This window comes from Shewanella corallii, from assembly GCF_023349125.1.
GTDB lineage: Bacteria > Pseudomonadota > Gammaproteobacteria > Enterobacterales > Shewanellaceae > Shewanella > Shewanella corallii.
Genome location: NZ_JAKIKT010000002.1, coordinates 807399 through 858566 on the forward strand (window position 1 = coordinate 807399; position 51168 = coordinate 858566).

The 51168-nt window shown below is 51.1% G+C and carries 43 protein-coding genes, 2 tRNA genes and 2 rRNA genes (1 of these 47 cut by a window edge); 17 read left to right on the forward strand and 30 right to left on the reverse strand.

The window, feature by feature from the left end; all coding sequences use genetic code 11:
• Positions 1–1748 carry the 5' portion of a TonB-dependent receptor domain-containing protein gene (locus L2725_RS08845; protein ID WP_249248602.1) on the reverse strand. The gene continues 355 nt to the left of window position 1, outside the view, so the window shows 1748 of its 2103 coding nt (coding positions 1–1748); the start codon lies at positions 1746–1748; its stop codon lies beyond the left edge, outside the window.
• Positions 1749–2244: 496 nt separating this feature from the next.
• On the opposite strand from L2725_RS08845, the gene L2725_RS08850 reads away from it, so the two are divergent.
• From L2725_RS08850 to L2725_RS08865, 4 genes are all read left to right on the forward strand, one after another.
• A complete protein-coding gene (locus tag L2725_RS08850; RefSeq protein ID WP_249248603.1) occupies positions 2245–3486 on the forward strand; it encodes a NupC/NupG family nucleoside CNT transporter in 1242 nt (413 codons plus the stop codon).
• 371 nt (positions 3487–3857) lie between these two features.
• The gene (locus L2725_RS08855; RefSeq protein WP_249248604.1) at positions 3858–4415 is read left to right on the forward strand and encodes an NAD(P)H-dependent oxidoreductase; all 558 of its coding nucleotides are present in this window, start codon (positions 3858–3860) and stop codon (positions 4413–4415) included.
• A gap of 21 nt (positions 4416–4436) precedes the next feature.
• Positions 4437–5684: a NupC/NupG family nucleoside CNT transporter gene (locus L2725_RS08860; protein WP_249248605.1), complete on the forward strand. Its 1248-nt coding sequence runs from the start codon at positions 4437–4439 to the stop codon at positions 5682–5684.
• Positions 5685–6019: 335 nt separating this feature from the next.
• Positions 6020–7594: a BCCT family transporter gene (locus L2725_RS08865; RefSeq protein ID WP_249248606.1), complete on the forward strand. Its 1575-nt coding sequence runs from the start codon at positions 6020–6022 to the stop codon at positions 7592–7594.
• Positions 7595–7650: 56 nt separating this feature from the next.
• Here the strand turns inward: L2725_RS08865 and L2725_RS08870 are convergent, their stop codons facing one another.
• Positions 7651–8535, reverse strand: coding sequence for a LysR family transcriptional regulator (locus tag L2725_RS08870; protein WP_249248607.1), 885 nt, complete (start codon positions 8533–8535; stop codon positions 7651–7653).
• Positions 8536–8675: 140 nt separating this feature from the next.
• Between L2725_RS08870 and L2725_RS08875 the strand changes: the two genes are divergently transcribed.
• From L2725_RS08875 to L2725_RS08895, 5 genes are all read left to right on the forward strand, one after another.
• A complete protein-coding gene (locus L2725_RS08875) occupies positions 8676–9212 on the forward strand; it encodes a nuclear transport factor 2 family protein (RefSeq protein ID WP_249248608.1) in 537 nt (178 codons plus the stop codon).
• A 72-nt stretch (positions 9213–9284) separates the two neighbouring features.
• Positions 9285–9833 carry a redoxin family protein gene (locus L2725_RS08880; protein WP_249248609.1) on the forward strand — a complete coding sequence of 183 codons (549 nt, stop codon included), beginning with the start codon at positions 9285–9287 and terminating at the stop codon, positions 9831–9833.
• 109 nt (positions 9834–9942) lie between these two features.
• On the forward strand, positions 9943–10119 hold the full coding sequence (locus L2725_RS08885) for a helix-turn-helix domain-containing protein (RefSeq protein ID WP_115136276.1): 177 nt from the start codon (positions 9943–9945) through the stop codon (positions 10117–10119).
• Between the two features lie 288 nt (positions 10120–10407).
• On the forward strand, positions 10408–11760 hold the full coding sequence (locus L2725_RS08890) for a DUF5666 domain-containing protein (protein ID WP_249248610.1): 1353 nt from the start codon (positions 10408–10410) through the stop codon (positions 11758–11760).
• Positions 11761–11937: 177 nt separating this feature from the next.
• Complete coding sequence (locus tag L2725_RS08895; protein ID WP_249248611.1) at positions 11938–12879, forward strand: LysR substrate-binding domain-containing protein; 942 nt, start codon at positions 11938–11940, stop codon at positions 12877–12879.
• Here L2725_RS08895 and L2725_RS08900 read toward each other — a convergent pair.
• From L2725_RS08900 to cydD, 7 genes are all read right to left on the reverse strand, one after another.
• Positions 12845–13627 (reverse strand): MBL fold metallo-hydrolase, encoded by a 783-nt coding sequence (locus tag L2725_RS08900; RefSeq protein WP_249248612.1) that lies wholly within the window; start codon positions 13625–13627, stop codon positions 12845–12847. The two genes, L2725_RS08895 and L2725_RS08900, sit on opposite strands and share 35 nt — an antisense overlap.
• A gap of 18 nt (positions 13628–13645) precedes the next feature.
• The gene (locus tag L2725_RS08905; protein ID WP_249248671.1) at positions 13646–14266 is read right to left on the reverse strand and encodes a glutathione S-transferase family protein; all 621 of its coding nucleotides are present in this window, start codon (positions 14264–14266) and stop codon (positions 13646–13648) included.
• 91 nt (positions 14267–14357) lie between these two features.
• A complete protein-coding gene (locus tag L2725_RS08910; protein WP_249248613.1) occupies positions 14358–15068 on the reverse strand; it encodes a cupin domain-containing protein in 711 nt (236 codons plus the stop codon).
• A 216-nt stretch (positions 15069–15284) separates the two neighbouring features.
• On the reverse strand, positions 15285–15764 hold the full coding sequence (locus L2725_RS08915) for a NifB/NifX family molybdenum-iron cluster-binding protein (RefSeq protein WP_249248614.1): 480 nt from the start codon (positions 15762–15764) through the stop codon (positions 15285–15287).
• Positions 15765–15766: 2 nt separating this feature from the next.
• Positions 15767–16057, reverse strand: a complete 291-nt coding sequence (locus tag L2725_RS08920; protein WP_249248615.1) for a DUF134 domain-containing protein — start codon at positions 16055–16057, stop codon at positions 15767–15769.
• Between the two features lie 156 nt (positions 16058–16213).
• On the reverse strand, positions 16214–17971 hold the full coding sequence (gene cydC / locus L2725_RS08925) for a heme ABC transporter ATP-binding protein/permease CydC (RefSeq protein ID WP_249248616.1): 1758 nt from the start codon (positions 17969–17971) through the stop codon (positions 16214–16216).
• A complete protein-coding gene (gene cydD, locus L2725_RS08930) occupies positions 17968–19749 on the reverse strand; it encodes a heme ABC transporter permease/ATP-binding protein CydD (RefSeq protein WP_249248617.1) in 1782 nt (593 codons plus the stop codon). The genes cydC and cydD overlap by 4 nt, the downstream gene beginning before the upstream one ends.
• Positions 19750–20096: 347 nt before the next feature.
• Between cydD and L2725_RS08935 the strand changes: the two genes are divergently transcribed.
• Entirely contained in the window at positions 20097–22817 is a 2721-nt protein-coding gene (locus L2725_RS08935; protein WP_249248618.1) for a DUF4397 domain-containing protein, read from the forward strand.
• 29 nt (positions 22818–22846) lie between these two features.
• On the opposite strand, the gene L2725_RS08940 is transcribed toward L2725_RS08935, so the two are convergent.
• Positions 22847–23911 (reverse strand): DUF3626 domain-containing protein, encoded by a 1065-nt coding sequence (locus L2725_RS08940; RefSeq protein WP_249248619.1) that lies wholly within the window; start codon positions 23909–23911, stop codon positions 22847–22849.
• 188 nt (positions 23912–24099) lie between these two features.
• On the opposite strand from L2725_RS08940, the gene L2725_RS08945 reads away from it, so the two are divergent.
• Positions 24100–25758, forward strand: coding sequence for a DEAD/DEAH box helicase (locus L2725_RS08945; protein ID WP_249248620.1), 1659 nt, complete (start codon positions 24100–24102; stop codon positions 25756–25758).
• 62 nt (positions 25759–25820) lie between these two features.
• Here L2725_RS08945 and L2725_RS08950 read toward each other — a convergent pair whose 3' ends face one another.
• From L2725_RS08950 to L2725_RS08960, 3 genes are all read right to left on the reverse strand, one after another.
• The gene (locus tag L2725_RS08950; protein ID WP_249248621.1) at positions 25821–26855 is read right to left on the reverse strand and encodes an endonuclease/exonuclease/phosphatase family protein; all 1035 of its coding nucleotides are present in this window, start codon (positions 26853–26855) and stop codon (positions 25821–25823) included.
• 211 nt (positions 26856–27066) lie between these two features.
• Positions 27067–27714, reverse strand: a complete 648-nt coding sequence (locus L2725_RS08955) for a CatB-related O-acetyltransferase (RefSeq protein ID WP_249248622.1) — start codon at positions 27712–27714, stop codon at positions 27067–27069.
• 255 nt (positions 27715–27969) lie between these two features.
• Positions 27970–28644 (reverse strand): nitroreductase family protein, encoded by a 675-nt coding sequence (locus L2725_RS08960; protein WP_249248623.1) that lies wholly within the window; start codon positions 28642–28644, stop codon positions 27970–27972.
• Positions 28645–28946: 302 nt separating this feature from the next.
• Between L2725_RS08960 and L2725_RS08965 the strand changes: the two genes are divergently transcribed.
• The 3 genes from L2725_RS08965 (at position 28947) to L2725_RS08975 (ending at position 33399) form a co-directional block, all read left to right on the forward strand.
• Complete coding sequence (locus L2725_RS08965) at positions 28947–29795, forward strand: lipase family protein (RefSeq protein ID WP_249248624.1); 849 nt, start codon at positions 28947–28949, stop codon at positions 29793–29795.
• A gap of 10 nt (positions 29796–29805) precedes the next feature.
• Positions 29806–31071, forward strand: coding sequence for a DUF4785 domain-containing protein (locus L2725_RS08970; protein WP_249248626.1), 1266 nt, complete (start codon positions 29806–29808; stop codon positions 31069–31071).
• A 330-nt stretch (positions 31072–31401) separates the two neighbouring features.
• Positions 31402–33399 (forward strand): TonB-dependent receptor, encoded by a 1998-nt coding sequence (locus L2725_RS08975; protein WP_249248627.1) that lies wholly within the window; start codon positions 31402–31404, stop codon positions 33397–33399.
• Between the two features lie 92 nt (positions 33400–33491).
• Here L2725_RS08975 and L2725_RS08980 read toward each other — a convergent pair whose 3' ends face one another.
• The 8 genes from L2725_RS08980 to L2725_RS09015 form a co-directional block, all read right to left on the reverse strand.
• A complete protein-coding gene (locus L2725_RS08980) occupies positions 33492–34742 on the reverse strand; it encodes a winged helix-turn-helix domain-containing protein (RefSeq protein WP_249248628.1) in 1251 nt (416 codons plus the stop codon).
• 238 nt (positions 34743–34980) lie between these two features.
• Positions 34981–35469: a nitrous oxide reductase accessory protein NosL gene (locus L2725_RS08985; RefSeq protein ID WP_249248629.1), complete on the reverse strand. Its 489-nt coding sequence runs from the start codon at positions 35467–35469 to the stop codon at positions 34981–34983.
• Between the two features lie 315 nt (positions 35470–35784).
• Complete coding sequence (gene nrfD / locus L2725_RS08990; protein ID WP_115136296.1) at positions 35785–36732, reverse strand: NrfD/PsrC family molybdoenzyme membrane anchor subunit; 948 nt, start codon at positions 36730–36732, stop codon at positions 35785–35787.
• A 3-nt stretch (positions 36733–36735) separates the two neighbouring features.
• Positions 36736–37443, reverse strand: coding sequence for a 4Fe-4S dicluster domain-containing protein (locus tag L2725_RS08995; RefSeq protein WP_115136337.1), 708 nt, complete (start codon positions 37441–37443; stop codon positions 36736–36738).
• Positions 37444–37559: 116 nt separating this feature from the next.
• Positions 37560–38273 (reverse strand): tetratricopeptide repeat protein, encoded by a 714-nt coding sequence (locus L2725_RS09000; protein WP_249248630.1) that lies wholly within the window; start codon positions 38271–38273, stop codon positions 37560–37562.
• A 135-nt stretch (positions 38274–38408) separates the two neighbouring features.
• Positions 38409–39200 (reverse strand): FKBP-type peptidyl-prolyl cis-trans isomerase, encoded by a 792-nt coding sequence (locus tag L2725_RS09005; RefSeq protein ID WP_249248631.1) that lies wholly within the window; start codon positions 39198–39200, stop codon positions 38409–38411.
• A gap of 101 nt (positions 39201–39301) precedes the next feature.
• The gene (locus L2725_RS09010; protein WP_115136299.1) at positions 39302–39730 is read right to left on the reverse strand and encodes a rhodanese-like domain-containing protein; all 429 of its coding nucleotides are present in this window, start codon (positions 39728–39730) and stop codon (positions 39302–39304) included.
• Positions 39731–39814: 84 nt separating this feature from the next.
• Positions 39815–41860, reverse strand: coding sequence for a multiheme c-type cytochrome (locus tag L2725_RS09015; protein ID WP_249248632.1), 2046 nt, complete (start codon positions 41858–41860; stop codon positions 39815–39817).
• A 460-nt stretch (positions 41861–42320) separates the two neighbouring features.
• Between L2725_RS09015 and kch the strand changes: the two genes are divergently transcribed.
• On the forward strand, positions 42321–43532 hold the full coding sequence (gene kch / locus L2725_RS09020) for a voltage-gated potassium channel protein (protein ID WP_115136301.1): 1212 nt from the start codon (positions 42321–42323) through the stop codon (positions 43530–43532).
• On the opposite strand, the gene L2725_RS09025 is transcribed toward kch, so the two are convergent.
• Positions 43529–43879 carry a gamma-glutamylcyclotransferase family protein gene (locus L2725_RS09025; RefSeq protein WP_249248633.1) on the reverse strand — a complete coding sequence of 117 codons (351 nt, stop codon included), beginning with the start codon at positions 43877–43879 and terminating at the stop codon, positions 43529–43531. The genes kch and L2725_RS09025 overlap by 4 nt on opposite strands.
• Positions 43880–43989: 110 nt before the next feature.
• Between L2725_RS09025 and L2725_RS09030 the strand changes: the two genes are divergently transcribed.
• A complete protein-coding gene (locus tag L2725_RS09030) occupies positions 43990–44856 on the forward strand; it encodes a DUF72 domain-containing protein (RefSeq protein ID WP_249248634.1) in 867 nt (288 codons plus the stop codon).
• Between the two features lie 44 nt (positions 44857–44900).
• Here the strand turns inward: L2725_RS09030 and L2725_RS09035 are convergent, their stop codons facing one another.
• Both L2725_RS09035 and L2725_RS09040 read right to left on the reverse strand, forming a co-directional pair.
• Positions 44901–45380 carry an aldose epimerase family protein gene (locus tag L2725_RS09035; RefSeq protein ID WP_249248635.1) on the reverse strand — a complete coding sequence of 160 codons (480 nt, stop codon included), beginning with the start codon at positions 45378–45380 and terminating at the stop codon, positions 44901–44903.
• 15 nt (positions 45381–45395) lie between these two features.
• Positions 45396–47543 (reverse strand): LruC domain-containing protein, encoded by a 2148-nt coding sequence (locus tag L2725_RS09040; protein WP_249248636.1) that lies wholly within the window; start codon positions 47541–47543, stop codon positions 45396–45398.
• Positions 47544–47801: 258 nt separating this feature from the next.
• On the opposite strand from L2725_RS09040, the gene L2725_RS09045 reads away from it, so the two are divergent.
• Entirely contained in the window at positions 47802–48716 is a 915-nt protein-coding gene (locus L2725_RS09045) for a LysO family transporter (RefSeq protein ID WP_249248637.1), read from the forward strand.
• Positions 48717–48888: 172 nt separating this feature from the next.
• On the opposite strand, the gene L2725_RS09050 is transcribed toward L2725_RS09045, so the two are convergent.
• From L2725_RS09050 to L2725_RS09075, 6 genes are all read right to left on the reverse strand, one after another.
• Positions 48889–48965, reverse strand: a tRNA-Trp gene (locus tag L2725_RS09050).
• Positions 48966–49083: 118 nt separating this feature from the next.
• Positions 49084–49584 carry an O-acetyl-ADP-ribose deacetylase gene (locus L2725_RS09055; RefSeq protein WP_249248639.1) on the reverse strand — a complete coding sequence of 167 codons (501 nt, stop codon included), beginning with the start codon at positions 49582–49584 and terminating at the stop codon, positions 49084–49086.
• Positions 49585–49638: 54 nt separating this feature from the next.
• The gene (locus L2725_RS09060) at positions 49639–50181 is read right to left on the reverse strand and encodes a hypothetical protein (protein ID WP_249248640.1); all 543 of its coding nucleotides are present in this window, start codon (positions 50179–50181) and stop codon (positions 49639–49641) included.
• 220 nt (positions 50182–50401) lie between these two features.
• A tRNA-Asp gene (locus L2725_RS09065) sits at positions 50402–50478 on the reverse strand.
• An 11-nt stretch (positions 50479–50489) separates the two neighbouring features.
• Positions 50490–50605 (reverse strand): 5S ribosomal RNA (rrf, locus tag L2725_RS09070).
• Positions 50606–50851: 246 nt separating this feature from the next.
• Positions 50852–51168: ribosomal RNA gene (locus L2725_RS09075) — 23S ribosomal RNA — on the reverse strand; the annotation flags it as partial.

The window sequence follows — 51168 nt, forward strand, 5'->3', positions numbered from 1 at the left end:
CCATCTATGGTGCTGTAGCTCAAATCGACAAAGTAATCCGGAGTACGGTAGTTAAGTTCAAACTCAATACCGTCTCTGTCATTTTCTCCCAGATTGGCATAACGCTGTCCGGGTGGCGGATTGTCAGCACCTGTGTTACTGACGATCTCGTCGGTAATTCGGGTATCAAAGTAGATGAGTCTGGCGTTCAGAGCATCTCTGTCAGCCCAGATATTATCAAAGGATGAGGCGGCACCAAATTCAGTGTTACTGCTATTTTCGACATCCAAAGACAAGGATGGAACCCGCCCCTGATATTCGTCATACAGCTCGTCCAGCAAAGGAGCTCTGAACCCCTGCTGATAGTTACCAAACAACTTGAGGTAATCTGTGACCTGGTAACTCAGCGACACCGCTGGCACAAACTGGTCATGATCTATCTTGGTATCCAGATCTGGAAATTTGGCGGCGAAGGCATCTGTGGGCTCAGACTCATAGCGCTCATAGCGGACACCGGCTATCAGCGTCCATTGATGCCAGTTGAATTCATCCTGCAGATAGATCCCCAGCCTGCGTTGATCGCCACCTGGCTGAGAGCTGATCTCTGACGTCACAGGCGTTGAGCCATACTCTGTACATCGTCCTGTCATTGGGTCGTAGGACACACAGGGCAGCGCGGTTTTCTCACCAATCCGCTCCTGATCTGTGTACTGCACACCATAGGTCAGCAGATGGGAGCCCAGTTGCGAGTTGTTGACCAGATCCAGTGTCAGTATGTTGTACTCATAACGGGACTCAATGCCGATAAAATCCTTCAGGAATCCAGAGCCATCAGACTCAGTGACATGGCTCTGGGTGTAACCCAGGCTGGCACGCAGGTCGATATAATCAGAGTCTTCCGGGCTGAGTTCATAACTCAGATTAGCCACATCCTGAGTAACCTCCCGGTACACAGTGCCCCAGGCGCCTTCATCTGTGGTATTAAACTCGGTACGCTGAGCATCATCCAGCTTGGTATAGCTCAGACTGATGGCCTGATCGTCCGACGGGTAAAACTCGCCTTTCAGCAACCAGGAATCATTCTTGACCGCCGAATTGTCGAGAGTTTCACCATTGGACAATTCAAAATCCTTACTGTCGCGTTTAATATACGCCGCCAGCAAATCAATGGAATCAAGCGGGCGGGCATAGGCAAATACAGTGCCGTTTTCCTGCTCATTATTACTGTGGTAACCCAGTTTCACCTTGGCTCCGGCTTGCTCATCCTTGCCCAGAAAATCACCGGCATCTTTGAGCTCAACCTGGACGACGCCACCCAAGGCCCCGGCACCGTGCAATACGGTCGATGGGCCACGCTTGATGCTGACCGTTTTGAACAACTCAGGATCGCCAAAGAAGCTTCCCATTCGGTACTTCTCAAAGGTCTGAACGGCACCGTCGACAGTCACCATTACATCTTCAGCATCGTCAAAACCACGAATGCCAAACTTACCACCCGTCACAAATGGCCCGCCCGTGGCTGTCACATTCGGCACCATATCCAGCACCTCAAACATGGTATTGGCCTGCTTACGCTCAATTTCCTCGCTGGTGATAACATTGATCGCCTGAGATGAATCCAACGCCGTTTTCGCCGTTCGGGTTGCTGTTACTGTGATCTCATCCAAGGCCGTAGTAATCGTGTTGTCATCCTTTGGTTTGTCTTCAGCCAGTACAGTTGCCGGCATTATGGCCAGCAATAAACTCGCTGCCACCCTGGTAAGTTTCATACCTCCCCCTATTTTTCGATTTATCGGCAGGCTGAAACCACAAGTCTTTGGCCTTCAGCCCAAACTTTAGCGAGGGCTACTATACACAATCAAATACAAATGATAAACATTTGCATTAACATTCAATAAAAAGATTCAACAAGGCGGCAAGCATAATACAGTCACTTAACACCAAGCTTCTTTGCAAGTGGTGACCTGGCCGACAGCCGCTTATCTGTGAGGAGTATTTGATTTCACTTATTTTTACATTCTTTAAATCATCCAGTACTGGCATATTCCCGCCGCCAAAAAGGAAGCAGATTGGCAACTAATAAATATGAGAAATAAAACTCTGCAGATATTTATAGAAGTTAATTACCAAATAAGTATCGGCAATCGCTTTATAAGATAAAAACTGTAATTAAATGACTTTTTACGATGTTTTTTCAAACTGAATTCGTTTTTATTCTTCTCTTGCAAGGATGTGCTCGTTATTCCCTACTGTTAGGTACTCTCCATGTTGCAATCTCTTTTGGGTATAATAGCCCTGTTGGCTGTGGGCTATCTCTGCTCCCAGGCCAGACACAATATTAATTGGCGAACAGTTGCCGCTGCACTCGGTATTCAAGTTGTAGTGGCCGGCTTTGTGCTGGCTACTGATTTCGGCTCAGAGGTGCTGCTGGCCGTCGCCAATGCGGTATCCAGTGTACTTGGCTATGCAGCCAAAGGCATTGCGTTTGTATTTGGCAACCTGGTCACGTATCAGGTCGACAACCTGGGCTTTATCTTTGCATTTCAGGTGTTGCCGGCCATTATCTTTACCTCGTCCTTGCTGAGCCTGCTGCACTATCTGGGGGTAATGCAGTGGTTTATCCGTATTCTGGGTGGCGGCTTGCAGCGAATCCTGGGATCTTCCCGCGCCGAGTCCATGAATGCCATTGCCAACACAGTTTGCAGCGGTACAGAGGCGCCTTTATTTGTTAAGCCCTTCTTACCCCATCTGACCAAATCAGAAATTTTTGCCATGATGACTGGCGGTATAGCCTCTATCGCGGGCTCAATTCTGGCGGGATTGGCGGGACTGGGCGTAGATATCAAGTATCTGGTGATGGCCTGTTTTATGTCAGCGCCCGCCAGTTTATTGTTTGCCAAACTGCTGCTGCCAGAGACAGAGGAACCCATTACCCAAGTCCCCCAGTTGCCTGACGCTGAGAAGCCCACCAACTTTATCGATGCGATTGCCAAAGGGGCAATATCCGGCCTTTATATCGCGGTTATCATTGGCGCCCTGCTAATCGCCTGTATCGGCTTAATGACGATGGTCAATGGCATTCTGGGCTGGGCGGGCAGTCAGGTCGGGGTTGAGAATGTCACGCTGGAAATGCTGTTGGGCATGGCGTTTGCGCCGGTCGCCTGGCTGATTGGCATCCCCTGGCACGAGGCTAATGTCGGCGGTAACTTTATCGCCCAGAAGCTGGTACTCAATGAGTTTGTCGCCTTTGCCGGTTTTGCCCCCTATATCAGTGGTGAAACCCTGATAAACGGGCAGATGATGGCTGAAAAATCCATTGCCGTACTGACAGTTGCCCTGTGTGGTTTTGCCAATATCGGCTCTGTATCCATGATAGTTGCGGCTATGAGTACGCTTATCCCACAAAAATCCGGATTTATTGCCTCTGTAGGGATGAAGGTGCTGCTCGCAGCCACCCTGGCAAACCTATTGTCTGCAACCGTGGTCGGCCTGTTCCTGTCATTCTGATTACCCTGTCAGTCCCGTTAATTTAACGGGACTGTTTTATTTCACTGCTAATTGCAGTTCATTACTTTTTAATTGCCAAACAATAATAATTTGTGACGCTAATTCCATTATTCACTAATTCGTATCCACACTAATTCGCTCTTATGTAATATTAGCGCCCGATTTTATCCGGCCTAATCAATGGATGACCGTATTATTTCTGGATAAGTAATCAAATGACACAAAAGAAATTAAATACGAATATAAAGCCATTAAATATCGATGTTTTATATTCGACTATTTTCAAGTGTGAAATTTAATTACCAAACCCGCCGATAAAATCACCAACTTAGATGAAATACTGTTCGGCCCCCCGGCCTTCAGGAGCGAAAGTGAATAACACCCTGCTGATCTCTGGTCATCCAAACCTTGAAAAGTCCGTTGCCAACCAGGGCATTCTGGATCTGTTGGCTGATGAGTCCAACATCACTGTTCGTAAGCTGGATACCCTGTACCCGGACTATCGTATCGATATTGCTGCCGAACAGGCTGCCTTACAAAGTGCCGACACCATCGTATTCCAGTTCCCACTGTACTGGTCGACCTATCCGGCGATTATGAAAATCTGGTTCGACGAAGTCTTTACCTACAACTTCGCATTTGGCCCAGAGGGCGACAAGCTCAAAGGCAAGCGGGTTATTCTGTCCATCACCTGTGGTGCGACAGCCAATTCTTACAGCGAGGGAGAGTTTAACTTCTTCCCTCTGCCCCAGTATCTGCAAGCTGCAACTCACCCTATCAAGGCTGCACAAATGGCCATTGTCGATGAAGTGATTACTTTCGAAATGAACTCTACCGAAAGTGAAGGCGGCAACAGAGATCAGGTTATGCAACAGGTCCGTCAGCATACTGAGCAACTGCTTCAGGCAATCAACCAAATTAATCAATAAGCATTCACAGGTATCTTCACCATGCTGCAATCCCTACTTGGCATTATCGCCCTGTTGGCGCTGGGCTTCGCTTGCTCCAACGCCAGAACCCGTATTAACTGGCGCACCGTGGGTGGCGCTCTGGTTATCCAGCTAGCCGTCGCCGGTTTTGTACTGGCCACCGACTTTGGTGCCAGCGTACTGCTGTCTATCTCTAACGGTGTGTCTAACGTATTGGGCTATGCCTCTAAAGGTATCGGCTTTGTATTTGGTAACCTGGTGACCTTCCAGGTAGAAAACCTGGGCTTTATCTTTGCCTTCCAGGTACTGCCGGCCATTATCTTTACCTCGGCCCTGATCAGCCTGCTGCACTATATGGGCATCATGCAGCTGTTCGTTAAAATCCTGGGTGGCGGTCTGCAGAAGATTATCGGCTCGTCCAAGGCCGAATCCATGAACTCCATCGCCAACACTGTGTGTGGTCAGACCGAGTCGCCACTGTTTATCAAACCATTTCACCCATACCTGACCAAGTCAGAGATATTCGCCATCATGGTAGGTGGTCTGGCGTCTATCGCGGGTTCGATCCTGGCAGGTCTGGCCGGTATGGGCGTAGATATCGAATACCTGGTTATGGCGTGCTTTATGTCAGCGCCTGCTGGCCTGCTGTTCGCCAAGCTGTTAATTCCGGAAACCGAAACCCCGGTCAATGACGTGCCTGAATTGCCGGACGATGAAAAGCCAACCAACTTTATCGACGCTATCGCCAAAGGCGCTATCAATGGTCTGAAGATTGCCGTTGTGGTTGGTGCCATCCTGATTGCCTGTATCGGCTTGATGGAGATGCTGAACGGTATTATCGGTTGGTTTGGTGCTCTGTTTGGCAAGGATAACCTGACTCTGGAACTGATCCTGGGATACCTGTTTGCACCAGTGGCCTGGTTGATCGGTATCCCTTGGGCTGAAGCCACGGTCGCCGGTAACTTTATTGCTCAGAAGCTGGTACTGAACGAGTTCGTGGCATTCGCAGGTTTCGCGCCTTACATCGACGGCGAGACTCTGGTTGCTGCCACCGGTGAAGCCATGTCTCCAAAAACTGTTGCTGTACTGACGGTAGCCTTGTGTGGTTTTGCCAACATAGGTTCAGTTTCCATGGTGGTTGCAGCGCTGAGCACCATGATCCCAAGACAGTCTGGCTACATCGCCTCTGTGGGCATGAAGGTATTGCTGGCAGCGACTCTGGCCAACCTGATGTCTGCCACTATTGTTGGTCTGTTTATGGCCTTCTAATAAGAGCTTATAATCATTAAGGGCATAGCCAACTGGCTATGCCCTTTTTTGTTTTTATATTCTAACTTGCTCAATGCTCTGCTCTCCCTTCCCCCGTCAAGCAATCACTACAAACTCACACCAAAATACAAACAAGACCGCAAACTATTTAACTGAGATTCAAGAAAAATTTCTGTACCATGTCGATTAATTCATTCGGGATTATCGGCGTAAGGGCCGGGAGTCATCACCAATACTCATTAAAGAGCTGATCGTTACTGTCTGTTTATGTTTTTTCAAGAAAGATGCAGGCCCAGGTATGTGCGACTAAGCCAACAATGCTGGGAGAAAGCATCATGTCGACTGTAAGCAATACTATAAAAGCCGCGTCCGTTACCCCGCCGAAAACTCTGGTGGAGAAACTGGGCCTCAACAACCCCGCCTTTTGGCTCAGTGGTGGGTTTCTCACTCTATTTGTGGCACTAGCCCTGTATGACAAGGCTCTGCTGTCCCAACTGGTCAACACAGGCTTTGCCTGGTCCGAAAGCGTATTCGGCCCCTATTGGCAATTGCTGATGCTGATGACCTTTATTATCGCCATTGGCCTGGCAGTAGCCCGCACCGGAGCCGTGCGCCTCGGCGGTCTGGCCAGGCCTGAGATAGACAGTTTCCGATGGATGGCGATATTACTCTGCACCCTGCTGGCCGGAGGCGGTGTATTCTGGGCCGCCGCCGAGCCTATCGCCCACTATGTCACTCCTCCGCCGGTATTTGGCACTGAAGATAACAACACCCTGATGGCCTTCAATGCTCTGTCTCAAGCCTTTATGCATTGGGGCTTTCTCGCCTGGACTATTCTGGGCAGTCTCACATCAATTGTGTTGATGCATCTTCATTACGACAAAGGCCTGCCACTGCAACCACGGACATTGCTCTATCCGGTTTTTGGCGAACGTGTGCTCAAGGGACCTCTGGGCGCCGCAATTGATGCCTGCTGTATTGTCGCTGTGGCAGCGGGAACCATTGGTCCCATCGGCTTTTTGGGACTGCAGATCAGCTATGCCCTCAACGCCCTGTTTGAAATTCCCGACGGTTTCACTACCCAGTTTATTGTGATCCTGATGGCGATTGTGATTTACACCATTTCCGCCCTGAGTGGCGTAAACCGGGGCATTCAAATACTCAGTCGCTACAACGTCATCCTGGCTGTTGCCCTGCTCGCCTATATTCTGATTTTTGGCCCTACCAGCTTTATCATTAATGGCTACCTACATGGCATGGGCAGCATGATAGATAACTTTGTGCCGATGGCGACTTATCGTGCCGATGAGGGCTGGCTCAGCTGGTGGACAGTGTTTTTCTGGGGTTGGTTTATGGGCTATGGCCCTATGATGGCCATTTTTATCGCCCGTATTTCACGGGGCAGAACCATACGTGAACTGGTGCTGGCCATCAGCTTTATTGCCCCCGTTATTACCTGCTTTTGGTTCACTGTTGTGGGCGGCTCGGGTCTGGCATTTGAAATTGCTTCACCGGGTTCAGTGAGTGGCGCATTTGAAGGCTTTAACCTGCCGGCAGCTCTATTGGCGATCACTCAGCAACTGCCTTTGCCTATTCTGATCTCCATTCTGTTTCTTATACTGACCACGGTTTTCATCGTCACCACAGGTGACTCCATGACCTATACCATCAGTGTAGTGATCAGTGGAGAGACCGAACCCAATGCGATTATCCGCAGCTTTTGGGGCATCATGATGGGCGCTACCGCACTGATTTTGATCTCCCTGGGGTCAGGAGGCATTCAGGCGCTGCAATCCTTTATCGTGATTACGGCTGTACCGGTTTCATTGATACTGCTGCCTTCATTATGGACCGCACCCAGAATGGCCAGAGTCATGGCGAAAAATCAGGGGATCAATCTCGATAACTGATACCAATCCGTATGAGCGGATGCCACGCCCCTGAAACCCTGGGTCGTGGCAATCCATCACATCTCCAGCCTTTGCTTCACAAAGTCGATAAAGCACTTCACTTTAAGCGGCACATAGCGACGGTTCAGATACACGGCATTAATGGGTAACTCCCTAGCCTGATAGGCTGACAGCACTCTCACCAGCTGTCCACTTTGTAGCGCCGCCGTCAGCATCCACTCGGGCAACAGTGCAATGCCGTTATCGGCAAGCGCCAACTCCAGCAAGGTGTCACCATTGTCACACTGCAACCGGCCACCCACCTGCACCGAAACCAGCTCTTCCCCCTGATGAAATTGCCATAGATGACTCGACCTGAACCGGGAGTAACTGATACAGGCATGTGCAGTCAGATCTGAGGGATGCTCCGGGACACCGGCCTGTTGCAAATAACAAGGAGACGCTACCGCCACCATTGGATTAGCCAACAATGGCCTGGCCACCAGACTTGAGTCTTCCAATTGACTGGCACGAATGGCGACATCAATACCATCACTCAATAGGTCAACATGGGCATCACTGAGGGACAGGCTTAACTGAATATCGGGGTAGGTATCCAGAAACTCTTTAACGACAGGCGCCAGTAATATTCTGCCGATAGCCACAGGAGCAGCCACTCTGAGCATACCTCTTGGCCTGCTGATATCGCCTTTTAATCTGGACTCCAACTCATCCAGCTCTTCCAGCATCGCCAGCGCATGGCGGTAATATTCCTCTCCGGCTGGGGTAAGTAGTAGCTCCCGACTGGAGCGACTGAGCAGGCGAATACCCAACATCTCCTCCAATGCCGCCACCCGTTTACTGACAGTTCCCTGCGAGCTACCCAACTCTCTGGCTACTGCGGAAAAACTGTGGCTTTGCACCACACGCACAAAGGTCCGAATCGCCGTAATCTTATCCATAACGCCCTGCTTCACCTGAGCTTCAACATCAGAATTATATTCCCAACAGGAATAGATGCTATGCATTTTAGCTGGCTTCTATTACTTTTTCACGGGAGTAGACTGGCCTCAGTTTCAATTCGCAACCAAAGAGGCACACCATGGATCTGCAACAACAACTGCAAATATTGCTCGACAAGCAAGCCATTACTGAAGTCATGTATAAATTCGCCCGGGCGCTGGATCGTGTCGATGGCGAGCTGATGAAGTTTGCCTATTGGGAAGACGCCATTGAGGAACATCAGGACCCTATATTCCCGGATCTGTTTTTCTACAATGACAATGCCCACGCTTTCGTTGCCCCGGCGATGGAAGGATTTAAAGCCCTGAAGGCGACCCAGCACAGGATCAGTAACCCTCTGATTGAAGTGAAAGGCGATACAGCAAATGCCGAGGCCTATGTCTGGGCTTACCATGTACATGAAGAAGACGGTGTTGATAAAGAAGGGATTCTGGGTGGCCGTCACCACTTCCGTTTTGAGCGTCGACATGGCGAGTGGAAAATCATCCATCGCAATACGGTTTTCGACTGGAACCAGAACCTGACCGCCAGCGCCATCTGGGCTGATAGCTTCGAAGATAAATACCGGGGCAAGCGAGATAAAACTGACGCCAGCTATCAGTACCTCAGCTTCTAACTTGAGCTTTTTACCTGACTACCGCCGTCAGCTCCAGGCTGGCGGTGTCTCGGATAACCAGGAGTATCTCTTATGCCAAATAGTAAACTTATTGCAGGCCAGACATTTCCGGCACTGACGGTAAAACAGTTCAACTCTGAGCAACACGCCGCTCCCCTGGCATTACATCAACCAGCCAAAGGCTTCGACTGGCGTTTGCTGGTGATCTACCGGGGCAAACACTGCCCCCTTTGCACCCGTTATCTGGCTGAGTTGGAAGTCCTCAAGGAGGAGTTTTATGCAATCGGTGTGGATATCGCAGTGGCATCTGCAGACAGTCTGGTACAGGTGAGCGAACATATGGCCAATCTGACGCTGAGCTTCCCTATTGGTTATGACCTCACTACAGAGCAAATGCAGCAACTTGGGTTATACCTTTCAAGCCCCCGCAGCGCCGCAGAAACCGACCATGTTTTTGCCGAGCCCGGCCTGTTTGTGATTAACGACCACGGTGAGCTGCAGGTCATCGATATCTCCAACGGTCCATTTGCCCGGCCCGATCTAAAAACCCTGGCAGCAGGTTTGGCGTTTATCCGTAACCCGGAAAATAACTATCCGATACGTGGTACCTGGCACGCCTGACGTTTCTCACAATCAGTCTCGAACATATGTCGCTACATTTCCGGCAAGCAGAATTTCCTTGGCTATACTCAATTCAGGTAGGTCAATAAGGACAACGAGGACACCCTGTATGAGTGACAAACTGCTATCTCTTGACGAAGTCTGTGAAATTTTGGGTCAGTCACCAACCACGATTAAACGCTATGCCAGAGAGAACCTGCTCAGCAGCGTGCAGGACGGTGACGAACTAAAATTCCCTGAGCCGGAAGTTATGCGTTATCTGGAGTTTTCCAAACGACTCGGCTAATCCGTTAACACTGATTAAAGAGCCCTTTTACGGGCTCTTTTTTTACATATGTAACAGCCGCATTTGCAAATGGACTTTCATTAAATATTAATAAAGAGATTAAAATCACAACCAGACGCCGATTTGTGAACAGCAACAGAATTCACAATGCAATTATCAATAACTTACCCCATAAACCGCTGAAAATCCTTCCTGTATCATATGTATCACCCCAGGACGGGGTATCGCCAACACGCCCTTTGAGGACTACACTGCGCGGGTTTTTAACCCCTATACAGAGAGTCCACTATGAAATCCAGATTGTTGTTGCTCCCTTTGGTTGCTTCCCTCGGCGCCTGCAGTGGCGGTCACGATGAAGGTCCGGTTAATCCACCGGTACCGGAAGCAGCACCAAGCCTGATTTCAGGTGAGTTGACCGCCCTGAACAAAGACACAGGTGCAGCAACTATTGGCAACCACCAACTAAACCTGAGCAACGCCACTATCAGCCGCAGCAGCGATTTAAGCCAACTTAAAGTAGGTATGTTGCTAACAGTTCAGGCCAATCCAGAAGGCGTTGTCAGCCAAATCCAATTTGATGACCTGCTCAGTGCTCCAGTGACCTCTAACAAAAATGGGAAGCTGGAAGTAGCTGGATTTGAAATCGTCACCACGCAAGACATTAGTAAGTTTACTATTGGTCAAATGGTCGAAGTTAGTGGTTACCCATTGGATGGAAAAAGCATCCAGACTACTTTCATTGAAATCGAAAGTGACAAAGATAGCGCTGTTGAAGAAAGTGAAATCGAAGGCGCTGTTACCCAATTAAATGATGCAAAGACTGAGTTCATGCTGGGTAACGTGCTAGTAAAAGTTCAACACGTAGACAAATCTGAGCAATTGAAAAACGGTGTATGGGTTGAGGTTGACGGTACTCTGGACGCCGACAAAACGGCTGATGCTTGGGCTAATCTGCGCATCGAACAGGCCAACGTCCAAGTTGATACTCCGGACTATACCGATGTCGATGGTGATATTGAAATCTCTGGGCGTATCAGCTGGGTGGCTCAGGACAAGAGTCACATGGTGGTAAACCAAAATTTAGCTGTAGGCATTCTGAAATCTACAGATTTTGATGATGACAAAACCTCTGCCGACCTTATACCAGGTGCTCTGGTTGAAGTGGAAGGTAACTGGGACACTGGCGCCATGCGTCTTAATGCCACTGAGGTCGAATTTGAAGGTAGCGATGATGTCCCTGTTGAACTGCCGGAATTCGAAGCTCAAGGCTATGCCGATTACAACGCCGATACCGGTGTGATGACTATGAATGCTATTCCATTCTATGTATCACCCCGCACTCAGTTTGAAGATAGTCTTAATAAAGATCGCAGCTTCACCAACGAGTGGGTTGAGTTCTCTGGCTACCAACAGGGTAACGACTATCTGGTACAGGAAGTTGAAAGTGACGAAATTGACACCTCCCGTGTAGAGCTGGAAGGCAAAGTTGTCGATGGCGTTGGCTTCTCCGCAACTCTACTGGGTTATCAAGTCATCAACAATCAGTTGGCCCAGTATATTGGCAAACAGGTTGAAGCAGAATGCGATCGCACTCCTGACAACAAGCTGGATAACTGCTCCGTAGAGCAGGACAACGACTAACCCTCGATATCAATGTTAAGGCGCCCATGTGGCGCCTTTTTGTTACCTTCATTTCCAGACTGACATACAAAACATTCGGGGAATCACTCGACTAGCAGCACTATCTGTCTTAACTTCTTTATTACTGATAACAATCCTCTCTTTCACGGAAAATCATTAATTGGAGCCAATTCAGGGATGCACAGACTGACCCACCTCAACGGCATCAGGGCCTTTGAGGCCGCCGCCAGACACAAAAGTTTTGCGCTTGCCGCCCAGGAGTTAAATGTCACCCCGGCCGCCGTCGGCCAGCAAGTCAGACAATTGGAAGACTGGTTGGGCATCAAATTGTTTGTTCGCAGCCAATCAGGTCAAAGCCGATTAACCTTAACACCGGAAGCAGAAACGGCACTGCCTGAGTTCCAGCAGGGATTGGCGCATCTCACTCAGGGATTGGATCTGCTGAAAAGCCCCGGCAGCGAGCAGGTAACCCTCGCCCTGAGTCCCTCTATCGCCAGTAAGTGGTTGATGCCTAAACTGGCTGAGTTCCAGCAGCGCTATCCGGACATCAGCCTGAATATCGATACCAGTATTCAACTGATGGACTATCAGGCGGCGGGCATAGATATAGGCATACGTTATGGTCAGGGAGACTGGCCTGCACTGGACTCCTGTCTGCTGATGAAAGAAAGGGTCTTCCCTGTATGCGCACCCGAGCTGCAACATCAGGGGCTTAGCGACCCGGGTCAACTCGCCGATTACCCGGTACTTTATGATATGTCGGTAGCCAACAATCCGGCCTACCCCAGTTGGCAATCCTGGCATCAAAGCCAGCAACTCACTCAGCCAAAACTCAATGGCCTTAAAATTAATAGCTCTGCAGACTTAATAGATGCCGCCATTCGCGGCCAGGGAGTGGCATTGGGACGTGAGGTGCTGGTGTCAGAGGATATTCAGTCCGGTAATTTGGTTTGTCCCTTTGGCACCGACAGCTTCTGGATGACCTCAGCTATGGCCTACTATCTGGTGTGGCCCGATAACAAGCCCATCACCAGAGTAGTAGAGCTATTAAAGGAGTGGCTTATCGAGCAAGCCAGGTTAACCCCTAAGTACTGCGAGGCACGCAGTAAGTCAGGTTAAAGGGCACAGCGACATTTAACATTCGCGGTGCGTCCAGTCCCTTATCTCTCTGCAATCGGCAGCAGGAAAACACCTTTGCTGTCGTATCCTGATTGAGCATCACATTGCCCTGCTTGTGCTCAGACAGAGGCTTATCACTGATCGCATCATTGCCCTCCCCTGGATAATCATGACAAAGAAAGACCCGGGTTTGATCCGGCAATTGATACAGGCGCTTTATGGATGCGAACATCTCATCTGCACTACCGCCGGGGAAATCTGCTCTGCCCGTCCCTTTTGACGGATTCATCAACAGGTCACCGACAAACAGCGCATCCTTGATCAGATAGGAGACACATGACTCGGTGTGACCCGGGGTGGCAATAACGCCCACCATGTCACCTCCCAACATCAACTGGCTGTCACTGTCGAGCAACAGGTCATAGCCAGCTAACGGCTTACCTCCCAGTGACTGTTTCCATTTTGAATACACAGCCTCAACGCCTTTTCCTATGCCAATCAGCCCGCCCATTTTCACTCTCAGATAAGGGGCTGCGGATAGGTGGTCGGCATGAATATGGGTTTCCAGCAGGTACTTGAGCCTGGCACCTATTTTTGCCAGGTAATCTATCAGCTTATCGGCAAAGTGAGTGTCAAAGTCATTACCATCGATATCCAGTACCGGGTCGATAATCATAGCTTCACCATTCTGCGATACCACATAGGTGAAGGTGCCACTGGTTTCATGATAAAAAGACTGTACGTCCATATTCATTTCCCCCTTCTGTCACCCGTTGGATTGAAGTATCGCCTTAACCCGCTCACGCCATGCCGCCAGTGCGGACAGTGTCGAAGGTATTTCCAGGCCTGCAAAATCAGCAAACTCCAGACCAAAATACAATGTGATATCCGCCATGGAGAATCTGTCTGCCGCCACATAGTCGTGCTTTGCAAGCACGTCATTAAAGTAAGCAAAACCTCTTGAGGCAGTCACCTCTTGTATCCGTCCCCACTCCTGACACTGATTGGTCTCCAACTCTGGGCCCAAACCTGCAGTGGCATGATGAAAGTAGGCGCCTACAGCATCCATCACCATGGCTTCCGCGCGGCGCTGCATCATGTGGATTTGTCCCCGTTCAAGGGGGCTTTCTCCTGTCAGGTTTTTCTGCGGAAATCTGGCATCCAGATACTCGGTAATTGCGGTACTTTCCGACAAGTACTCTCCCTCTGAGGTTCTCAGTACAGGCACAGTGCCCAGCGGGTTGATTCGATAAAACTCAGGGGTTCTGTGCGCCTTGGCCATCACATCCACCTCAGTGAACTCCACCTGTTCCAATACTCCCTTATAGGCCAGTGCCGCTCTGACTCTGGCTGGATTTGGAAAACCTGTTGTTTCGTAAACCTGTATTATTTGTTCAGACATAACTTCCCCCTGACGCCGAAACGCCCCTTATTTTTGATTAACAATTGAAAATTGAGTTTGTATTAACTGAGATCGCCTAGAAGCGAACGGCTCCACGGCCTATTTTGAGGTAAAACTGCGCCGACTCTTCGGCTTCAACCAGCACAATGGACTCAGGTGGCAACCGTAACCATGAGTGATCTTTCAACAACTTGCCATCCACCCGGACAGCACCTTCCACCACAAACAGCTCCAGTACATCCAGAGCCTGGAATCTGTGACGATACCCTTTTGTCACCCTGTGCAAGCTGGTGTGCTCATACTCCGACTGCCACAGCATCAACCGACTTTCATTGGCGGAAACCTGCTGCCACTCGGCGGTGTTGGTATCCAGCTCCAGATACTCAGCCTCCTCATCGGGCACCTGAGAGAGTTTGACGAATATCTCGCAGCCTTCATGTGTGAATGGAGCATGGCTGGAGTTCAAAGGGTTCCTTACATACCAACCTGTGCTAAAGTCTCCTCTCTGGTCAGAGAAGGTCCCTGACAGCACCAGATACTCCTCGCCCCCCGGATGCTTGTGAGCCTTAAAACTACTGCCCGCTTCATAGGTCACACATGAGGTTGCCCGGCGGGCCACTTCATCACCGACACGTTCAAACATCATGCGGCGAACCCCCTGCATTGGCGTTGGTGAGTACTCCAGTTCTCCTGCTGGGATAATCACAGCCTTGTTGAAATCAGCATTCAGCTCTATCCAGGCCTGACTGGCAGTTTGCTTGGTATCTTGGGGTTGATTGGTGCTCATGGTCCCGTTCTCCGACTTAGTAACCTTGGTATCTGGTTTCACAGTCTAGGCAGGGAATATGGGGATGACGAGGCACAATAAATTGCCTCTCAAGATAGATTTTCTTTAGTGGAAAATAACTGGTTGTAGCTTATCGGCAGGCGACTGCCATAGCCTGATAAAAATAAAGCCCATCCAGCTAGGGGGACGGGCTTAGAAACGCCTCAAATTAAGCTATCAGATTTTTTTAAAACCACTAAAGCTTAATGCTGGCGCAGACGTCACTGGCATCAGCAAACTTGCAGGTTCCTCTTTCGACTTATGACCGCCGCAACCACAGCCACCGCCACAACCGCCTTTTTTGGCATGGTTCAACGAAGGTCGGCCCTGATCAGCTGCAGTAAGAAATCTGGCATTATCCTGGCTGGTCGCCAATACCAGTTCCAGTGGCTGGCCACTGTCGCCTTTACTGATTACCGCCCCGGTCGCCAACAATTTACCCAGCATACGTTCACCAATTTGGTCCACCAGCACCATGGTGCTGCCCCTGGATTTAATCAGGTTCAACATGGCCTTTTTGGCAGCACAGCCACCAGCCATTGCCGGGTTTTCAGCCGTTTCCAGCAACTGATGCTCAGCGTTGAAAAACACAATTTGAGGGGCTTTGGTAAAATGTTTGGCCAGTTTTCCCCGGCTCACGGGTACGGCGATAATCATGCTTATTGTTCCTGTGTTGGTTGTGGCAAAACCAGAGCTTTGCCCTCAATAATGGCGCTGGCCACCTTATGCCTGGCACTGGCTATCAGATTGCCAAATGTCTGCCGGGAAATGCCCATACGCTTGGCAGCCTGCAGCTGTTGCAGCTTCATCACATCGGCCAGGTGCAAGGCCTCAAATTCGTCTGCATCCAGTATCAGCTTTTCCAGCTCGCAACCGGGGATGCCGTTGGGTTTAAACAAACTGCAGGGAACATGAGCACTCAGATGCCGGCATTTCTTAGGTCTTGCCATCAGGTCTCTTCAAATTAGTTATTGGCATACGCCAATAACTATTCTGTTATCTGTTTAAATCAAAATCAGTGACCGAACGCCAAAAATCAAAAAGTAAACAAGTTGGAACAGGCATAAAAAAACGGCCCGCAGGCCGTTTAATTGTCGAGAAGATAATCAGAGTCTCTGATACAGGCTTTGATAGTAACGGTTGTTCGTCAGCAGACTCTCATGGGTGCCTGAGTCGGTTATGCGCCCCTGCTCCAACAGGTGGATCTCATCCATCTGCGCCATGGCGGTCAGGCGATGAGAGATCATCAGTACAGTTTTGTCTCTGGCAAACTCAAACAGCAAGGCCAGAATCTCGCGCTCTGTGCGCTTATCCAGACCTTCCGTCGGTTCATCCAACAGCAGCAAGGGGGCATCCCGCAGCAGTACCCGGGCAATACCGATACGCCGCAATTCACCGCCGGAAAGCTGGCGACCGCCTTCACCCAACCAAATATTCAGTGGCTTGTCGCCCTGAGTCAGGGTCTGCAGCCCCACACGGTTAAGCACCTGCAGCAGCTGCTCATCATCAACCCTGGGAGCCTTGCCATTTTCATCCGGCATTAAAGCAATGGCCAGGTTGTCTCTCAGAGTACCGGCAAACAGATATACTCGCTGGCTGACCACAGAGATACCCCGTCGCAATTCTGCCTGAGTAAAATCATTAATCTGATGACCATCCAACAAAATGCTGCCTGTGTCGGGCTGCCATTGTCGGGTGATTAATGATAGCAGAGTCGATTTACCACAGCCGGTTTGCCCCAGCAGCGCGACCTTACGACCAGCTTCCACCGTCAGATTGAACCCGTTAAGTACTGGTGGTAAGCCATCGCTGTGATAGCTGAAACCCAGATCTGAAATCTGCAATGCTCCGGACACCAGGCTGGCATCAGACACTTCAGGGAACTGAATATCCGGCTCCTGGGAAGTAATTTCCGTTACCCTTTCTGCGGCCATGACGCAGGCAGACAGATGCTGAAAAGAACCGGCCAGAGGCATCAACAGCTCAACACAGGCCATAGCAGCAAACACCATGGTGGCAAACAAAGGCCCGGGTGGAATATTGTCTCCCACACCATTGGCTGCCAGTGCCAACATCAGCAGCACAACGCCACCACTGGCCAATACCAGCGCACTTTGACTTAAAGAGGTCACATCGGCCATGGACTTTTGCGCATCGAGCAGAGCCTGCTCGGCACTGTCCAGCCTGGTACGATAAGCATCCCGCGCACCAAACAGAGTCAGTTCTCCCTGCCCCTGCAAGAACTCCAGCAGTTCCACACGATAGCTTCGCTTGCTGGCTACCAGTTTGCGGCCCGGCGTTTTCCCCAACATATAAAACACCAGCGGCAATGCCAGCCAGGCCAGCAGTAATGCACCACAAAGCGCTGCAGCCAGCGAGGCATCAAACATGCTGAGGAACAGATACAGCAGGCCTATCATCAGCAGTGAGCCACCCAAAGGCGTCAGCAGCCTCAAGTAGATATGATCCAGGGTATCTATGTCCGCGACCAGACGGTTGAGCAGATCGCCCCGACGAACACCGGCCAGGTTTTTCTCCGACAAGGGCATTAGCTTGCGCCATACCCAGATACGCAGATCCGTCAGTAACCTGAAAGTAGCTTCATGGGTAGAGAGACGTTCACCATAGCGGCTGGCGGTACGCATTATCGACAAAAAGCGCACGCCCCCAGCTGGGGTAAAGAAGTTAAATGCCTGAGCGGTGGCAACAGTCAAACCCGCTACTGCCGTAGCTGACAGAAACCAGCCCGACAGAGACAGCAGGCCTATACCCGCCATCAGAGTCGTAATGGTCAGCACCACGCCCACCAGCATCATCAACCATTGGTGGCGGAACAGACGAATAAAGGGCAGCAGTGATTTCATGACTCAACTCCCGGGATTTCAATCCCTTTGTCCCGTGACTCGGACAACATTTCAGCAAACAGGCCCTGAGTTGCAGCCAGAGTTTCGAAGTCTCCCCGCTGCACGATAAGTCCTTTATCCATCACCAGAATCTCATCGCTGCGCTGCAGCTCTTCCAATCTGTGGGTAATCATCAGGCTGCTGTTGCTTGCCGTGGCTTCGGCCAACGCCTTTTGTACCAGCTGTTCACTCAGGCTATCCAGGCTGGCGGTAGGTTCATCCAACAGATACAGACAGGCATTTTGCGCCAATGCCCTTGCCAGGGCGATACGCTGCGCCTGTCCCACAGACAGTCCCTGCCCCTGCTCTCCCACGGGGTAATCCAGACCAGCGCTTTGGCCCGTAACAAAATCACCAATACAGGCCCGTTCAAGCAGACTCGTTACCTGCTGGTCCGTCAGCTCCGGGTTACCCAACGCAACGTTATTGCGAATACTGGTGTGGAACAGCTGAGGCTCCTGACCCAGCCAGGCCAGTTGCTTTCGCAGACTGGACTTATCCAGATCCCCAAAGGCAATGTCGTTCACCGTCAGTTCGCCTTCTATCGGCAAAAAACCCAAGAGTGCATTAATCAGTGAGGTTTTACCGGCACCACTCGGTCCCACCAACGCCAGATGTTTACCCGGTGCCAGCGTAAAGCTCACCGGCCCCAGCAGGCACTGACCATCAATACTCATCACCCTGAGCTCTTTGGCTACCAGTGTCAGCGGCCCTGTCACGCTCTGCTTACCCTGGGTATCAGGTTCGGGATACTCCAGCAGCTCCATCAAGGCTTCAGCTGCGCCGATGGCCTGAGCCTTGGCGTGATAGTGAGTGCCCATATCCCGCAGCGGCTGATAAAACTCAGGCGCCAGAATAAGCACAAACATGCCGGTAAACAGGGTAATTGGTGCGCCATAATGACCAAAGTCCAGGTGTCCCAGATAGCTGAAGCCAAAGTAGACGGCCAGCACAGCGATAGAGACGGCAGCGAAAAACTCCAACACGGCAGAGCTTAAAAACGCCATGCGCAGCACTGACATGGTGCGGCTGCGAAACTCTTCAGACGCTGCTTCAATCTGCTTGAGTTCCTGCTGTTCCCGATAGAAAAGCTTAAGAGTCGACAGCCCTTTAAGCCGGTCCATAAAGTGGCCTGACAGACGTGACAGCGCGGCAAAGTTTCTGCGGTTGGCGTCAGCCGCTCCCCAACCAACAAGAATCATAAATAGTGGGATCAGGGGGGCGGTTGCCAGCAGGATAACGCCACCGGCCCAGTTAAGGGGAAACACCATCACCAGGATAATAAGAGGAATGAAAGCAGCCAGACTCATCTGAGGCAGATATCTGGCGTAAAAGTCCTGCAGATCTTCTACCTGTTCCAGCACAACACTGGCCCAGCTGCCAGCGGGTTTGCCTTTGATAAATGCGGGCCCCAGGCGCTCAAGTTTATCAAGTACCGCCTCGCGTATAGTTTTACGCAGCCGCAGCCCAGCCTGAAAACTCAGACGTTCCCGCCCCCAGGCCAATATTGCACGTACCAGAACAAGTCCGGCCAGCAACATATATTGCTCACTGAATTCACCTGCAGGCAGGTTATCCATAATCACACCCTGCAGCACACTGGCCACCAACCAGGCCTGAGCTACCAGGGCTACACCATTGAGCACACCCATCAACACCGACAGGTGTAAAAAGATGCCACAGGCTGACTTCTGTTTTCTCAGCCAGGTCGTTAATTGTTTTTCCAGCGATTTATCCATTGGGATCCGCATCACATCTTCAACATCGGCAGGCAGTATCGCAGCACTCGTTGATGGAATAAACCTGGGGCATGGGAAATGTTAGGGAATTCACAAAAATTGATTTGGATCAAACATCATTAAACACAGTTAACCATGCCCTTTGGAGCTGTAATACAAGGAGGGACTTGATGTTATACGCAGGTTCAGCTCACAAGGTTCAGCAATAGATAATTTATTGATCTTGCTAATATAACTAAACGTAATCCAAGCTGGTTTCAATGGTATTACAAGTTTCAATTCAGGGTATGTTGTCAGCCTCCAGTTGACCCTGAATCTGATTCAATAACCCCTCCATGGAGCCTTTCATGACCCCAGCGACCAGCTTACTGATCGCCGCCAACCAAGACATGAGGCATACAATGAAGAAACTCAGCTTTTCTATGATAGCCGCCGCAGCTCTGGTGTTGAGTGCATGCAGCGACGATAACGATACCGTCATCACTCCTCCTCCTCCACCTCAGCCAGACAAACCTGAGCTGCAAGTGGTCCACGCCATCGCCGATGCGCCTGCGGTTAACGTTAAGGCCAACGGTAACGTACTGCTCTCAGACGTAACCTTCACCGCGGCAAGTGCAGAGTCAGAAGTTGACGCTGCCAGCTATGACATCAGCGTTGAAGCAATATTACCTGACGGGTCAACGTCCACAGTAGATGCCTTGAGTGCCTCATTCACTGCAGCGAACGAAACTAATTATTTGGCAGTGGCGATAGGAAGTCTGGCCGATTCAGATTCTGTCTCCCTGAAACTCATCAGTAACCCCGACAAGGAAATTGCCGACGGCAACACCCGGGTTCAGGTACTGCATGCAGCTCCCGCTGTCGGCATGGTCGATATTTATGTCACTGCCCCTGCAGCAGAATTGGGGACACCAACACTCAGTGGTGTTGATTTCAGCCAGAACAGTGAACAACTGGAAATTGCAGCCGGCAACTACCAGATCCGTATAACTGCCAAAGACAGCAAAACTCCAGTGTATGACTCAGGAAGCGTTGCATTGGCTGAGGGTGAAGACTATCTGGTGACGGCGATTACCAACACAGGTACCGGAGACTCGCCCGTCAGCCTGCTCGCTGTGACTGATGAAGAAACGCCAGCGACTCTGATTCCCGACGCTGGCAGCAAAAGCGATATTCGTGTCATTCATGCTGTGGCCGATGCACCTGCTGTCGATGTGTTCCTCAACGACGCTACAACCCCTGCGGTTAACGCTCTGGAGTTTAAATCCTTTACACCCTACGTGAGTGTTGACGCAGGTGACTACTCAGCCAAGGTCGCAGCCGATGCTGATAACAGTGTGGTGGTATTGGATGACGCAGATTTCTCTACCATGCTGGGTAAAAGTTACTCGCTGATAGCCGTCGACGACACAGTACCTTTTTCCGTTCCAATCCAGATCCTGGGCGTTGAGGAGGACAGACGCAGGGTTGCGACAGAAGCGAAAGTCCGTATTACCCATGGCTCACCCACTGCGGGAACCGTGGATATCTATGTCACAGCCACCAACGATATCAGTGATGCCTCCCCTTTGCTGGAAGATATTCCTTTCGGTGCCACTACAGACGTACTTAAGGTCACTCCGGGGCAGTATGTTCTGCAAGTCACGCCTGCCAACTCCAAAGATGTGGCTCTTGGCCCGCTGGAACTCGACCTGAAAGCATCAGGTATCTACGGTGCCATTGCCGTGGATAACACTGGTGGCGGCACTCCCCTTGGCGTGATTTTGTTGGATGACTTCAACCCAAGTACCGATCTTCAGGTAGTACATGCGATCAGCGATGCCCCTGCGGTCAACGTCAATGTGAATGGTGCAGCGCTCTTGTCCGACGTAGGCTACGCGGTAGCCAGCGGTGAACTGGACATCGCCCCTGAGTCATACAGCGTCACAGTGGATGCCCGCTTGCCAGACGGCAGCACGTCTCAGGTTGATGCGCTGTCAGCGTCTTTCGATGCGATGCGTGACACCAGTTATAAAGCGGTGGCGATTGGTAGTCTTGCCAAGCCTGATACCGTCTCGCTCAAACTTATTGCCAATGAAATGGCACAGATCGCCGATGGTTACACCAGAGTGCAGGTTCTGCATGCTGCGCCTGACGCAGGCATGGTGGATATCTATGTGACAGCGCCGGGAGCTGAGCTCTCCTCGCCCACTCTGAGTGCGGTAGATTTTGGTCAGAACAGCGACCCTCTTGAAATTACAGCCGGTGATTATCAGGTTCGTATTACCGCCAAAGATAGCATGACTCCTGTGTATGACTCTGGCACTGTGGCACTGAGTGCCGGTGAGGATTACCTGCTGACAGCCATCGCCAACACAGGTACAGGCAGTTCACCGGTAGCCCTGCTGGCGGTGACAGATGAAGATACCCCGGCGGTTAAAATCCGGGATGCCGGCAGCCAGAGCGCGATTAGAGTCGTTCACGCTGTTGCCGATGCACCGGCAGTGGATGTCTTCCTTAACGGCAGCACTACACCTGCGGTTGATGCACTGGCGTTCAAGTCCTTCACCGATTATGTCAGCGTGGCCACAGGAGACTACACAGCGACCATCGCCGCCGATGCCGACAACAGTGTCGTCGTGCTGGATAACGCAGCCTTCTCTACCATGCTTGGCATGAGTTACTCCCTGATTGCAGCTGACGACACTTCACCTTTCTCTGTCCCCATTCAGATCCTGGATGTTGAAGAGGACAGACGCAGAGTCGCAACGGAAGCCAAGGTTCGTATTACCCATGCTTCGGCCAGTGCTGGCATGGTGGATATTTATGTCACCGCCAGCAATGATATCAGCGAAGCAAGTCCACTGTTGGAAGACGTACCATTTGGTGCCACAACCTCAGTACTGAAAGTAATGCCAGGGGACTATGTACTCCAGGTTACCGCAGCCAACACCAAAACAGTGGCCATTGGCCCACTGGATTTGAGCCTTGCCGGTGCAGGTATCTATGGCGCTATTGCAGTGGACAATACCGGTGGCGGGACACCACTGGGAGTGATTCTGCTGGACGACTTTACCAACAGTAATTAACTCAATCCTAGCCAGACATGAAGAAATTATCAGTCGGTGCCCTGCACCGGCTGATTTTTTTGGCCAAATCTCAGCAGCACATGCCACAGTAATTTCAATTGTTGAGTCAGCTCACCGGGTGAGCCCAGTTGAGTCCACTCAGGATCACCACAGGCAACTGACCTGGCGGCCTCTCCAATTAACCTGACATTCAGTACTCCGTCGGGTGCTACGCGGCGGGCCAATTGCGGCATACTCTTGCCTCGATAATCAGCGGGAACCTCTTCAACATCAAGTGTCAGAGATGGAGACCAACAAAGGCTCAAATGATACTTTTCACAAAGTAAGCTGGCTGCTGCGCCGGTCTCTGAGCCCCGATAGCTGGCATCCAATACCAGCAGGTCGATATCCTTAAGCAGTGACACCTCACCGTGTACCTGTGCCTCAATATAGTGGTCCAGATTCGCGGAAACCGGCTTGCTCTGTGGCTCCGCCAGGGGCTTAAGTTCATTACATAACCAGTTAACCAGAGCTGGAGGCCTGAAATCCTCACACCCGAGACCATAGTCCCGCTCGAAGCACTCGCTCATCAGCGCGGCAAATACCGGCTCAAAGCAGCTGGATGTCGCTCTTTCTGTGGGTTGACGGTAGGAATCCAAATAACAAAAGCTGCAGCGTTCAAGCAGTTCAGACTTACTGAGCAGGTAAGCCGCACCAAATCTGGGAGCAGGACCATTGGCATGAAAGCCCAAATCCAGCGCTCCGTATTTTGGCCTCTGCTTAAGGGCAAGGCTGGGCTGATGGAAATAGGCCATCTCCCAGTGGTCCCTCTGACCGCCGATTTCCGGCGACAACAGGCCATTGGAGATATGGGTTTCAAATTGATTGCGGTAGAAACCATCACGCAGCAGGCTATCAATGACAGTGATATTGCCCCGAACAAGGCGGTCAGGATGGAAATGCAGGGCGATACGTCCCCGGGAGATCAGGTTATCCTGCGCCTGCCGAACAGCCGCAGCAGGGAGTGACGACATTAATGCAATGTTGTTGATCACATGCATGGCATCATCCCTGGCGCTCAAAGCAAGCTTATGAATATATTCAAGTCCTGTCATCTGCGATCCCTCTTTACCCGAATTCAGTGTAACCCTGATTATCTGCCGCGACCATGTTACTGCCCCGGGTTAACGGATATTGATTAGCCAAAACGCCGAGGATAAGGTAAGCTGCGCCCCCTCAGGCACCCTTTGCTGTTGATTCAGCAACCTGTCAGGGCCGCCGCCAACGACGATATTGGAACACCATGAGTTTTTCTTCTCTGGGGCTGTCGGCTCCAATCCTGAAAGCTGTAGCCGAACAGGGCTATGAAACCCCGTCTCCCATCCAGGCGCAGGCTATTCCCGCCGTCCTTACCGGCCGCGATGTGATGGCTGCAGCCCAAACGGGTACAGGTAAAACCGCAGGTTTCACTCTGCCATTGCTGGAAAAACTCAGTGGTGGCAAACGTCCGGCTGCAGGTCAGATCCGTGCGCTGATTATCACGCCAACCCGGGAGCTGGCGGCTCAGATCGATGACAATGTCACCGCCTATCGCAAGTACCTGAAGCTGCGTAACACTGTGGTGTTTGGTGGTGTTTCCATCAACCCACAGATCACAGCACTGAAACGTGGTGTCGATATTCTGGTAGCGACACCGGGACGCCTGCTGGACCTGCACGCCCAGAAAGCTGTCGCCTTCGACTCGCTGGAAGTGCTGGTACTGGATGAAGCCGACCGAATGCTGGACATGGGCTTTATCCACGATATTCGCCGTATTCTTAAGGTACTGCCGGCCAAGCGCCAGAACCTGATGTTCTCAGCCACCTTCAGTGAAGAGATCCGTGCGCTGGCCAAGGGGCTGATTCAGGATCCGGTTGAGATCTCAGTCACCCCGAGGAACACCACAGCACAAACCGTTGAGCAGTGGATCTACCCGGTAGAGAAGAGTCAGAAACCCGCCCTGCTGACAGAACTGATTAAGTCCAACGACTGGCGTCAGGTGCTGGTGTTTTCCCGCACCAAGCATGGTGCTAACCGTCTGGCCAAATATCTGGACAGCAAAGATATTTCCTCTGTTGCCATTCACGGCAACAAGAGTCAGAACGCCCGTACCGCCGCCCTGGCCAACTTTAAGTCCGGTACCGTTAAAGTGATGGTCGCCACTGACATCGCCGCCCGCGGACTGGATATTGACCAGCTGCCACAAGTTGTGAACTTCGACCTTCCCAATGTCCCGGAAGATTATGTACACCGCATTGGTCGTACCGGTCGAGCCGGAGCTTCAGGCCAGGCTGTGTCACTGGTATGCGGCGAGGAAGTGAAGCAACTCAGAGATATCGAGAAACTGATTGGTCGCCATATCGACCGTAAAGAGGTGGATGGTTTCGCCCCGGCTCAGGCTTTGCCACAAACTCAATTGACGCAAAATACGAAATCCAACCAGGGCAACAGACAGGCCAATGGGGGTAAACCCGCTAACCGTAATCGTCGTGCCCAGGATAAAAAGGCAGATGACAGAGTACTGAGTCAATTGCAGGGCGAAAACAAGTCCTCCAAGCCCAAATCGCAAAAGCCTCGTCAGGGCAATGAGCAGGCCCGGCCAAAGAGCCATAAAAAGCCCCATGGCAAATCACCACAAGGCACTGGGGCGAATCAAGGCCATCAACCAAAGCGTACTGAAAACAGCCAGAAGTCTGGTGAACGCAAGCACAAGCGCGATAGCAACAAGGCCAACCAGGGTAATGGGGGGGAAAGCTCAGGTAACCGCCGTACTCAGGGCAAGCCGGGCAATCAGCAAAAGCAACAGGCTGATAAGAACCCTCAAGCCAGGCAGCCACGCCGTCAACATGACGCCGCCAAACAAGGCCAGCGCCGCCCACGCCGCTCAGCTCAAAACAGCGAGCAGAAGAAGCCTCAGGAGTAATCCTGCCGGTTTACAGAAAAAAGCCCGCAGTCGCGGGCTTCTTCATTTGGGTCCAGCAATGATTAATCTCTGGGGATCAGTGTGACCTGAACCGGCGCATGGTCACTGGACTCTTTTTCCATCACGCTTTCCGGTCCGAACATATGACGATCACAAACCCGAAACTCAGTCACATCCATGGTGCTGGAAGCGCTCCTGGGGTCAAACTCGGAGGACAACAAAATATAGTCGAGCACACTGCCCCGTCCACCCCAGTAATGTGTGGGAGTTCGCTCTATCTCTCCGGCATGAAGTCGGTGCAAATTAAAACTGTCCCGCAGGCCAAACCTGTCCAAGCCGGGATCTCGCCGATCGGCCGCCTGAGTCAGCCAGGCATCGATATCATCATCCACATGCAACACGTCGAGCACCGCCGCGCTTAACAGGTCATTAAAATCACCAAGCAACGCCACAGGAAAGCCATCGCGGCTGCGACGGGCAACAATCTCATGCATAAGTACCGCAGCCTCGGCTCCCCTCATCAAGGCTGAGGAAGCGCGTCCCAGTTGTCTGGAGAGAGTATGCAAAGTGGCATCATCAAGTTCAGACTCCAATAGGTCTGTGTCCAGAGACGGACGTTTCGATTTCAGATGCACACAGTAGAAGTCACAGGGTCCCATCAAGGGCATATCGATTCGGCACCACACAGGGCTGCGACTGAACTGAAAACCCGCATCAATACCCAAAGCCCGGCTCACGTCGCCAGAGGCAACAACCGGGGCACAATCAATCACGGGAAAACGGCTGGCGATAGCATTCACCGGACGGTTATAGATGTAATCCTGCAGTAGTCCGGGCTCCTCGACCACTTTCACCCATTTAAAACCCAGAGGCTCAAGCAGCAAAGTCAGCGCACTGGGGCTGAACACCTCCTGAAACGCAATAACATCGGGCTTGAGACGCTTGATATAACAGGCCAACCAGGCACATTTCGCCTGCCACTGAGCATGGGAATAGATGTTGTCTGACTCATAGCAAGCCAATGGCGGCTCGATGAAATTCAGCAAGTTAATGGTGGCAATTCGCAGCCCTTGGCTGCCGGTATCCAAGCTGGACATGTATACCTCAAACCTCTGTACTATCTAAAGCCTATACCCAATCCTCAGATTTGGCATCCTGCAGCGCGTCCAAAGCCCGTCAAAGTCACTTTTACCGACCTCTTTTCCACAGCGTAAGCTTGTGCGATTCGATCAGGTAAAACAACGGCAGAGATTGTTTGTGCCCATGGACGCCACCCGGTCAATGGCTTTTCTCAGCGGACACTGTCGATTATTCTGCTACCCGGCACAAAGCGTCGATATCCCCACTACACAGAATATCCATATGGCTGGCCAGTTTCTCCTGAGACCAATCCCACCAGCGCAGTGCCAACAGAGCCGCAATCTGTTCATCTGTAAAACGCTTTCTCAATACTCTGTTATTGGCGACAACGATGGAATAGGGGTCCACATCTTTGCTGATCACAGCCCGTGAGCCAATAACTGCGCCGTCGCCTATAGTCACTCCCGGCATAATCATCGCCTCTGAACCAATCCAGACATCATTGCCAATAACGGTATCGCCTGCGCGCTGGAAGCCTGACCTCACCTTGTCACCAAACTCAGTCGGGTTGAAAGGAAAGGTAGAGATCCAATCCAATCTGTGGCCCTGATTACCAGCCAGCATAAAGGTAGCGCCGGATGCGATGGAGCAGAACTTACCTATGATCAGCTTATCCACTTCGCCATAAATCCCGGCCTCCCAAACATCAGCTGTCACCCTGTCGCCCAGTAGATAGCGGACACACTGCTCTTCAAAGGAGTTCTCATGGTAGAAACCTGAGTAATAGCTGTAGTCTCCCACCTCAATATTGGGATGAGAGACATGATCTTTAAGCCGCTGAGAGGTAAGCCAGTCAGGAAATATCGAGGAGGTCATAATTGTTTTACTTTGATAAACACAGGGATATTGTCTCTCAGCAAAGAAAATGGCGCCAGCATCAAACTTTTTTGAACTATTTTCCCCACTGTGCGGGTCTGATTATCTGTTCATCATTTACATTCGTGGAGGAAGGCTGACTTCACCTGCCCAGACACAGTGTGGACCGGTCTGACGTACCCCTTGCCTTTATGGAATTTTGCAGCAGGCTATTGAATGTGCGGCACTCTCCAGCAGCAGGAGCGTGCCGCTTTTTTACAGAAGTGTCAGTATCTGCTCGAGGGACTTTTTGTTGATCGCGTGCTCAGGGATAGTGGCATCATCGGCAGGATAGCCGGCAATCAACAGCATAAAGGGACGCTCAGTCTCTTTATCACGCCCACAAATATCGGTGAGAAAACTCATGGGTTTTGGCGTATGAGTCAGAGTCGCCAGGCCGGCATGGTGCAGTGCCTGAATAAGAAACCCAGTGGCAATGCCTACGGACTCATGCACATAGTAGTTGGTCGTCTGACCGTCCTCCTCCTGACCGCCCCTCTTTTGGCTGAAAATAGCGATCAACCAGGGAGCATGTTCCAGGTAAGGCTTGTTGGCATTGGTGCCCAAAGGCTTAAGCGCATCCAGCCACTCTTCGCCAGCTCTGCCTGAATAAAACGCCTGTTCCAGAGCTTCGGCTTCTTTACGGATTTGCGCCTTAATATCGGCGCTTTCAATCGCGACAAAGTGCCAGGGCTGATGGTTGGCTCCATTGGGCGCGGTACCGGCAGCCAGAATACACTGCTCAATGATCTCTTTTGGGACCGGCTTATCAGAAAACTTGCGGATTGAGTGGCGGCGCTTCACCTCGGCATAATTTGCCTGTGCCCGTTTTAACATCTCATCCTGAGGGTATTCGATAAAGTCATTCAGTGGGTGGTGCGCCTCTGTCATCTTGCTTCTCCTTGTGCAAACTGTCCTCACGCTACCAGACCCGCACAGACTTGTCAGTCATCTCCCTGCCGCACAAATTTAATGCAACTTTTAGCCAAACGTATTAGCAACAAGAATCAGATAAGAAAAACCTACTATTCATAAGGATAGAAAAATTCAAACTTAGTTTAAAACAAACGTAAGCATGAATTCAGGTGAATCAAGTCTGGAGCAGCTAACAGGGACTTGTAACACGCCATTTTGGTCACTAGCTTAGAGCCCGTTGTCAGGAACAACCCCATACAAAAAACAGGGAACACACCATGAAGAAATACTTGCTTCTGGGAGTGTTAGCAGTCGCTCCCCTGACCCACGCTGCAACCGGCGTTGCCTTTGTGCATGGCACAGGCAGCCAGACGGATGCACTGAACGATTACTGGACCACAGACTTTGTAAACTCAGTCAGACAAGGCCTGCCCAATTCCAGTAAGTTCACCGTCATCAATTGTGATTTTGAACAATACATGTGGACTGACGGCGCTGCCGGTTGTCTGGCCGGACAATTGCAACAATTTATCGCCAATGAATCCATCGACTCACTGACTCTGGTGACCCACTCCAACGGCGGCAATGTGGTGCGCTGGATCCTGTCCAACCCCACCTGGGATGCCAGATATCCGAATATTATCAACGCCACGGACAATGTCATTGCGCTGGCGCCATCCAGTGGCGGTACACCGCTGGCCGATGCGGTCGTCAATGGCAATGCCTTTGAACAACTGCTGGGCTGGATCCTTGGCTATGCCAATGATGCGGTGAAACAGCAGCAGGTTAGCTGGATGAGCTACTACAATAACACCTGGCTGCACGGCACCTCAGGTCGCCCGAGCCTGGCTGTCAATTTTGAAACCGTTGTCGGCTCAGATGTGGACTCAGCATTCTGGGATGGTGATAGCTATTGCGGTGGTTACTCCAATCAGGTAGCCCTTGAAACCACACAGAATTGGCTGGACAGCTGCTCCGATGGTTTCCTCAACTGCTCCTCTCAAAGTGCCGCTGGCTCAGTGTGGTTTGTCGACAAACAAAAAACCCGCGGCCGCGAACCTTTAAGCCACCAGCAAAGTCGCCGGGATTGCTTCCATCTCGACCGTTTCATCCGTGACCGTCTGTAGGAGTAGCCCAATGAAAAACTTTAAACTTCTGGCGCTGCCGGTACTGACCCTGAGTCTGTCTGCTGCGGCGGCCGATAACCTTATCTCACTCGATCCCATAGAAGCCAGGTTGACGGCTGGTCCTATAGCCCTCAAACCACTGCCTATTAGCAAACCGGCAGAACTGACCGCACCATCAGGCGAAGCAATTAACCAACGTCGAGAAACCGTCAGCTTTATTACCCCGTTGAGCGGCCAATATCACGCAGCAGTGATGGCAGCTGAGCATACCAGCGTCAGTGATGAATATTGGCGTCGGGTAACAGGTGAAGAACTCAACCGGGGCATTGGTTTAAACGTCAGCCAAAGTGGCAGCCTTATAAGGCTTGCGGCCAGAGTTGATAACAGCAGCGGCGCACCAGTACGGGCAGACAGTATTGCACCGGCAGATATTCAGTTGGAGTTACCCGGCAGTAAGCTGCAGCCTCAGGAATTGATCCGCAGTCAGGCAGACAGCCAGGCACTGGCCACCGCAGGCCTGGCAGACAACTCCAGCGCCCTGCTGATGTCTCGCTCTGCACCACCAGGGCAGTATAAGCTCAAGGTAAAATCAATACTGAACCCAAATGCTCAGTATCTGGTTAACGTCAAAGAGAAAGGTTCTCCCTATACCTTGAGCCTGACCACCCCAACCTCTCTGGCGACCGGTGCTCAGATGAGCTTCTCCCTGAAGCTGAACAAGACCTCAAAAGCACTGAAACCAAGTGCGTTTATCCGCCATGGGGATGGCACAGAAACCAAAGTAGCGCTGTCATCTGCAAAAGGTTTCTGGCAAGCCAACAATATTCAGCAATCCGATGAAGTAACGTCTGGTCTGAGCGAACTGCATATTCAGGTCGAGACACAGGTTGATGGCAAACCGGTAACACGCAGTGTTAAATCCGCTTTTAAATCCTACGTCAACTCAGCCAGGCTGGGGGCAATGGGGAAAACTCAGTGGCGTAAAAAACTGCCTGAAACGGTCAGCTTTCCCATCGAAGTTGCCGATGAGGGCAGATTCCAGCTGGGAGCTGTGCTAACCGGCATTGGCCGTAATGGACGCGAATTTCAGATCCTGAAAACTGAGGTTGCAGGCTGGGTGTCTGGTAAAGCGCAGGTACTTGAGTTACCGCTGGATGCAGAGCTGGTGCGCAAAAGTGGACTTAAGCCGCCATACCGACTCAGAGCAATTGAACTCAAGGATCAGGGGCAGATGGCCAGACTCAGTCTGAGTGACTCTCCCCGGTCTCTGAGATAAGCTCTACCAAACTGTGCTGCTGCGGCCAATTCTGCGCAGCATCACAGTTTTTTCCAATCCTCCCCGGCCAACCACAACCACTCGGTCACTCTGTCCTGCCAGGGACAAACCAACCAAAACCATGGACAATTTGTCCGCACCCTGTTGTTACTTTATAAGTTTTCTGGATTTTACAGCGGTTTGACTGTGATCAATCCGGGAAAGCTCAAATTTACAACGATATCCCACTTTTCATCTCTATACACTCACGCGAATTTACATAGCCAGAGATAGAACCATATGTTTCGCAAAACACTTCTGGGTACCCTAATCGCAAGCACTTTTCCTGTTATGGCAGCCCAACCCGGTATGTTGGATGTTCAGGAAGTGATTGTGGTTCACGGCACCAAACCCTCAGCACAACAGCTTTCAGCCTCCATGGTCTCCCTGAGTGGTGATGAACTGGAGCGTAAAGGCTTCAACACCCTTGCCCACGCGCTTGAAGAAGTTCCAGGTATCAATGTTCGCTTTGGTGGTAAAGGCGTGCCGCAAATCGACATCCGCGGTTACAAGTCCCGCCATGTTACCTTCCTGCTCAACGGCGTACCCATGAACGATCCCTACGAGAGCCAGTTTGATCCTCAACTGGTACCGGTAGAACAGATCCAGGAAGTGCAAATCACTGTGGGTGGCAGCGCTTCTTTGCTCTACGGCAGTGGTGCCAATGGTGGTGTGATTAACGTAATTACCAAACAGGGTACAGACCTGGAAGGCGCAGCTGTGCAAGCTGGTTTTGGTAACGACGACAGCTATAAAGCATCGGTTTCTGCCGGTGGTGCCAGCGGTAATATTGATTTCTTTGGTAACTATGTCTTCAACCAACGTGACGATTTCGCCCTGAGCAGCGACTTTATGGCTGAAGGTCACCAGCAGCGCGGACAACGCACCAACAGTGATGCACGCGACCACTCAGTACTGGGCTCTCTGGGCTGGCAAGCCAATGAAGAAACCCGCCTGGGGCTTAACCTGAACTACCGACAGGCTGAATGGGGCATTCCGGACAGAACCACTGCAGGTAATCCCAAGTTTGACCGACTCGATGATATGGATAACTACAGTATCCAGGGGACTGCCGCTCATCAGCTGAACGAGCACAACGCCCTGCGTGGTTTTGTGTACTACACCCGTGACGAACGGATGTGGAACAGCTATGAGGATGAAAACTTCAACTCTCTCGATAGCCAGCAGCACTCTATTACAGACGGGCTGGGCGCTAACCTGCAATGGGTACTGTCCAACGATAATCATATGCTGACCACTTCTCTGGGAGCCCGCAGCAACAGTTGGGAATCCGAGACTATCAGCTTTGCCAAGCCAAAAGCTGGCGGTAATGGAGGCGGCACTGGTGGTGGTTCTGGCAGTGGTAACGGTGGTGGCACTGGCGGCGGCTCAGGCGGTGGCACTGGCGGCGGTTCAGGCGGTGGTAACGGCGGCAACCAAACCGGTCCGGTTTATCTGGATGAAACCATTAACCAGCAAGACCTGGTTCTCGAATACCAATATCAGAGTGACCGCGGTTACGGTGCGACGCTGAGCGGTGCATTATATTACAGTGATATCGATTCAGAACTGCATGAAGCAGCACTGGCTTCCGCCTACTGGCAGCTCAGCGACAACAGTCGGGTGTTTGCATCCGCAGCCAAACGTGTTCGTTATCCTGACCTGCGCCAGCTTTATGAAGCGGGCTCTGGTAATGCAGATCTACAGCCTGAAACCTCCTGGCACTATGAAGTTGGCCTGGTGCAGTACATAGATCTGTTGGAGCTGAACCTCACCGCCTACACCAGCGATATCGATAACTACATTGAAAAAGTGGCGGTAGAGGTGAATGGGGAAGAGGTAGATAAGCACCTTAACTTTGATAAATACCGGTTCAGCGGTGTTGATACCAGCGTCCGTTACCCGGTAACAGAGTGGTTGGAAATGGGCGTAGCCTACAGCTATCTGGATGCAGAAAATCTGGGCGCCGACAGCGAGCGTGAGCAGCTGCAGGGCCGTCCAAAGCACACTTATAAGGCTGATGTACGTATCGACCTGCCATTGGATATCATGCTGTTTGTCGATGCAGAGCATGCCCGCGACAGCGTTCAGTATCAGGGTAAGCAGGAGAAACGCATTGAGCTGGATAACTACACGGTAGTGAATCTGGGGCTGACTCAGAAACTCCCGATTGATGGCCTGTCCTGGCAGCTGAAGTTCAATAATCTACTGGATGAAAACTACTCCCAGTCACAAGGCCTGCCAAGAGCCGGGCGCGAATGGATGCTGTCGGTTAACTACAGCCTCTGATAGCCAAGACAGCAAAGGCGGTGATAACAATCACCGCCTTTGTTATATCTTCAAAGGTCAACTGCCCCTGGTCACTGCGTCAGGCTGAAAGCCTATAAACCCACTTTCTTATAGCGGCTCCACACCACTATGTTGCCCATACGGGGCACAATCCATATAGCACTGGCGTTGTTCTGGTACAGGCGATAGAAAGTCAGCTCATCGTCCTGAATATCGTCTTTACGAATATTGCGGAAGAAGTAAGCCGCAGAAGTGTTGATCTTCTCAGGATTATACAGGTTCTTGCACTTCACCTTGATATTGAACACATCCACATTCCAGTGGCCAATTTCAGCCTTGTGCTGCACAAAATCCCCCCGGAAAGTGTACTTGATAGGTGCCGTCAAACAGTCCTGATCCGTAAGACAAGAGGAGAAGTAGAAGCTACCTGAGTTGTCATCGTCGTACACCAGAGACATATTCAGGTCATAGCGCTCCAACAGCTTGTTGGCCACAGGGAAATACACATCGGCCTGATAATTATGCTCATTAAAGTCTGATTTTTTGCACATGCCCTCAGGGATAGTGATTCGGTTATAACGAACCCGCTTCTCCATTTTTTGCATCAGAGGGATAAACTCAGTCATATGTAAACCGGCGGGCTGGTCATCCACAGCCACAATATTCATCAACCGGCTGCCATCACAGTTGCGATAGTCCCCCGTTGGACAGATTGCCATGGAGTAGGCGTTATCATCGGCCAGCGCAAAAGCGCTGAATTCAGACATATTGGGGATCTGATTACTCTCTGGAGCGATATGTTTTTGCCAGCGCCAGGGCGCAGGTCTGGTGGTACCTTTCGGGTAAAACAGCTCAGCTTCTCCCCGAACGCCACCGATATTCAATGGGATCTCATCCTCATGTTTCCACTGAATCCCCTTGCTCTGCATCAACCCGTAACCCAGAGCGACTATGGTCAGCAAGATCAGGGCAAACAACAGATACAGTCGCTTGCGACTTCTTGGTTTGATGATGGCTTCCGGCTGAACCTGAGTTTCAATCTCTTCCTCTTCAACCTGCAACTGGTACCCCATACGCGCCAATGTGTGCAGCTTAATCTCAGGATAAGGAGACAGCTTTTTACGCAGGGTTGAAATACATTGAGTCAAAGAGGTGGGCGCAACAACACGATCAGGCCAGCCCGCAGCCAGCAAAGTGTCTTTGTCCAGTACCTGCTCATAATGAGTAAGCAGAGCCGCTAAAACAGCAGCTTCGGAAAAGGTCAGTACAACCTGCTCCTGGGTACGGAGGTCCGTCAGCAGATGTTCGGCTTCATCCAGAACAAGATAAGAGGTGACTTTCAAAATATTACCTGTCCAGGGTTAACAAGGTGAAAGGGGCCAGCAGAAACCACAAGCTTGATTTTGCAGCAGTTTACCCTCTGCCATCTGGGTTTCAAAGCAATCCGGGGAATCACATTTCCGAAATTTGATATTTGGCAAAATGTAAATAACCACTTACTTAATTACCCCTGTTTATCAACATCGCGAATGGCACAAAGGCCGTCTATCACGGCCTTTGTCGAAGTCAATTTATGCAGGCTTATTTGGAGTCAGCCAACAGTTCCAGAGTGATGTCTTGAAAGTCCAACACCCGGCCGCCATATTCATTGGCAAACTTCTCGGCCGCCTCAAGAGTACTGAAAGGCGCAACAGCTGGCCCCATTACCGCTTTCTTACTGGTGCCATAAACATAGTAAGCCGTCTTTGCATCAATAAAGTGGCTGTCAGATGGCGACTCCCAGTCTGTAGAGGCAGCATCGTGAACGTACATGGCAGTGATCTGACGCTGATTCTCAGTCTGCAGGGCAAAGTTGAACATGTCCCGGCTGGAGCAGAACTTGGGTACAGACTCGGTGCCCTTCAGGAACAACTGGCCTTTAGGGCCGGGATACTTGGTGATCATCATGCCGCAGATATGGCACCTGTCGTGGTCATCAATGGCCACAGGAGCTGCGGCTGCGTTAGCGGCATCCCCCTCATTACAGGCAAACAACAGCGGGAACATTGCCAGAGGAAACAGCTTTTTCATAGGCTTGAAAGGACCTTTTCGTCTGTAGGTTATCAAGTGCTCTGCCGGCCGGACTGGTGAATGGGGTTTCCTGCCGACCCACAGAGACAATGTAAATGGCAAGCACCACCCCAGCCGATAACAGGGAAAAATCGGAGGGGTGGCGGGAAGGTTACACAGGCATGACATGCAACCTCCCCTCTTGCCTGAATTCGGTCGGTAAGCAGGCCCAACCGATGATGAAAACGGGCCTGCTACCTTTAAATCTGAGTCAGTCCGGATTTAACCCGGGCTGACTCGGGTCTTGCTTAGATAGCCGGGCTTAACATACCCGACTTAGATGGCGTAGTACTGGCCAGCGTACAGCACAAACATACGCAGACACATCATACCGCTCAGCGCGCACACGCCAGACATGTAGAAGGCCTGTGCAGAGTGGCTGAAGGTCTTGCCAGTGGCGAAGTTCAGCAGCAGTGGACCACCAAATCCGATACCAACCACACCTACCCAGAACAGCGTCGCCCAGGTACCTTCAACGAAGGCGCTGAACGCATACTGAGCACCTGCGTTGCCAGTCATCAAAGAGATGGCAATCATAAAGATGAACAGGGCTTCGAAGAACATGATTGGCCATTCAGCGCCGTGCAGCAGCTTCATCTCGCTACTGTGCAGATCTTCCTTGAACATACCCACAGCCAGCATTTTGGCTGCGGCACCACCAGCAGACAGACCGGACGCGACAAACAGCGCAGGCAGTACAGAGGTGTTGATCAGTGGGAAGCGGATCAGTGCAGAGATCAGGAAGCCTGTGTATGCACACACTGACAGCGCCAGTACCAGAGTCAGCTTTTCAGCTGGGCTGCGGAACTTGCGCAGTGCATCCAGTACAGGTACCAGGAATTGCAGCTGCTTGATGGCACGCACTTCCTCTTCCAGAGCAAACAGGGCAACCAGAGCCACCAGTGGAATATAAGCAGACAGTGCAATAACACCTATGCTCATCACTGAGTTCAGGTTATAGAACACCAGCATCTTCCAGAAGAACAGTGGGTTGGTCAAATCGAACACCAGGCAGATCATACCCAGAGCGATAGTCACCAAAGACACCAGAGACGCCGCTTTCAAAAATGGCGTGTTCTCAGTCTGGCCTTTGAAGAAGCGCAGACACAGAGCCAGTGTCAGAGCACCGCCGGAGATACCGGCGAAGAACAGGTAAACCGCAATCGGCCATGGCCAGGCGTAGCCTTCAGACAGGCCCATGGTGAATTCAATAGTTCCGTCCATCTCTTAGACCCCCAGCTTAACGATTGGGATATAACGCAGGCTTGGCTCGGTACCCATATGGGCCTTGATACGTACGGAATCCTTCACTGCCAGCAGACGGCTGACGAAAGAGTTCGGGTCGTTGGCATCACCGAATACCAGAGCGTCGTAGCGACAGGCCTGCACACAGGCTGGCAGTTCACCCTTAGACAACTTGTTTTCCAGACAGAAGTCGCAGTTATCAGCCACGTCAGTGTTGGCATTGATAAAGCGGGCATTGTATGGACAGGCACCGATACAGTACTTACAACCGGCACACTTGGAGTCATCCATGGTGACAACACCAGTCTTAGGATCCTTGTGGGCAGCACCGGTAGGACATACGGCTACGCAAGGCGCGTTCTTGCACTGCTGGCAGGAAACACGGACGAACTTACGCTCACAACCACATTCCATCTTGCCGCAATGTGGGCAAGGCTCGCCTTCCACACGACCTGACTGCTGCTCCAGAAGCACTTTAGACACACCTTCCGGCAGGTCATTGGCCTTGTTACAGGCGCCTTTACAGTCGCCACAGCCCACGCATTTGTTCTGATCGAACACCATGACGTAATGAGGCTTATAGGCGCCGTCACTTTCCTCTTTTACAGATGTACAGCCCAGAGGCGCCATCAGTAAAGAGCAAGCACCGACTCCTTTCAGAAACCTCCGTCTCTCTAGAATCTCACTCACAAACATCCTCCATCTGTCGGCCTGGGCCGACCTTTAATTTTGTTCAAGTCGCTTCAGTGTGTCGTCGGTTAACGCGCTCAGGTGACCGGCTGAGCTTGCCGGTCAACAGGTCTTCGTCAGCCCTGCGGGTTCAGTTTGCTCTGCGCTTTCAAGATCGCATTATTGATGGCGTCCCGATTGAATCCCTGGGTTTTGTTCTCAAGCAAAATCTGCCAGTGTTCAATCGCTTTGGCATACTGTCCCTTGAGGTATGCATCGGTTGCCAGCAGCAACCGGGTTTGCAGCTCCTCGCGGTGCAAAGCCAAAGCCCGGGCAATCACTATGCCGGTTTCCGGCGCGATAACGCGCTCGTCGCGGTAATACATGGATGTGGCTTTCATGCCCAGCAACTCTGCATCTTCCCCGGTCAGGGCCAGCAGTTGGTCGAAGGTATCCACCGCATCCTTGTACATGCCACCGTTGGCATAGGATTGGGCCAGATTCAGTAATGCAATCTCGCTTTGTGGGGCCTTATCGACGGCCTGACGTCCCTTGGTGATCTCTGCCGCCACCAGGTAATCAATATTCTCGTCGATTTGGCCCTTATCCCAGTCGCCGAAGCGACCGGTCTGGCTGTAGATCCCCAGACTGAGTACGAGTACAAACAGACTCATCACTACAGGGGTCAGGCTCCAGCCAGTGTGTTGATAATCGGTTGTCAGGGATAAGGACTGAGTGTCGGCACAGTCCGCAACCCGGCGGGCGCCGCGCAGGTATCCGACGTGGTGCAGCGCTATAACGCTCATCACGCACACAAATACCCCCACCATCGCCACAACCAAACTGTTCATCCCAGGATCCCCGTTTATCTCAACTCTATTGTCTTTCGCACGTTGATGATTAAGGGTGGATATTGGGAAGCGGTTCATCCCACTTGCTACCCACGCCTTTTATCTCAACCAGTTAATACTCAACTATGGCAGCGATTACTCGTGGCCGGACATCATGCCGCCCATTCCCCCCATACCGCCCATCCCCATTCCCATGCCCATACCGGCTGGCTTGTCTTTCTGCACTTCTACTTTCACCAGTTCGATTTCGAACACCAGTGCAGACTCAGGCGGGATCATTCCTGCACCTTCGCTGCCATAAGCCAGCTCAGCAGGTACGGTAAAGCGGAAAGTTGAGCCTTCAGGCATCAGCTGCAGGCCTTCGCTCCAGCCAGGGATCAGCGTCATCAGCGCCATACGGGCGGGCTTGTTCTGGGCATAGGTGGACTCAAACTCGGTACCGTCCATCAGCTTGCCGGTGTAGTTTACGGTGACCACATCTTCCGGCTTTGGCTTGTTGCCATTGCCCATAGTCAGCACTTCGTACTGCAGACCGGATTCAGTCACAGTCACGCCTTCTTTCAATTTGTTTTCAATCAGGAATGCTTCACTGTTGGCCTTGTTTTCTTCTTTCATTTTGGCCATTTGGGCTTCGCGCTTGGCGTTCAGGAACTCCAGACGCTGGTTCAGCAGAGTGACAACATCACCCTCAGAGATTTTGGACTGATCTTTCAGCGCATCCACAAAACCGGCAACCACAGCGTCCATATTCACATCGGCGCCCAGTTCAACCTGGTTGTATACCTGGTTGGACATATACTTACCCACGGAGGAACCCAGGGCATAAGATTCACGGTCCAGGTCAGTTTTCAGTTCGGTGGCCAGAGCAGAAGTGCTCATTACCAGAGTGGTCACAGTGGCCAGCAGGGTGCGTTTGAAGGTTTTCATAATCAGTTCTCAATCCAATTCTTTAAGATGTTTTGTTCGGGTGGCCGACTCCACAGGATGGGAATGAAGCCGGCCGAAAATCGTTTAGTCAGTTGTTTCTGTTATGGCTTTTCATGTGGTCGACCGGACATGCGCCAGCCATAAATGCCATCTGGCATCTGCATCACATTGGTGTAGCCAAGCTTCATTACTTCCCGCGCTGCCACAACACTGGCAGTACACAGACGGTTGGCGCAGTAGAACACCATTTCTGCGTCTTTATTCTTTGGAAGTAACTCTTTCCACGTTCTTACGTTGAAAAAAACCGCTCCGGGGATGAAACCTTCAGCCCAGATTTCGAGGGTATTTACGTCAAAAAAATAAACATCGCCGCGGTTAAAGAGCATTTCAGCTTCGGTCAGGCTGACATATTTGGGGTTGATATCGTGCTGGATTACTGGAGACATCTCCTCACCACCGCCAGCAAAACAGGTGCCTGCGCTGAGCAGCATTGCCAGTGACATCAGGAATTGGGTGATTAACTTCTTCATGGTGTTTCCCTGTTGTCCCGGCCAGTCGGCCGGGACTGATTTTGCTCAGGCTTGCCGGGCGCGGCCGGCAAGCACTGGGCGGTCTTACATCTTCTTAGCAGTCAGAGTGCTGTCGATGATGTTCTGAGCCTGAGTTACATAGGCCAGAGCTGCGTCGATACGCTTCTGGGTGTAACGTGGGCCGTGAACACCCCAAGAGCCGTCAGCTTCCAGCAGGTCTACAGTTTCCTGAGCCTTTTCAACCAGCAGGTAAACTTCAGACTTCTGCTCGGTAGACAGCTTGGTCACTTCCATCAGCTGGTCGATACGCTCGATTGCAGCGATAACCTGGGCATAGGTGTCCTTGATAGGCTTCTGCCACTTCTGAACTTCACCGTAGATTTCCATCTGGTCTTCGAAGTGCATACCAACTTCCAGTTCAGACTGGAATGGGCTGTGACAGCCTTTGTTTTCTACAACGTCGATATCAGATGGAGAAGTACGGGCACAAGACCACATCAGGTCGAGGTAGTGGTGACCGGCTTCATCCTTGGCAACAGCCCAACCCTTAACAGAGGCATCGCGTGGCTGACCAGCAGGTGGGTTCAGGTGCTTACGCTCTGGGTGAACGTCAATCTTCCAAACGTGGCTACGACGTACTGAGTCGAAACCAGCCATATCTGGGAACTGCATACCAGTGAAGTTCTCACAGGAACCAGTGTTAGGCATGTGACACGCCTGACAGGTTGAGTCTGTGTGAGTCTTGGCATTTTCAGCGATCAGCTTCTGAGCTTCGTGACAGTCCTGACAGTCTTTCTTCATGGCAGGCTTGGTGAAGTTAGACTTCCAATCGTTACCGGTCACTTCGTGTGGATCGTGACAGGTCGCACAACGCATACCCTTGTCGTAGTGCATGGAAGAGTACATCTGAGAACCTTCAGTACCACATGATGGGCAAGAAGACTTCATCTTCACACCGAAGGCGTAGTCCAGCTTCTCACCGGCTTCATCAGTTTCTGCCAACTCTTCTACGAAGTTGAAGCGCTGGTGACAACGTTCACAGTTGGATGGCATGCCGCCACCAATACCGCCGTCCAGGTGACCACCGGCGCCGTGACACTCTTCACAGGTAATACCTTTGGAGATAGTGTGCTTACGCAGTTCTTCCGGGTTACCCAGAGCAGCGAAGAACTCATCCTTGGTCTTAAAGTCAAACTTGAAGGTGTGACAGATTTCGCAGTAAGAAGACGCAGGCTGGAACAGGAACTCTTTCTCGTACTTGGCACCGTAAGAGCTCATACCCCACTGGTGAGAACCAGACAGACCGATCTCTTCCAGGGTGGTTGGGAAAGAAGGAATGACTTTCTGAATTTCTTTAGCTTTCTCTGGGGTCAGCCACTCAGCCCAACCACGGGAGAACTGGTTAGCACCAGCAGTCAGAACACCAGTACCGTCGATCAGCAGACCACCTTTAACGTGGTAAGAACCACGAACCAGCCAGCTATCCATGAAGCCATACTTGGTACGTGGGGTACCAATGGTGGCGTAGATTGCATCTGGGGTAATACCGTCTGGCAGGATAGAGGTATCCTTGGTGTCATACATAGTCTGTTCGATGTCGTTGTTTACCTCTGGGTGTTCACCAGGGAAACGAACAGTCTTGGCGTGACGGGAGCGGCTCCACTTTTCGTACTGAGCAGCGTGACACTCGCCACACTTCTCAGGACCAACGAACTTGTTAGGGAAATCCAGGATAGACTTTTCACCCAAGCGATACTGCAGCGCCATTGGGCGGCCTTTGTGCTTGGAGTACATTTGAGAGTTACCTTCTTCCAGGTATTCGCCACCACGGTCAGAAACCATGTAGACACCCTTCAGACGGCCTTCTTCTTCATACTTGAAAACAGGGTGGTTCTGGAACAGGAAGTCGAACAGTTCTTTTTCCTGAACAATGTAGTCCTGCAGGGTTTTAACACCTTTGTTTTCTTCAGTCAGATCAGGATTGGCAATAACACCCTGAGCAGTTTTGCCCATTTCGTGGGTACCGTAACCTGGGTCGCCTGCTTTAGGGGCCGCATAAGCTGCGCCGCTGGCTACTGTGCCAAGACAAAACAACACGCCGAGCGCTGTTTTGTTTATCCGTTGATTCATCATTCACTCCTAAATTTTTTTCTTCGTTTTTATTCACTAAACCCGACAGTTCACTGAACGACATCGACACTTGAGCAGGGCCTATTCTTCACATCTTCCAGCACAAAAACGGGCACTTGCCCCCATTCGCCCAGCGTTTCAAGCAGATGAAAACCTGAAAAAATAAAAAGCTTATGAATCAACGATTTGATATTTGTAAAAGCGATGATTTTGAGATTTCAATTATGATTTTTTGCTGAAGTAAAAAACTTTCTTCTGGATGCAGATCACACTTGGTGCGGGCAGCGCAGTCTGGCTGCCAGGCGCAGCATGAATTGGGTCACAGGCTCCGTTGTCTATACATCGCCTCCGGGATTAAACATTAATTTGCTTTCACCACACGAACATCCCCACACGCCAACGTCCTATCCCGGTGTTATTTGGTTATACTGGTGGTCTGTTTTCACCGGCGGAGCCTGATGTGAAACCCCTTTCCCACTATTGGCATGCAGGGCTAAAAGCCTGGGTGTCACTGCGCCATGTTCTGCTTGCCGCACTGGTTTTTCTCAATGGCCTGATGATATTTCTGTCCGCCAGAGGCAAAGCAGAAAGTTTGATTGAGCTGTTTCATATCAAAAGCTTCACCACCATAGACTGGAGCACGGTCGCCAACGGCCCCTGGTTTTTGTTGGGACTGTTTTTAATGCTGAATGCAATAGGACTCTTGTACCGTGCCCGAATTGCCTGGGCGGTCAGCATTGTATTACTGGCCATTATCGTGGCCTTTACCTGGCATTTTTATCCTGAGCTAAAAATCCATTTAAGCCTGTGTGGCGGCACACTCCTGTTACTGTTCCTGTTTAGCGCGGACTTTAACCGTTCAAGTGCAGCAGCTGGCGGCATTGTGGCCTTTATCAGCTTTGCGGTTTTACTGTTTTACTCCACCTATGGCGCCCTGTATTTCGGCAGCGGTTTTCATCCGGCTATCGGCAATCTGATGGATGCCTTTTACTTCTCCATGGTGACCATGACCACTGTGGGCTATGGCGACATCATTCCGGTATCAGAGCCTGCCCGGCTGTTCACCATCTCGGTAATCGTTGCCGGTATTACCGTATTCGCAACCTCGCTCACAACAGTGTTTGGCCCCATCATCAAAGGCGGTCTTGATAAGCTTGTTAAAGGGAACCCAAAGCCCATGAATCGAAAGAATCACTTTATTGTCTGCGGTACTTCTGTACTGGCTCTCAGCACCATTTATCAGTTAAAGCAAAGAGATATGGAGGTCACTGTGCTCACCTCAGCGCCGGAGGAGGACTTTGCTGCGATAGAGCAAAGGGCAGGCTGCAAACTGGACTTACTGTCCGGAGATTCTACGGATAACGGCCTGCTGAAAGAGGCGGGAGTGGAACAATGTAAAGCCGTACTGGCATTGACCGAAGACGATGCCGCCAACGCCTTTATCGTGCTGTCGGTAAAGGACTTCAGCCCGGAAACCAAAACCGTGCTGTCGGTAAATGACGCCAAGAATATGAATAAGGTGAAGCAGGTAAAAGCGGATGTGGTGTTGTCACCACAGTTGTTTGGCAGCGAGATCCTGGCCAGCGTGCTGTCCGGCGAGCCACTGGACAATGACAAGCTGGTGTCTCTGCTGCTGACCAGTGGCCATGGCTTGTTTGATAAAGAGTCTTAGAGTCTTGGGGCAAACTCTGCCGCGATATAGGCCCAGGCTTGTATGCCGGATTCGAACTCCAGCTTTACCCGCACATAGTCATCGACTTCATACTCATCGGCCCGGGCCAGCTCTTGTGGTGTCACCTCGAACACCATGCCAGCGACAGCATCCATGGGATTACCGCTTGGGATTAATGCCGGATGCATCTCTTTACCACTGACCGCAAGAACATGGGGGTCAGTGATCCGTACCTCCCCGACTTTATAACCAGGTAAGCTGTCTGACTTTCCTGTCAGCAAACGCCCAAAGGTGCTGAGTTGAACCACATCCTGCTGCAAAGTCCCGTATGAGAACAGCAGTTCCATACTGTGAATCCTCTGTTTAATCCTATTATTACCGCACACTATAACAGGATTAAGCGATTGACAGGCAAAATCACACGGTCACAATGTGGACAGGCAGTGAAGGAGCATCTATGTCATCAACCAACCCCACGCCCCTGTATCTGGGCATGGCCATGTGGTCTCACAAGAACTGGCAACAAAGTATCTTTGCCGGAGAAACCGACAAGTTGGCAGCCTATGGGCGCGTATTTAACACAGTAGAGGGCAATACCACGTTTTATGCCACACCTTCCAGTCAAAGCGTGCTGAACTGGCGAGATGCGGTAGCCGACGACTTTCGCTTCACCTTTAAACTGCCCCAAACCATTACTCATCAGATGCAACTGCAAAACTGCAGCAAGGAACTCAATGAGTTCCTACACATAATGTCGCCGCTGGCGGAAAAGACAGGGGTGTGGAAGATACAGTTACCCGCGGCATTCGGTCCGGACTCTTTGTATTTGCTCGAGCAATTACTGGATGCCATGCCTACTGGCTTTCACTCTGGGGTGGAGGTCAGACACCCGGCATTTTTTGCCAAAGGGGAGGCAGAGCGGGCACTGAACCGATTATTAATAGATAAAGGCGCAGATCGCATCATCATAGATACCCGACCGGTTTTTTCCGCGCCACCAGACTCAGAAGCCGTTATCGACGCCCACCAGAAAAAGCCCAGGGTACCGGTACATGCTATTGCCACCTCAGACTCGCCTGTTGTCCGCTTTATCGGTCACCCGGAGTTGGAAGCCAATGACGCTTTCTTTACTCCCTGGCTGGCCAAACTGAGTAACTGGATTGAGGAGGGACGTCGTCCTTTCCTGTTTGTCCACACCCCGGATAACGCAATGGCACCTGAGTTGGCCGTAAGACTGCTCAGCCAATTGCAGCAACATCAGCCCCAGCTGCCCTCGGTCACTCTGGCATCGGCCCAACCTGTGCCGCAAATGTCGTTGTTATAAAAAAGCCCGAAGCAATGCTCCGGGCTGTTGCAGTGGCAAGCTGGTTACCAATACCAGACGGACTCTCCACGTTCGAATACCTGCACCAGGGGAGCGCTACCATCATAAAACCAGATTTCCGCCAGCACAGGACCTTCGTCAGTCACCATAGTGAAGTCCAGAGTTAATTCGCCCGCAGCCAGAGGTGACGACAAAATTCGGCTGTCGTACACCGGCAGGTAATCCCCATCAGACAGCTGGTGATACTGGCTGTAGATAGAGAGGTATGCCCTGTCAGTACTGTAACCACTGATATCAACCTGTACTGTCTGAGTTGCTGCCGGATGATAGTCAAATCCAGCCGGCGCAGCCAGGTCACCCGTTGAGGTCACAGTATTGCTGGTGTTGTCTGTAGACGTATCCGGCGTTGAGGCAGGAGCAGGTGCTGGCGCTGATGCCGGGCTTGCTTCCCCTTCGTCTCCACCTCCACCACCACAGGCGGTGAGCAATCCACATAGTGTCAGTATCATAATTGACTTGTTCATATTGACCTCCGCCTATCAGTAAGTCTCAGCCGAAACGGCGTTATCGGATTTATACCAAAGGGCATTGGTACCATCACCCTCAGTAGCGTAGCCCTCAAAGTCGGGATAGGCCTTGAGTAGATCGACTCTCTCTTTAGGCCACTCCCACTGTTCCGGCAACATCAGAGCCCATGGCAGGTTATTGCTGGTCTTGAAGTACTTGCCTGTGGCATCGTTGGAGTCATCCACACCCAAGCCCATAATGTTCACCTTGTCGAACTTCTCGGTAGGCGCCTGATCTGCCAGATGTACTTCCCAGCTGCGACCGGGATGCTCAGGCATGCCCTCACCGTGATACTTATCAGGCGTTGCAAAGATAAATGGGTCATAAGGCATATCAGGCAAACCAGAAACATCTGCGTCAGGATTAAAACTGATAGTCAGTTCAAACTCATAGGAGATATCCTCGCGGCAGTTCTCCAATGTCCTGAAGTACTGACAGCTAAAATCAGCAGCCTCATTCAAGTCGTTACTAATGACAAAACTGGCTTCCTGCATGTCAGTTTCCATGCCGCTGTCTGACTGCAACTGGCCATTCACTTTGAGATAGGTCAGCTGGGTATTAACGGCTGTGCGAGCCACGTTGGGTAATCTGATAGCAAAGCCATTGTGATAGCTGGCACCCAGTGCCGCCAATTGGCCGGTGACCTTAATTTTAGCCACCACATCATCTTTCAGTGTCTCAGTGACCCGCAGGAACATCACCACATCATTCATGTCGTAATCTGCGGTGTACGGATAGTTGTCCTCATAAGCCAGAGTCACAAAGCCAGTGCTGGACGGGAAATGTTCCTGTCGGGTGTTGGCCGCGGTGATGGTCAGGCCATGATCTTCTACCTCACCTGATGTCGAACCACCATCAGCGTCCAAACCTGTTTGCTGGCTAAAGCGGAAGCGGCTCCAAGTATCACCTGCGACTGCATTGAGGTCAGCCTCAAAGAAGAGCACATTTTGTCCAGCCTGCAGCAGTTGGTCTTCAAACACCTTGTCGCCGGGCTCATCAAACTCACCATCACCATCCCAGTCAATCCACCCAGACAGATAGCCAGTGGTAGAAGCATAAGCGGTGACCAGAGTATCCAGTCCAGGCTCTACCGCGGTAACAAAGCCGATACCGTCCTCATCGTCTATACCTGTCAGGTCATCGGAATCAGGCGATACTGCACCATCTGAATCGCCATCAACACCGTTAAGCCCAAGCCAGGTCAACTCATCCAGTTGGTGTCTTGGCCCATTGCTGGCCAGCGTCGTTTTGTAGCTGTCAGGGGCATCACCAAAATCGATATTGGAGTCTTCATCTATCACCGGCGCGTTGGCACAACGGGCGCCATCGTTTTGATTGGACATGGGACCATCAGCAAACTCTACCGCGGTAAAATCACTCTCAACAAAGTCGCCGCTTTCATCCAGACTCATGTTGACCCTGTAAATTTTACCGCCTTCACGAATCACAACCCCGCCGCTGCTGACGTCATTATTACGGGAAACATAGTAGTAACCATTCACGTCGAAATAGCCCGCACCAAAGGTCCCTTTCTGGCCGGTATCTGCAATATAAGTTTCCTGACCTGAAGTCGGGTCAAACTCGTAAAGAAACCCCGAGTTATTATCTATCCCATAAAGCTTGCCATTACCGGGGTGGAAAGCCATATCGGTGAGGCTAACAGTGGCTCTACTGGAGATTTTTACCACTGGCAAGACTGCACTGGCATCGCTATCGAGTGGCGACAGGTCGATTTTGAACAAGCCTTTATTGGTCCTGTACAGATAATAGGTATGGTCATACACATCCCCTACATAGAAGGTGTGGTCAGTAGGCAAATCTGAGGTATTTACATCCGCCACCTGAAAATTCTTGCCCATTCGGACAATCTTTTTGTTGGTGGTGTCATAACCGTAAATGTATCTATCGGTGAAGTTGAAGCCGACACCATTCACGTTGGCCGTAGTGCCAGTGTCATCTTCAAGTAAAGTGGTAGCACCCGTCACCAGATTAACGCCGTACACTTTCACTGGGGCAGATTGAAACAGATAGGCCTTGCTGGGGCAGGTATCGAAGGGAGTCGCATTGGCGTGAACAGACCAGACTGCCATCACGAATGCCGGGAGGGTAAGTTTGTTCATAGTCATCGTCCTGTTGCCTTAAGTACCCTGACAAACCAAGAAACATGCCACTTTTTAAGTTTCGTAAAGTCAAAGAGTTACACTTTTGCCCATTTAGACGATTTCTAAATAGCTTCGCACTTTGCAAATTGAGAGCGCTAATTATCCATTGTCTTGCAGAATGAGTTCACTTATCTGCAAATCTCCTTTGCGCTGAATTTACTTCTCAACGGCCAATGGCTAGAGTGGCCGCTTAACATCTCTATACGGAAAATTACCGTGCTCAGCGGATTGCTATTCGTCATCATCCCTCTGGTGCTGGGATATTTGGTTAAATTGAAAAATACCCGATACCTGGCCCGTATCGACGCCAGTTGTGGCCAACTGGTGTCAGTCATTCTGTTCCTGATGGGGCTCAGCCTGGCCAAGATGGATCAACTGGGACAGAATCTGGCGCAAATGCTGCAAATTGCCGGGATCCTGTTTATCTGTATAAGTGGTTGCAATCTATTGGCACTGCCATTGCTGGATAAGAACTGGAACACTCAGGTCACGACCCAGAAAGCCAAACTGCCTTTTAAAGCCATGCTAATCGGTTCAGGTAAGCTCATTCTGGCGGTAGCGCTGGGCTTGGGAGCTGGGTTAATTGTTCGCAGCATATGGCCCGGCTCCCTGTTCTGGGTCGATGACGCCAGTGAGTGGATCTTGCTGTTACTGCTTTTACTCATAGGTATCAGCCTGCGTAACAGCGCAATGTCGCTCAAGCAGATACTGCTGAATGCCAAAGGCATGAAGCTGGCACTGGTGGTGGTACTGAGTTCATTGCCCGGTGGACTGCTGGCGGCATGGTGGCTGGACCTTCCCTGGAACCAGGGACTGGCCATGGCTTCTGGCTTTGGCTGGTATTCACTGACGGGTATTCTGGTCACAGACTACCTCGGACCTGTACTGGGTGGGGGCGCCTTCCTTAACGAGCTGTTGCGGGAAATGGTCGCTATTATGCTAATCCCATTACTTATCGCCCGTTATCCTGCGACTTCCGTTGGCTTTGCTGGCGCAACTGCCATGGACTTTACCCTGCCGGTGATCCAACAAAGTGGTGGTAATAGCCTGGTGCCGACAGCGATTGTCAGTGGCTTTATATTAAGCCTACTGGTTCCGGTATTTGTTACCTTCTTCCTGACTTTGCAGTAACAGTATCAAAGGTCACTCAGGTGGCCTTTTTTATTGGCGCTTTTTAACAGAAGTCTGGAGCAAGAACACGGCAACGTGATGGGGATTACGGATAAGTTTCGGCAGCTATGGTACTTTGCCGAATTCAGAATAGCGAAAATCCGTTCATTGCTGAACGGCTTTTCTTGAAGACTGGCAGGGGTGGCAGGACTCGAACCCGCAACCGTCGGTTTTGGAGACCGCTGTTCTACCAATTGGAACTACACCCCTGTCGACGAGATGGATTATGCTAAAACCCCCTCAAAAGGTAAAGCACTTTTTCATAAGAAACTGCGCGACTGCGGCTTTTTCCGTCACAACGATTAAAAAGCCACTAAATTGGCTTATTTTACTGCAACAAAGCCCGATAAAGCCTCAAGTCCTCATCTTCAAAACAAACAAATATCAGCTGCTTGAGTGACGTGTTTGAACTAAGTTTTTTGCGTACAACCGACACTGCAATCTCAGCAGCCAGCTTTTTAGGAAAACCATAGACTCCTGTACTGATACAGGGGAACGCAATACTCTTGATATTCAGCCTTTGCGCCTCAGCCAAAGCCTGAATATAGCAAGACGCCAACAAGTCAGGCTCACCACTTTCTCCTCCACGCCAGACAGGTCCTACAGCATGAAAGAGATAACTTACCGGAAGCATAAACCCCGGGGTGACCCGTACCTCACCTGTGGGACAACCACCTATAGTGCGACATGCCTCCAGCAGCTCAGGACCTGCGGCCCTGTGAATTGCACCGTCAACGCCTCCGCCCCCCAATAATCTAGAGTTGGCAGCATTAACAATGGCATCCACCTTAAGCGTTGTAATATCGCCTTTAATAGCCTCGATATCCATATTCAAGTTCTCCTGCGGTCCGCTGCAACTACCTACTATAGCTTTATAACAGCCTTATTCACCCTGCTGATATTTAAGTCGGGTCTCCCGCACCAGCTGACATTGACTACCGCCAGGCTGACAGCGCCACTCTTTACTCTCCATCTTATTACCCTGACGTTGCCAACCCAGCTTTACCAGATTGTTACCATCATCAGACCGACGCTGGTAGCTGATCTGCCAGTGAGAAGGATCATTAAACTCCACTTTGGTTACCTGATAACTATGTAGTGAGCCATTGCCATTGCGAAAGTAGGATTCAACGAGACTCCCCGAATCCTGATTCTGGGTTAGCAAACTGACAGCATAAATACGCTCTCCGTCATCCGCATAAGTCAGATAACGAATTAAAGTATTCTGATCCGGCGTCATCTCAGTATTCAGCCTGAGATCCACTATCTGTGGGTTGGAGTTTGCATACTTAATCTGTCCCTGCCAATGCCCTACACTACCCAGCATCGCCTGCCAGGCATCTTCATTGGTAAAGCTGTAGGCCAGTACAGAGGTTGAGATGGCAAGAAGCAAAGGTGCCACCAAGATCGCGTTCAGCACTCTCATGGGTAGAGTCCTTGATGTAATGAGATAAGCAGTTATTCAGATTACCGGGTAAGTAGCAGGGATTCAGTGAATCTGCGTTAATCCGAAGTGGTGTGAATACGGAAAGCAAAACAGCAGTTGGTCGCTCTGCCAGGGGCGAGTATTGATCTTGCTGGTCGGGAGTCATCGGGAAACAAAACGCAAAAAGCCCCATCCGAAGATGAGGCTTTTCACTTAATGTTGGCGGAGCGGACGGGACTCGAACCCGCGACCCCCGGCGTGACAGGCCGGTATTCTAACCAACTGAACTACCGCTCCACTAAATTGGTGCTTGGCAATGACCTACTCTCACATGGGGAAGCCCCACACTACCATCGGCGCAGCTGCGTTTCACTTCTGAGTTCGGAATGGGATCAGGTGGGACCACAGCGCTATTGTCACCAAGCAAATTCGTTTTGACTTGTCTCTTGAACGTCTGACGGCATTGTTGCTGCACTCAAATGCTCACATAGCGCTGCTATGCTCCGCTTTTCGTTTGCCACGGCTTTGTCAGCCGCCCAACATCCTGCGTCAAGAAAGTCTTTAAATTTGGAAAGCTGCTTTGCTCTTTTTCAGAGCTGAGTCTCGACTTCAATCAAGTCAGTATTCTATTCAAGGTGTTAACCAGTGTTACGAAACCCTTTTGGGTTGTATGGTTAAGCCTCTCGAGTCATTAGTATCAGTTAGCTCAACGCCTCACAACGCTTACACACCTGACCTATCAACGTCCTAGTCTCGAACGGCTCTTCAGTAGGCTCTAGGCCTAAGGGATGACTCATCTTGAGGCTCGCTTCCCGCTTAGATGCTTTCAGCGGTTATCGATTCCGAACGTAGCTACCGGGCAATGCTATTGGCATAACAACCCGAACACCAGCGGTTCGTCCACTCCGGTCCTCTCGTACTAGGAGCAGCCCCTCTCAATCATCCAACGCCCACGGCAGATAGGGACCGAACTGTCTCACGACGTTC

Coding starts and splice junctions, on each gene's coding strand:
- L2725_RS08850 (WP_249248603.1), top strand. CDS start 2,245: ATGTTGCAATCTCTTTTGGGTATAATAGCCCTGTTGGCTGTGGGCTAT.
- L2725_RS08860 (WP_249248605.1), top strand. CDS start 4,437: ATGCTGCAATCCCTACTTGGCATTATCGCCCTGTTGGCGCTGGGCTTC.
- L2725_RS08865 (WP_249248606.1), top strand. CDS start 6,020: ATGTCGACTGTAAGCAATACTATAAAAGCCGCGTCCGTTACCCCGCCG.
- L2725_RS08870 (WP_249248607.1), bottom strand. CDS start 8,535: ATGGATAAGATTACGGCGATTCGGACCTTTGTGCGTGTGGTGCAAAGC.
- L2725_RS08875 (WP_249248608.1), top strand. CDS start 8,676: ATGGATCTGCAACAACAACTGCAAATATTGCTCGACAAGCAAGCCATT.
- L2725_RS08880 (WP_249248609.1), top strand. CDS start 9,285: ATGCCAAATAGTAAACTTATTGCAGGCCAGACATTTCCGGCACTGACG.
- L2725_RS08885 (WP_115136276.1), top strand. CDS start 9,943: ATGAGTGACAAACTGCTATCTCTTGACGAAGTCTGTGAAATTTTGGGT.
- L2725_RS08890 (WP_249248610.1), top strand. CDS start 10,408: ATGAAATCCAGATTGTTGTTGCTCCCTTTGGTTGCTTCCCTCGGCGCC.
- L2725_RS08895 (WP_249248611.1), top strand. CDS start 11,938: ATGCACAGACTGACCCACCTCAACGGCATCAGGGCCTTTGAGGCCGCC.
- L2725_RS08900 (WP_249248612.1), bottom strand. CDS start 13,627: ATGGACGTACAGTCTTTTTATCATGAAACCAGTGGCACCTTCACCTAT.
- L2725_RS08910 (WP_249248613.1), bottom strand. CDS start 15,068: ATGAGCACCAATCAACCCCAAGATACCAAGCAAACTGCCAGTCAGGCC.
- L2725_RS08915 (WP_249248614.1), bottom strand. CDS start 15,764: ATGATTATCGCCGTACCCGTGAGCCGGGGAAAACTGGCCAAACATTTT.
- L2725_RS08920 (WP_249248615.1), bottom strand. CDS start 16,057: ATGGCAAGACCTAAGAAATGCCGGCATCTGAGTGCTCATGTTCCCTGC.
- cydC (WP_249248616.1), bottom strand. CDS start 17,971: ATGAAATCACTGCTGCCCTTTATTCGTCTGTTCCGCCACCAATGGTTG.
- cydD (WP_249248617.1), bottom strand. CDS start 19,749: ATGGATAAATCGCTGGAAAAACAATTAACGACCTGGCTGAGAAAACAG.
- L2725_RS08935 (WP_249248618.1), top strand. CDS start 20,097: ATGACCCCAGCGACCAGCTTACTGATCGCCGCCAACCAAGACATGAGG.
- L2725_RS08940 (WP_249248619.1), bottom strand. CDS start 23,911: ATGACAGGACTTGAATATATTCATAAGCTTGCTTTGAGCGCCAGGGAT.
- L2725_RS08945 (WP_249248620.1), top strand. CDS start 24,100: ATGAGTTTTTCTTCTCTGGGGCTGTCGGCTCCAATCCTGAAAGCTGTA.
- L2725_RS08950 (WP_249248621.1), bottom strand. CDS start 26,855: ATGTCCAGCTTGGATACCGGCAGCCAAGGGCTGCGAATTGCCACCATT.
- L2725_RS08955 (WP_249248622.1), bottom strand. CDS start 27,714: ATGACCTCCTCGATATTTCCTGACTGGCTTACCTCTCAGCGGCTTAAA.
- L2725_RS08960 (WP_249248623.1), bottom strand. CDS start 28,644: ATGACAGAGGCGCACCACCCACTGAATGACTTTATCGAATACCCTCAG.
- L2725_RS08965 (WP_249248624.1), top strand. CDS start 28,947: ATGAAGAAATACTTGCTTCTGGGAGTGTTAGCAGTCGCTCCCCTGACC.
- L2725_RS08970 (WP_249248626.1), top strand. CDS start 29,806: ATGAAAAACTTTAAACTTCTGGCGCTGCCGGTACTGACCCTGAGTCTG.
- L2725_RS08975 (WP_249248627.1), top strand. CDS start 31,402: ATGGCAGCCCAACCCGGTATGTTGGATGTTCAGGAAGTGATTGTGGTT.
- L2725_RS08985 (WP_249248629.1), bottom strand. CDS start 35,469: ATGAAAAAGCTGTTTCCTCTGGCAATGTTCCCGCTGTTGTTTGCCTGT.
- nrfD (WP_115136296.1), bottom strand. CDS start 36,732: ATGGACGGAACTATTGAATTCACCATGGGCCTGTCTGAAGGCTACGCC.
- L2725_RS09000 (WP_249248630.1), bottom strand. CDS start 38,273: ATGAACAGTTTGGTTGTGGCGATGGTGGGGGTATTTGTGTGCGTGATG.
- L2725_RS09005 (WP_249248631.1), bottom strand. CDS start 39,200: ATGAAAACCTTCAAACGCACCCTGCTGGCCACTGTGACCACTCTGGTA.
- L2725_RS09010 (WP_115136299.1), bottom strand. CDS start 39,730: ATGAAGAAGTTAATCACCCAATTCCTGATGTCACTGGCAATGCTGCTC.
- L2725_RS09015 (WP_249248632.1), bottom strand. CDS start 41,860: ATGAATCAACGGATAAACAAAACAGCGCTCGGCGTGTTGTTTTGTCTT.
- L2725_RS09025 (WP_249248633.1), bottom strand. CDS start 43,879: ATGGAACTGCTGTTCTCATACGGGACTTTGCAGCAGGATGTGGTTCAA.
- L2725_RS09030 (WP_249248634.1), top strand. CDS start 43,990: ATGTCATCAACCAACCCCACGCCCCTGTATCTGGGCATGGCCATGTGG.
- L2725_RS09035 (WP_249248635.1), bottom strand. CDS start 45,380: ATGAACAAGTCAATTATGATACTGACACTATGTGGATTGCTCACCGCC.
- L2725_RS09040 (WP_249248636.1), bottom strand. CDS start 47,543: ATGAACAAACTTACCCTCCCGGCATTCGTGATGGCAGTCTGGTCTGTT.
- L2725_RS09055 (WP_249248639.1), bottom strand. CDS start 49,584: ATGGATATCGAGGCTATTAAAGGCGATATTACAACGCTTAAGGTGGAT.
- L2725_RS09060 (WP_249248640.1), bottom strand. CDS start 50,181: ATGAGAGTGCTGAACGCGATCTTGGTGGCACCTTTGCTTCTTGCCATC.